Origin of the sequence: Vibrio sp. YT-17 (assembly GCF_033337375.1) — a bacterium.
Classification (GTDB): Bacteria; Pseudomonadota; Gammaproteobacteria; order Enterobacterales; family Vibrionaceae; genus Vibrio; species Vibrio alginolyticus.
This window is the reverse complement of sequence record NZ_JAWOQP010000033.1, coordinates 1-46,107: the sequence shown is the minus strand read 5'-3', so window position 1 is coordinate 46,107 and position 46,107 is coordinate 1. Positions and strand designations below refer to the sequence as shown.

The 46,107-nt window shown below is 44.3% G+C and carries 36 protein-coding genes; 20 read left to right on the top strand and 16 right to left on the bottom strand.

All coding sequences use genetic code 11. From position 1 onward, the window contains the following. Positions 1 to 173 precede the first annotated feature (173 nt). Together R7F67_RS22050 and udp are read left to right on the top strand one after the other, a co-directional pair. Positions 174 to 2,480, top strand: a complete 2,307-nt coding sequence (locus R7F67_RS22050) for a zinc/cadmium/mercury/lead-transporting ATPase (RefSeq protein ID WP_318057377.1) — start codon at positions 174 to 176, stop codon at positions 2,478 to 2,480. 314 nt (positions 2,481 to 2,794) lie between these two features. Then, positions 2,795 to 3,553, top strand: a complete 759-nt coding sequence (udp, locus tag R7F67_RS22045; RefSeq protein ID WP_005378479.1) for a uridine phosphorylase — start codon at positions 2,795 to 2,797, stop codon at positions 3,551 to 3,553. Positions 3,554 to 3,710: 157 nt separating this feature from the next. On the opposite strand, the gene R7F67_RS22040 is transcribed toward udp, so the two are convergent. Beyond that, on the bottom strand, positions 3,711 to 4,871 hold the full coding sequence (locus tag R7F67_RS22040; RefSeq protein ID WP_005378476.1) for a DUF1887 family protein: 1,161 nt from the start codon (positions 4,869 to 4,871) through the stop codon (positions 3,711 to 3,713). 163 nt (positions 4,872 to 5,034) lie between these two features. Then, the gene (locus R7F67_RS22035) at positions 5,035 to 7,026 is read right to left on the bottom strand and encodes a methyl-accepting chemotaxis protein (protein WP_017820009.1); all 1,992 of its coding nucleotides are present in this window, start codon (positions 7,024 to 7,026) and stop codon (positions 5,035 to 5,037) included. Between the two features lie 269 nt (positions 7,027 to 7,295). Here R7F67_RS22035 and hinT point away from each other — a divergent pair, with 269 nt between their 5' ends. The 7 genes from hinT (at position 7,296) to R7F67_RS22000 (ending at position 13,510) form a co-directional block, all read left to right on the top strand. Continuing rightward, positions 7,296 to 7,646 carry a purine nucleoside phosphoramidase gene (gene hinT, locus R7F67_RS22030; RefSeq protein ID WP_005378473.1) on the top strand — a complete coding sequence of 117 codons (351 nt, stop codon included), beginning with the start codon at positions 7,296 to 7,298 and terminating at the stop codon, positions 7,644 to 7,646. 69 nt (positions 7,647 to 7,715) lie between these two features. Beyond that, positions 7,716 to 9,113 (top strand): COG3014 family protein, encoded by a 1,398-nt coding sequence (locus R7F67_RS22025; RefSeq protein ID WP_025766940.1) that lies wholly within the window; start codon positions 7,716 to 7,718, stop codon positions 9,111 to 9,113. Continuing rightward, positions 9,113 to 9,505 (top strand): YcfL family protein, encoded by a 393-nt coding sequence (locus R7F67_RS22020; RefSeq protein WP_005378469.1) that lies wholly within the window; start codon positions 9,113 to 9,115, stop codon positions 9,503 to 9,505. Before R7F67_RS22025 ends, R7F67_RS22020 begins: the two co-directional genes overlap by 1 nt. Before the next feature lie 66 nt (positions 9,506 to 9,571). After that, positions 9,572 to 10,162: a penicillin-binding protein activator LpoB gene (gene lpoB / locus R7F67_RS22015; protein ID WP_005378467.1), complete on the top strand. Its 591-nt coding sequence runs from the start codon at positions 9,572 to 9,574 to the stop codon at positions 10,160 to 10,162. A 24-nt stretch (positions 10,163 to 10,186) separates the two neighbouring features. Further along, positions 10,187 to 11,068 carry a thiamine kinase gene (gene thiK / locus R7F67_RS22010; protein ID WP_213891594.1) on the top strand — a complete coding sequence of 294 codons (882 nt, stop codon included), beginning with the start codon at positions 10,187 to 10,189 and terminating at the stop codon, positions 11,066 to 11,068. A 75-nt stretch (positions 11,069 to 11,143) separates the two neighbouring features. Further along, entirely contained in the window at positions 11,144 to 11,686 is a 543-nt protein-coding gene (gene ycfP / locus R7F67_RS22005) for an alpha/beta hydrolase YcfP (protein ID WP_213891595.1), read from the top strand. A gap of 534 nt (positions 11,687 to 12,220) precedes the next feature. Continuing rightward, complete coding sequence (locus R7F67_RS22000; RefSeq protein ID WP_005378463.1) at positions 12,221 to 13,510, top strand: NAD(P)/FAD-dependent oxidoreductase; 1,290 nt, start codon at positions 12,221 to 12,223, stop codon at positions 13,508 to 13,510. Between the two features lie 76 nt (positions 13,511 to 13,586). Here the strand turns inward: R7F67_RS22000 and R7F67_RS21995 are convergent, their stop codons facing one another. The 4 genes from R7F67_RS21995 to R7F67_RS21980 form a co-directional block, all read right to left on the bottom strand. Then, entirely contained in the window at positions 13,587 to 14,135 is a 549-nt protein-coding gene (locus R7F67_RS21995; protein WP_005387823.1) for a GNAT family N-acetyltransferase, read from the bottom strand. A 160-nt stretch (positions 14,136 to 14,295) separates the two neighbouring features. Further along, the gene (locus tag R7F67_RS21990; protein ID WP_021707672.1) at positions 14,296 to 15,063 is read right to left on the bottom strand and encodes a peptidoglycan binding protein CsiV; all 768 of its coding nucleotides are present in this window, start codon (positions 15,061 to 15,063) and stop codon (positions 14,296 to 14,298) included. Between the two features lie 7 nt (positions 15,064 to 15,070). After that, positions 15,071 to 18,532 carry a transcription-repair coupling factor gene (gene mfd, locus R7F67_RS21985; RefSeq protein WP_258475616.1) on the bottom strand — a complete coding sequence of 1,154 codons (3,462 nt, stop codon included), beginning with the start codon at positions 18,530 to 18,532 and terminating at the stop codon, positions 15,071 to 15,073. 5 nt (positions 18,533 to 18,537) lie between these two features. Continuing rightward, positions 18,538 to 19,107, bottom strand: coding sequence for a hypothetical protein (locus R7F67_RS21980; RefSeq protein WP_025766933.1), 570 nt, complete (start codon positions 19,105 to 19,107; stop codon positions 18,538 to 18,540). Positions 19,108 to 19,356: 249 nt separating this feature from the next. Here R7F67_RS21980 and lolC point away from each other — a divergent pair, with 249 nt between their 5' ends. Genes lolC through lolE form a run of 3 tightly spaced genes read left to right on the top strand, consistent with a single transcriptional unit; the run spans position 19,357 to position 22,512 of the window. Further along, positions 19,357 to 20,565: a lipoprotein-releasing ABC transporter permease subunit LolC gene (lolC, locus tag R7F67_RS21975; RefSeq protein ID WP_213966486.1), complete on the top strand. Its 1,209-nt coding sequence runs from the start codon at positions 19,357 to 19,359 to the stop codon at positions 20,563 to 20,565. Then, on the top strand, positions 20,558 to 21,265 hold the full coding sequence (gene lolD, locus R7F67_RS21970; RefSeq protein ID WP_005378457.1) for a lipoprotein-releasing ABC transporter ATP-binding protein LolD: 708 nt from the start codon (positions 20,558 to 20,560) through the stop codon (positions 21,263 to 21,265). The genes lolC and lolD overlap by 8 nt, the downstream gene beginning before the upstream one ends. Positions 21,266 to 21,267: 2 nt before the next feature. After that, on the top strand, positions 21,268 to 22,512 hold the full coding sequence (lolE, locus tag R7F67_RS21965; RefSeq protein WP_025766930.1) for a lipoprotein-releasing ABC transporter permease subunit LolE: 1,245 nt from the start codon (positions 21,268 to 21,270) through the stop codon (positions 22,510 to 22,512). A 149-nt stretch (positions 22,513 to 22,661) separates the two neighbouring features. Here the strand turns inward: lolE and R7F67_RS21960 are convergent, their stop codons facing one another. Continuing rightward, the gene (locus R7F67_RS21960; RefSeq protein ID WP_258475617.1) at positions 22,662 to 23,171 is read right to left on the bottom strand and encodes a DUF2062 domain-containing protein; all 510 of its coding nucleotides are present in this window, start codon (positions 23,169 to 23,171) and stop codon (positions 22,662 to 22,664) included. A gap of 8 nt (positions 23,172 to 23,179) precedes the next feature. On the opposite strand from R7F67_RS21960, the gene R7F67_RS21955 reads away from it, so the two are divergent. Genes R7F67_RS21955 through kdsB form a run of 5 tightly spaced genes read left to right on the top strand, consistent with a single transcriptional unit; the run spans position 23,180 to position 29,143 of the window. Next, positions 23,180 to 25,435 (top strand): DNA internalization-related competence protein ComEC/Rec2, encoded by a 2,256-nt coding sequence (locus tag R7F67_RS21955; RefSeq protein ID WP_258475618.1) that lies wholly within the window; start codon positions 23,180 to 23,182, stop codon positions 25,433 to 25,435. 31 nt (positions 25,436 to 25,466) lie between these two features. Beyond that, positions 25,467 to 27,215 (top strand): lipid A ABC transporter ATP-binding protein/permease MsbA, encoded by a 1,749-nt coding sequence (gene msbA / locus R7F67_RS21950; RefSeq protein ID WP_054575458.1) that lies wholly within the window; start codon positions 25,467 to 25,469, stop codon positions 27,213 to 27,215. A gap of 5 nt (positions 27,216 to 27,220) precedes the next feature. Then, complete coding sequence (gene lpxK, locus R7F67_RS21945) at positions 27,221 to 28,228, top strand: tetraacyldisaccharide 4'-kinase (RefSeq protein ID WP_017820019.1); 1,008 nt, start codon at positions 27,221 to 27,223, stop codon at positions 28,226 to 28,228. Continuing rightward, positions 28,209 to 28,388 carry a Trm112 family protein gene (locus R7F67_RS21940; protein WP_005378451.1) on the top strand — a complete coding sequence of 60 codons (180 nt, stop codon included), beginning with the start codon at positions 28,209 to 28,211 and terminating at the stop codon, positions 28,386 to 28,388. Before lpxK ends, R7F67_RS21940 begins: the two co-directional genes overlap by 20 nt. Continuing rightward, complete coding sequence (kdsB, locus tag R7F67_RS21935) at positions 28,388 to 29,143, top strand: 3-deoxy-manno-octulosonate cytidylyltransferase (protein ID WP_005378450.1); 756 nt, start codon at positions 28,388 to 28,390, stop codon at positions 29,141 to 29,143. The genes R7F67_RS21940 and kdsB overlap by 1 nt, the downstream gene beginning before the upstream one ends. Before the next feature lie 79 nt (positions 29,144 to 29,222). Here kdsB and R7F67_RS21930 read toward each other — a convergent pair whose 3' ends face one another. The 9 genes from R7F67_RS21930 to R7F67_RS21890 all read right to left on the bottom strand — a co-directional run bounded on the left by R7F67_RS21930 (position 29,223) and on the right by R7F67_RS21890 (position 42,208). After that, positions 29,223 to 30,782 (bottom strand): SpoVR family protein, encoded by a 1,560-nt coding sequence (locus R7F67_RS21930; RefSeq protein ID WP_005378449.1) that lies wholly within the window; start codon positions 30,780 to 30,782, stop codon positions 29,223 to 29,225. Positions 30,783 to 30,793: 11 nt separating this feature from the next. Further along, positions 30,794 to 32,065: a YeaH/YhbH family protein gene (locus R7F67_RS21925; RefSeq protein WP_005378448.1), complete on the bottom strand. Its 1,272-nt coding sequence runs from the start codon at positions 32,063 to 32,065 to the stop codon at positions 30,794 to 30,796. Positions 32,066 to 32,112: 47 nt separating this feature from the next. Next, positions 32,113 to 34,047, bottom strand: coding sequence for a PrkA family serine protein kinase (locus R7F67_RS21920; RefSeq protein ID WP_005378447.1), 1,935 nt, complete (start codon positions 34,045 to 34,047; stop codon positions 32,113 to 32,115). Positions 34,048 to 34,540: 493 nt separating this feature from the next. Beyond that, positions 34,541 to 35,041 (bottom strand): YfbU family protein, encoded by a 501-nt coding sequence (locus tag R7F67_RS21915; protein WP_005378446.1) that lies wholly within the window; start codon positions 35,039 to 35,041, stop codon positions 34,541 to 34,543. Positions 35,042 to 35,177: 136 nt separating this feature from the next. Then, a complete protein-coding gene (locus R7F67_RS21910; RefSeq protein ID WP_053303246.1) occupies positions 35,178 to 35,843 on the bottom strand; it encodes an energy-coupling factor ABC transporter permease in 666 nt (221 codons plus the stop codon). Between the two features lie 154 nt (positions 35,844 to 35,997). Further along, entirely contained in the window at positions 35,998 to 36,738 is a 741-nt protein-coding gene (gene pflA, locus R7F67_RS21905; protein ID WP_005387854.1) for a pyruvate formate lyase 1-activating protein, read from the bottom strand. Positions 36,739 to 36,949: 211 nt separating this feature from the next. After that, a complete protein-coding gene (locus R7F67_RS21900) occupies positions 36,950 to 37,927 on the bottom strand; it encodes a lipid A deacylase LpxR family protein (RefSeq protein ID WP_258475620.1) in 978 nt (325 codons plus the stop codon). Between the two features lie 153 nt (positions 37,928 to 38,080). Further along, the gene (pflB, locus tag R7F67_RS21895; RefSeq protein ID WP_005378442.1) at positions 38,081 to 40,357 is read right to left on the bottom strand and encodes a formate C-acetyltransferase; all 2,277 of its coding nucleotides are present in this window, start codon (positions 40,355 to 40,357) and stop codon (positions 38,081 to 38,083) included. Positions 40,358 to 40,660: 303 nt separating this feature from the next. Then, entirely contained in the window at positions 40,661 to 42,208 is a 1,548-nt protein-coding gene (locus R7F67_RS21890; protein WP_005378441.1) for a DUF3360 family protein, read from the bottom strand. A gap of 454 nt (positions 42,209 to 42,662) precedes the next feature. On the opposite strand from R7F67_RS21890, the gene R7F67_RS21885 reads away from it, so the two are divergent. From R7F67_RS21885 to R7F67_RS21875, 3 genes are all read left to right on the top strand, one after another. Continuing rightward, positions 42,663 to 44,138, top strand: a complete 1,476-nt coding sequence (locus R7F67_RS21885; protein ID WP_256902827.1) for a 54K polar flagellar sheath protein A — start codon at positions 42,663 to 42,665, stop codon at positions 44,136 to 44,138. A 264-nt stretch (positions 44,139 to 44,402) separates the two neighbouring features. Continuing rightward, positions 44,403 to 45,173 (top strand): ABC transporter ATP-binding protein, encoded by a 771-nt coding sequence (locus tag R7F67_RS21880; RefSeq protein WP_005378438.1) that lies wholly within the window; start codon positions 44,403 to 44,405, stop codon positions 45,171 to 45,173. A gap of 83 nt (positions 45,174 to 45,256) precedes the next feature. After that, the gene (locus tag R7F67_RS21875) at positions 45,257 to 46,027 is read left to right on the top strand and encodes an ABC transporter substrate-binding protein (protein ID WP_005378437.1); all 771 of its coding nucleotides are present in this window, start codon (positions 45,257 to 45,259) and stop codon (positions 46,025 to 46,027) included. Positions 46,028 to 46,107 lie beyond the last annotated feature (80 nt).

Here is a 46,107-nt window from a genome sequence, read left to right as displayed (position 1 = left end):
CGCTGGACTAAACAAAGGCCCCCTTTTAGGGGGCTCACACAAAGCCACCTTCTTTAGAAGGTGGTAATTTACTTTCTATCGCCGAACTGTACAAATTTATCTTGACCTTGGAGCTTACTCTAAGGTTTATCCTTAGCAATAGGTAAATCACCGATACCAATAAGGAAAAAATTATGTGTACAAAACATCAAGGTTGCCAATCTAGCAAAATCAAAACTGCGGTGCCGCTTGGTGCAAGCGAGTCATGCTGTGCGCCAGTAAAATCTTCGCTCAATATCTCTCAGGCCAGTGTTGATGTTTCTGAAAGCTCTTGCTGTAGTGGAGGAGGCTGCAGCGTTGACACAGGCGAGGAAGACGATCCCACAAGGGAGAGTAATTCCTCCGTTCGGAACGCTTGGCTTGTGTCAGGTATGGATTGCCCATCTTGTGCGCAAAAGCTTGAGAAAGCCATTACGTCTTTACAAGGCGTCAGCCAAGCCAAGGTTTTGTTTGCAACAGAAAAACTGGTCGTCGATTTTGATGGTCTAGAGCTGAAAGCTACGATAGAGCAGACAGCCCAAAAAACGGGTTTCCCGCTCTCTTCACTTGATGCTCCAAAACCAAGCACTACAAAGAAAGGCTGGCTTGGCGTCATAAGAGACAACATCCAAATTCTCTCGATTGCTGGTGCAATGGCTACTGCGGCAGTAATTTCTAAGATCGACCCTCAAATAAGCGCTTGGTTATTCACTTTGACGTGTTTACTTGGTTTATACCCAATCGCGCTCAAAGCATTTAAGTTGGCGCGTAGCGGTACGCCTTTTGCGATTGACACGTTAATGAGTGTAGCGGCGCTCGGCGCTTTATATTTAGGTGAAACCGCCGAAGCCGCAATGGTGTTATTGCTTTTCCTTATTGGTGAAAAGTTAGAAGCATATGCATCATCTCGCGCGCGAAGCGGTGTCCAGGCGTTAATGGACTTAGTCCCAGAAAATTCAATTTTAATTATTGATGGTGAACGCAAAGAAGTACCAGCTGCGCAGCTTAAACCAGGGGATATCATAGAAGTCGCACCCGGAGGTCGTTTGCCTGCCGACGGTGTTTTGCAAGATGCGCTTGCGAGTTTTGACGAAAGTGCGTTAACGGGAGAATCTGTTCCCGTTGAACATCAAACCGGTGGCAAAGTGATGGCCGGGGCTGTGGTTGTCGATAAAGTGGTTCGTTTACAGGTGACTTCCCGTCAGGGCGAGAATGCGATAGATCGAATTCTTCATTTGATTGAAGAAGCAGAATCCCGTAAGGCACCATTAGAACGCTTTCTTGATAAATTTAGCCGTTGGTATACGCCACTAATGATGTTGGTGTCTCTGATGGTTATCGTTACGCCGCCATTACTATTTGCCCAACCGTGGGAAACGTGGATCTATCGAGGACTCGCCCTGCTGTTGATTGCTTGTCCATGTGCATTAGTCATTTCAACGCCTGCGGCGATCACTTCTGGCTTGGCGGCAGCGGCTAAGCGGGGCGCATTGATCAAAGGTGGAGCGGCGCTTGAGTTGCTTGGCAAGGTTGAGTCTGTCGCATTTGATAAAACTGGGACACTGACGCAAGGTAAACCAGAAGTGACCGACGTCTTTGCTTTTGATATGGATGAAGACAAGTTACTTAGCCTAACTGCGTCAATCGAGGTTGGTTCAAGTCATCCTCTAGCGGTTTCTTTAGTTACCAAAGTGCAAGAGCAGGGGCTTACTATTCCTGAAGCGTTGGATAAAACCGCGCAAGTAGGCTCTGGTGTCACTGGTTACGTCGATGGAAAAATGGTCCAAGTGGTCACGCCTTCAAAGGCAGACTTTCCACTTTCTCAAGAAGCCAAAGAGCAAGTGGTTACGTTGGAACAACAAGGTAAAACGGTTGTCATTGTTCGTTACGATGACGAGGTCATTGGCGTGATCGCATGGCAAGATACATTGCGCTCAGATGCCCAGCAAGCCATCGCAATGTTGAAGGAACTTGGGGTCACGTCGGTGATGCTAACGGGTGACAACCCGAGAAGTGCAGAAGCAATGGCAAATAGAATAGGCTTGGATTATAAAGCGAGTTTGTTACCTGCAGACAAGGTGCATTACGTCGAGAAACTATCACAACAACATACCGTTGCGATGGTGGGAGACGGTATCAATGATGCTCCAGCCATGAAAGCTTCGAGCATTGGTATTGCGATGGGAGGCGGTACGGATGTTGCGCTCGAGACTGCTGATGCGGCGTTAACACACAACCGGTTGATTGAGCTACCTGCCATGATAGAACTGTCGCGTGCGACGCTAAGTAACATTCGTCAGAATGTCGCGTTAGCGCTAGGTTTGAAAGGTGTATTCTTAGTGACAAGTTTACTTGGGGTTACTGGGTTGTGGGTTGCAGTATTAGCTGACAGTGGTGCAACAGCACTGGTGACATTGAATGCGTTGAGATTACTTCGTTTTGAGTCCAAACAGATCAAATAACTGACCTAACCAATGATCCCACTCATTAATAGCCCGAGGCATTCGTGTATCGGGCTTTTTTTAACCGTATTCACCTGATGCGATCAGACGTTTTTCTCGTCCTTGAAATCACGCATTGCTATGCAACAAAATGATTTAACGCCCCTTAAAGTGTGATCAATACCAGTTTTGTTTGAAATTTCATTTTCATTACATTTTGTCATTGTGATTGTGATCACTCTATGTTGGTGAAAGGTTCGCTACAGTGCATCTGTACCCAATAACTGATTAATGAGCTTATTGTTCATAAAATAAGCCACAATAAGGAGCGACTTATGTCTCAAGCTGTATTCCATTTAGGTGTTACTGAAGCTGATCTTAATGGTGCGACTCTAGCGATCATTCCTGGTGACCCAGCGCGTGTTCAAAAAATCGCAGAACAAATGGAAAATCCAGTATTTCTAGCAAGCCATCGTGAATACACGCTATACCGTGCAGAGCTAGACGGTAAACCTGTTGTGGTTTGTTCTACAGGTATTGGTGGTCCTTCTACCTCTATCGCAGTTGAGGAATTGGCACAGCTTGGTGTTCGCACTTTCCTACGTGTTGGTACAACGGGTGCAATTCAACCGCATGTAAACGTGGGTGACATGATCGTAACGACGGGGTCAGTTCGTCTTGACGGTGCGAGCCTACACTTTGCTCCTATGGAATTCCCAGCAGTTGCTGACTTTGAAGTAGCAACCGCAATGAAAGCAGCGGTAGAAGAGTCTGGCGCTACAGTTCACATGGGTGTGACTGCATCAAGCGACACGTTCTACCCTGGTCAAGAACGTTACGATACGTTCTCTGGTCGTGTTGTTAAGCGTTTCCAAGGCTCTATGCAAGAATGGCAAGACATGGGCGTACTTAACTTCGAGATGGAGTCTGCAACACTGCTAACAATGTGTGCGAGCTCTGGTTTAAAAGCGGGTTGTGTGGCTGGTGTTATCATCAACCGTACACAAAAAGAGATTCCAGATCATTCAACTCTGAAAGAAACGGAAGCGCGTTCAATTAAAGTGGTTGTAGAAGCAGCGCGTAAAATGCTTTAAGCCGCTATAGTTGGCATTTAAACAAACAGAAAAAACCAGAGGCTAACCTCTGGTTTTTTTCTACTTATAGAAAGGCGTACAGCTAAAATTTAGGTATAAAAAAAGCAGCATTAATGCTGCTTTTTATCGTTGTGAATTTTAGTTTTTCTTAATGGCACTAGATCTCGTCTGAACCGCCCGCGTCTTTAAACCAAGCCGTTAAGTGCGTTCTTAAATCTTTAAGCTCATCGGGGCCAATCAGGGCTAGCCCTAAGTCTTCAGCACGAGTAATGTCATTGTGACGAAGAGGACGGAAGCTCACCAACATTGCGCGCGCTTGTAAGCCACCTAATAGATCGCGAAGCGATTCTAACTTATATAAAGTATCGTCGCCGTCATCTCTCATGCCTTTGGTTTTGCACTCGATGATGTGCAGCTTGTTGTTTACAACTGTTGCGACATCTAACTCATTGCGTACTTCACTTTCACCAAGTTTGCGATAAACCTGAACATTTAACGATCGATCTTGAATCGTCGGCATGGTGTCTTGGATTTGCTTCACGGTGCTGTGAACCAAAGTTTCTAACCACTCACCGTTTGAAAAGCGTCGAGCATCTTCATCTGCAAACGTTAAAACGCCATTCTCATAGGTGGCGATTTCTGCTTCTACTAAATCTGAAAGCAACATGTTGAGCTCACGGTAGCCCTGCTGTTTTTCGGAGAGCTCGACATCAAGCTTTTGTTCTTTGCGGCATGTGGTTGCAAGGTAGTTAAGTGTTGCTAGACCTGGCCCAAGTTCAAGCGCATTTGAGGCCCATCGTTCACCAAGTTCATACAATTTTTTATCAAGAAGAGGTGGTAAATCAACGTGGTGAAACTCGCCGCGTGCACCAAAGATAGTGAGGTAATCTGCAATCGTAATGTGATCTTCGACTTGGGTATCTTCTTTGCCATCAGGGTATAACCAACAAAGCTTATCGCTACTAGGCTCAACCACAAAAATTGGCCAGCGATAGGTACGGAAAACTTCGTACACCGACAACAAGCGATGACGAAGACCACAGCTCGCGTTCAATTTTACATCTTCGCCGCGTTCATGGAGGTCTTTTGCCAGTTTTTGAATTGCTTGTTTGATCAGAGATGTATTAACAGCGGATGGAATTTCAAAAAATTCAGAAGTAATTTCTCGTTGATCTAAAACGGCACTCAGTCGGTCAAATATATCTAACTGGCTCTTGTCTCCGATGAAGACGATATGTGTGCTTAGCGTACGATTATCTAATAGAGGAGTGACCAATCTCACTGGGTCTTGGTCGATAATACCAACATGAACAGCCATAGATTTTCCTTTTTATGAGGCCGCTCGAAAAGAGTTGTGCAAGGGGATGAGCTGGCCTTATTAATCATATGTAGACATGGCCGACAAAAAACAAGGGCGACTTAACAAAAAGTCGCCCTTATACAGTTGATTGCACTAATTAATGCTCTTAATTATAAAGTATTTATAACTTAAAGCGGTGGACCAATTCATTTTGCTGATGAGCCAAGTGGGTCAGTGATTCACTGGTTTGTGCGATACTCGACATGGCTTGGAAACTTTCATCGGCGATGCTGTTAATATCTTCAATGCTGCGAGCAATGTCTGTTGATGTTTCACTTTGCTCTGCTGCTGCTTGTGAAATGTGAGTACTCATTTGGCTGATCTCAATGATTAGCGCCTGGATCTCTTCCATTGAGCTGTTCGCTTTTGACGCTTGCTCAACCGACATCTCCATATCGCTCATACAGCTTTGTATGACTTGGTTTGCCGATTGTGAGCTGGATTGCAGATTACTGATCATAGATTCAATTTCAGTGGTTGATTGAGTCGTTCTTGATGCGAGTACTCGTACTTCATCTGCCACTACCGCGAAGCCGCGACCTTGTTCACCAGCGCGAGCCGCTTCAATTGCCGCGTTCAATGCCAGTAGGTTGGTTTGCTCCGCAATGTTGCGGATCACATCAAGGATAGATCCAATTTGACCACTCATCTTTTGTAGCTCAGAAACTGCGGAGACCGATTCGTTCAAACGTGTTTCTAGTTGATTAATGGTTGAGATGTTACTGCTCATAACATTTCTGCCTTCTTCAGAGGCAGATTCGACGCGTTGCACCATTTCTAGCGAGCCTTGCGCACTTTGCGCGACTTCCTGCACTGAATGAGACATTTCTGTCATCGCGGTAGCGACGTTTGCCGTTTGTTCGCGTTGAGAGCTCAATTTAATTTGTGCTTGCGAAGAGGTGCGTTCGTTGGCTGTCGCGGTTGACGATAGGTTTTCTGACGCTTCGTTGAGTTTCACCAAGATCTCGTGAAGGTTGTCGGCGAGTGAGTTAATGTGTCCACTCACACGGCTGAATTCGTTGTTATAGCGAATATCGATACGCTGTGTCATATCACCTTCAGTCAGGCCTTCTAACACTTTTAGAATACGAGTCAACGGTTCGCGAACGCTTTGTGCGATGTGGTAGCCAATCGCTGTCGCGAGTAAAACGACAATAACGCCAATGATGATGGCTTTCGTTACACCCGCCGAATATATGTCACCTGCATCTGCCAATGATTCATTGAGCTTATCTGTTGCGGTTGTCGTGAATTGCTCAAGAATCGCCATGGTTGAATCCACTTTATTTGCTAGGTTGGCGATATTGTTATACAAAGCGGCGCGAGCATTGAGGTAATTATTATGTTGGTCTAACACACCGCCACGCATACCAACGTCGCGAGTAAATTGCTCTACAGATTCGCCAAATGCTTTTTCTAGCTCAGGAAGTTGAGTCACCAACCCGCGGAATGCGTAATTCAAGTGCGTTACTGCTTTGCGGTTTTTAGCTACGGCTTGCGTAACAAACTCAGGGTTGGAACTGGCGAGGGCATCAGAGGTAATTACTTCGGCATCTTTTAACTTGATAAAGTAGCTCTTTGCCATGACTTTGACAGAAATGCTGGTTTGATCTGCCACATATTCTTTAAGACCAACCGACAGTTCGGTATTCAGTTTTTGGAAGCGGCGTGAGGATTTTTGCACTTCTTCTTGAGCCGCGAACATTGCTTCGTAGTTGTCCATGGCCTCTAGAGCTTCTGTAAAATAGCTCTGCTCTAACGTTTTTAACTGTGAAAACGGTTCGGCAAGAGAAGGGTAGATTTGGCTTGCGGTTTTCAGTTGAGCCAATGTGGATTCGAAGCGCTGTTGAGATCTAGCAAATTCCTGACGCATTTCATCCATGCGTTGTTTATTCTCTGTCGTCAGGAAGTCTTTAAATGATTTGTCGGCAGAAAGCAGCTCAACACTGGTTTGATTAGATAACGATACCAACGGTAGGGATGATTTAGAAACCGTGCTAAATTTTCCGTGAATATCACTCATTCCTCCCATCATAATGGCAATTGTGACGGCAAATAGGATGATGATCAGTGCAAAGCCGGCATACATCCTTTTAATAACTGAACCTCGCATAAGTGAGCTTCCTCTCCCAAAAATAGACAAGCTACCCAAGTATTTTTGAATTTACTTGGGTATAAAAATAATAATTGTCTTAAAAAAGTAACAAAATTCATTGGATTGTATTCAGTTTGTGACGCGCATTTTATGACGCACACGACAAAAAAAGCCTCGTTAATTAGCATTTGATTAATAATGTTAAGTGAACACTGTTTTTATTGAGCTCCGCTTTTGGTTGGCGCATACTAATTGGGGTCTAATTACGTTTATAAAATGGAGTCCTCATGGCGGAAGAAACGATCTTTAGTAAAATTATTCGCAAGGAAATCCCTGCCGATATCCTTTATCAAGATGATTTGGTGACTGCGTTTCGCGACATTAACCCTCGCACACCAAGCCATATTCTCATTATTCCGAATAAACTGATCCCAACAACGAATGATGTAGAAGCTGAAGATGAAGCAATGATGGGGCGTTTGTTCACTGTTGCTAGAAAGTTAGCGAAAGAAGAAGGTATTGCTGAAGACGGCTATCGCCTAATCGTTAATTGTAATCCACATGGTGGCCAAGAGGTTTACCATATTCACATGCACCTACTAGGCGGCCGCCCTCTAGGTCCAATGGTATTGAGCTAAGCTTTTAAAAGTGGGTGGCGATTCACCCACTTCTTTTTCCTGTCGAATGACACATTTGTGGAGATAAATGTGAAACTAGGTGTAAAGCTGTTAGGGCTGATGAGCTGGGCTTTAATGGCCTCTGGCTGCGCGAATTTATCTGCGGGCAATCTGTTTAGCCATTACAGCAACCAGAATCAAGAAGTTTATCAAGCCGTTGTTGCAGGGGAATATGCCAAAGCAAAACAACTTCAATCAAGTGAAGTGGGTGGCGAGATACTTGGCAATTTTGAAAAAGGTCGTATCTCTTTTCTTGCTGAAGATTACCCAACAAGTTTAAATGCGCTAGAAAGCAGCGATCGTGCTGTACGTGTTCAACAAGATCGTGCGACGATATCTGTGTCAGACACGGCAACGAGCGTCGGCTCTCTCGCAGTGAACGACAATCTCCAAGACTATCATCCCGCCGATTACGAACTTGGCTTTTTGCACCTGTATCTAGGACTAAATTACTTACAGAAAAACGATTTAGAAGGGGCACTAGTTGAAGTGCGTCGAGCTAATCAAGTTCAGGAAGCAGCAAGAAAGGCGCGTGAAAAAGAGCTAAAAGCAGCAGAGAAAGACCTTAACAAGCAAGGCATGTCTGCCAATTTAGGCAGTGTGTTAGCGAACTACCCTGATGCTGGTAAAAAACTAAGCGCGGTACAAAATGGTTATCTGTTCTATCTTTCTGGCTTGTTATATGAAGCGTCGCGAGACTTAAACAGTGCTTATGTTGATTACCGACGAGCACTCGCTGTAATGCCAGACAACAAGCAAGTTGTGGAAAGCACCTTATACGCTGCTAAGAAGCTGGGCATGCGTGAAGACTTGCGCATGCTAGAGAAGCGGTATGGCAAAGCACCTTCTGGATTAACTCAGTCACAAGGGCGAGTCATCGTTATTGATGAGCAGGGTGTTGTTGAGGCGATGAAAGGGTGGCGTATTGATTTACCGATTTACGACAGTCGCGATAATGGCGCGATTTATTCGTTGGCGCTTCCTTATTATCAGAACCGAGGTGCTCAACGTTTTAGCGATGTTGTTTTAAATGGTCAGGTATTGCCTTCCAGTACGCTGACTGATGTTAATGCGATGGCGCAAAACGATCTTAATGAACGTCTTACTACAATAGTGATCCGTCAAGCTCTTCGTGTTTGGGCAAAAGATCGAATCCGAAAAGAGGCGGCGAAAAAAGGCGATGATGTGGGCAACATACTTTTCAATGTATGGAACACATTGACCGAACAGCCAGATACAAGAAGTTGGCAAACATTGCCAGCGCAAGTGAAAACGGCTTCAAAAATCGTGAAACCGGGAACACAAAGTTTAAACTTGGGTGATCAAACCTATCAGTTTGAAGTGCCTGCACAGCAGACTACATTGGTATGGGTATCTCGTCAGGGAGCACACTCAACCGTGTGGCATAAACAGCTAGGGAGACTGTAATGAAAGCATGGCTTGTTTGTTTAGCAATGGCTATTGGTTTAGTTGGATGCGCCGAAAACACGGCTGGTATTCGAATTGATGGCCAAACGCAAAAAGTATTTTTTAATGATAACGTTTTAGGTAGTCGCTTATTAGTTGACAACATCACCACCACTTACGTTGATGATCGCCCACGAGGAGTCGTGCAGCTGAGTAGCAATTACAAAGGTGATCAGCACATTCTTTACCGATTTTATTGGTATGACAACAATGGTTTAGAAGTGAATACCAAACCTGGTCCGTGGCGAAAAATGATTGTGCGAGGATTTGAGCAAGTCACGTTATCTGAAGTTACTGTGAATCCAAATGGCACAAAATTCCGTGTGCAAATTAGAGAAGCACAAGACGATTAATCTTAACGGCTCTGCCGAAGCTGCCGCGCTAACGATGCGCTGGTATTGAAAAACTAAGGAACTCTCATGAAAAAAAGTATTATTGCTCTTTTAGGTCTTGCCGTCATTTTAGGTGGCTGTTCTAACAAAGTCTCTTACGGCGATGCGCAAGCAACAGAAACCACGACTATCGATTTTGGCTCAACAGATTTACAAAAAATCGCGGCTGAAATGGTGGATAGCATGATGATGTCGGGCTCTGTAGCAGCAATTACTCGTGACCAACGTCCTATCGTTTTTGTTGAGCGAATTAAGAACAAAACCAGTGAACATATTGACACTGAATCCATTACTGACACGATCTCTACTAAGATGTTGAACTCAGGTAAGTTCCGTTTTGTTGATATGGATCGTGTTGAGTCTGTGCGTGAACAACTTAACTTCCAAAACACGGATGAGCTTGTTAACCAAAGCACAGCTATCCAATTTGGTAAAATGGTTGGTGCTCAATACATGCTTTACGGCAACCTATCTAGCATTGTGAAAAATGCAGGTAGCGATAAAGATGTATACTACAAGATGACCATGCGCCTAATGGACCTAGAAACAGGTTTGATTGAGTGGGCGGATGAAACTGAAATTCGTAAAGCGCAATCTAAGAGCCTATTCGGTCTTTAATCGAACAGGGTGGAGAAGTCATCAATGGCATGGTTTTCTTGGCAACAAGCAAAACAGTTAGATCCGAGTCTTAATGCTCTCGATGGCTTCTTTACGGAGCCTCCGGTAAAAGTACAAACTGTTACCGGGGGGCTAACCAACCGCTGTTGGCGGTTGGAATCTTCTCAAGGCCTTACATACATCTGGCGACCGACCAGTCATGTCTGCAAGGCTTTTTCAATTTCTCGTCACAGTGAATATCAAGTGCTGAATGCAGTCTCTTCATTGGAAATTGGCCCCAAGCCAGTTTTTATTCATGAGCAAGGGTTGCTGGTGGAATGGATAGAAGGAGAGGCACTGACGGAATCAGGCTTAGCACTAAGCAATTTATTATCCATTGCGGCGAAGATTCATCAATATCCGATAAGCGCAATTCCTTTGGTTCCATTTTCATATATTTCTCGCATCGATCATTATTGGCTTGAGCTTGATGGTCAGTATGTGGGTACGGAGTTTGAGGCTTTGTACATGAAGTGGCGCACGGAACCGAACGTTGCACCTGTTCCGCTTGCCCTATGTCACTTCGATCTGGGGTGTTACAACCTAGTGCGAGGGGAGAATGGGGTGAAAGTCATTGATTGGGAGTATGCCGGGATTGCTGACCCTAGGCTTGATTTGACCTTAACTATTCAGGTCGCGAATGCGCCTGTGGAAGAAGCGGTGAAGCAGTATTGCCAAATTCGCGGTATCGAAGATGTGTCTCTTTGGCTGAGAGGTGTACACGCTTGGCAACCAAGAACCTTGGTGATGGCGATGCTCTGGTATCTACTTGCCTATAAATTGTGGGGAGATGAACAATACTTAAACAGTGCGTATGAGTTGAAAGGCTCATTGTGTATGGAAGATCACTGTTTTGAGAACTCGTGATATTTTCCCCTTTAACAGTAAGGAAATAGTGGTAGTTTTAATAAAAGTACCAGATACACACAGGGAGAGGTACACATGATTATTTACTTACACGGTTTTGACAGTACAAGCCCGGGTAACCACGAAAAAGTTCTTCAACTGCAATTTATCGACGACGACGTTCGTTTTATCAATTACAGCACCCTTCACCCAAAGCACGACATGCAACACTTGTTAAAAGAAGTGTCTAAAGTTATCGATCAATCTGATGACCCAAACCCGTTAATCTGTGGGGTTGGTTTAGGTGGTTACTGGTCTGAGCGAATTGGTTTTCTATGCGGTATCAAGCAAGTGATGTTCAACCCGAACTTGCACCCAGAAAAAACGATGGCTGGTCGAATCGATCGCCCAGAAGAGTACGAAGATATCGCAACAAAATGTGTTGATCAGTTCCGAGAGAAAAATCAAGCGCACTGCTTAGTGATTCTCTCAAAAGATGATGAAGTGCATGACAATTCGAAAACGGCAGCTGAGTTAGAAAAACACTATCAAATCATTTGGGATGAAACTCAGTCTCATAAGTTCAAAAAAATCTCTCATCATTTACAAGCGATAAAGGCATTTAAAAATACTTATTAATGTTGAGTGTAGACAGTAAAGCGGCGTTTTTATCGGCTGCTTTGCTGCGATTCCTTCTCTTGAGTATGCCGAGCCACTGTCTCTTTGAAAGGCACATTTTCTTGGTTTAACGCTTTGAATATTGTGTTCTCCTTACCGTTTTCTTACTTCCCTCCTATGTAGCACGAACACCTTGTTGTAGAGTAGTCGAAAAGTAGTCAATCCGTACTCGTTACACGGATTTTGGTTGCCTTCAAAGTTGGTCTCTATATAATGAACCGGACTAAAATAATTTGATAAATATCAAAAAAAATTGAGAGCGAGTAATAAACTTGCCCAAAAAATTCTGGCGTCGTATGCGTACCAGATAAACATGCCAAACCCTGACAAGTCATTGATAGATAAAGAATCAAGGTGAGTGGCAGTTTTTTAATCCAAGTAATTGAGACACCTCTAAGAACCAAGAATTCATCGGTTGGATGGATGCCACAAATGTTTGTGAGTCATGCATCGGAGCTGAACCCCATATATTCATTTTTGTAGAGGAAAATCATTGTGACACGCATTATCGTTGTAGGCGGCGGTGCAGGTGGTCTTGAGTTGGCAACTAAGCTTGGTCGAACTCTAGGTCGCAAAAACCGTGCGCAAATTACGCTAGTCGATCGAAAAGCGAGCCACTTGTGGAAGCCATTATTGCATGAGGTTGCTACAGGTTCTTTGGACGAAGGAGTAGATGCACTGAGCTATCGAGCTCATGCAAAAAACCACAGCTTCGACTTCCAAATGGGTAGTCTTCAAGACATCGACCGTGAACGTAAAGTGATCATCTTAAGTGAGCTTAAAGACGAACACGGTGAACTTCTTATGCCAAGCCGTGAGCTAGAATACGACATTCTAGTGATGGCAATTGGCTCGACATCAAACGACTTCAACACGCCTGGCGTTCGTGAAAACTGTATTTTCCTAGACAGCCCTGAGCAAGCACACCGTTTCCGTACAGAAATGAACAACGAGTTCCTAAAGCTGCACGCGAAAAACGGTAACGGTACGGTCGATATTGCGATTGTTGGTGCTGGTGCAACTGGCGTTGAACTATCAGCTGAGTTACATAATGCTGTTAAAGAGCTGCGCACTTATGGCTTCGGTGATCTTGATTCTAGCAAGTTGAACGTCAATCTGATTGAAGCAGGTGAGCGTATTTTACCAGCGTTACCTCCACGTATTTCTTCTGCTGCTCATCAAGAGTTGGTGAAGTTGGGCGTAAACGTGCGCACCGCCACTATGGTGACTAAAGCTGAAAAAGATGGTCTTACTACAAAAGATGGTGAGAAAATCCCAGCTCAAATCATGGTTTGGGCTGCGGGTATCAAAGCTCCAGACTTTATTAAAGATATCGCTGGCTTAGAAACGAACCGTATCAATCAGCTTGTAGTGAAAAACACACTACAGACAACACGAGATGATGACATCTTTGTTATTGGTGACTTAGCACAATGCACCCAGTCTGACGGTTCGTTCGTGCCGCCACGCGCTCAAGCTGCACACCAAATGGCAAGCCAGGCATTTAGTAACATCGTCGCGAAGATCAACGGACGCGAGTTGAAAGACTATGTATATAAAGATCACGGTTCATTAGTGTCTCTAAGTCGCTTCTCAACCGTTGGTAGTCTGATGGGGAACCTAACTAAAGGGTCGATGATGGTAGAAGGCCGTATTGCTCGTGTCGTTTACATCTCATTGTATCGCATGCACCTAATGGCGTTGCATGGTGTATTCAAAACCGGTCTGATGATGCTCGTCGGCCGCATTAATCGCGTGCTGCGTCCAAACCTTAAGCTGCACTAAGGTTTTAAATCCACTCTGTGTGGATGTGTTGTATCTTAAAAAATGCAGAAGCCACCGCAAGTCGGTGGCTTTTTGTTTATGTTAGATCTGTCGGTAAAAGTGAGAACACAACGCCATCTTTAGGCTTACCCTGAAAAATAAACCGGTTTCTGGCGATGGCTTCTTTTTGTGCACCGACGGACTCAATTAAGGCTTGGCTAGCTTCGTTGTCGGGGTCACAAACAATCTCTAGTCGAGTTAAACTTAGCTTTGCGAAGCAGAATTCTGCTAAGGCTTTAACGGCTTCTTGGGCATAGCCTTGCCGTTGATAGCGGTCGGCAACCCAGTAACCAATACTCGCCATATTAAACGTATGATATAACTCATTAACCGCTGCCATTCCAACCAAAGTGTTACTTTGCCGCTCATAGATACCGAAACCAAAAGCCTCAGTTTTGACCCAGTTAAGACGGGTTGCCAACAGAAAGTCCTGCGCGGTTTTCAATGTGACGTTTTTATCACACCAGTCAAGCCATTGGTGCAGCGAAGGGGATTCTGCAAGTAATCGTTGTAGTGAATGTGCTTCTTCAGCAGGGATGAGCTTGAGCGCTAAGCGGGGCGCAATGATTTCAAAGTCTGGACTCATGAACTAATACGACTTCCATGTTGAGTGTAAGTAAATTGAAAGCTGTCTATTTATACTTGAACGCAGCTATTTTCCTTGCTCTGCGTTGGTTAGGAATAACTGAGGTATAGCAGATAAAAACAAAGCGCAGCTTTGCTGCGCTTTGTCGAACCGCTCGTGCTTATCGAACCCGACGAACTTGAATGATCATACCCATCAACGGGTTATCTAGGTAATGAGTCTCGCTGCTACGCATACGACGTTTTTGATCCATTCGATAACTCTTCAGGAATTTCTCTTCGGTTACTGTCGGCGATATTTCTGCCAAGTTACCGACTTGGACGTTACCATCTACTTCACCTAAGTCATCCGCCAATTGCTCTGTTGAGGTTGGTTCAAAACGCACCTCTCTAACACTTGGTTCGCGCAGATCTAGTGTTGTTTCGGCGAAGAGGTAATGCTGTACGTATATTTGGAATCGACCATCTAGTTCATATAAAGGGCCATTGACCGTCTCTTCACTGTAACCGTCGCTGGAAAATGTTTGATTGCCATTGATTGGGCGGCCATCTGCTTGATAAGAATCAGAGAAATCTCGCCCGCCAACGATGCGGAAAATTGGGGCGCTAGATTTACCTCGGTCACCTTGACGCCAGGCTACGTGTTTAAGCACTTTAAAGCCGGCATGATTATTTAGTGCTGCTTCTTGCGCGTTGAGACGGAAAGAAGAACTTGGCAAAAGTGTCACGCCTTTAGAGCGGCGGTAGGATTCACTCTCTAGGCTACCGACATTTTCCATATCGATTTTTGGCAGTTGATTCGGCCAAGATTCTGTTGTGCTTTCAGCGTCGACTGCTCGCTTGAAAATGATCACTTCAATATCAAATTGGCGCTGTGCCCAAGAGGGCATTGAGACACATAGAAGCAATAACGGGATCAGTATTCTCATTCGACTATTAGCTCGTTGGTAATAAATTCTGTTTAAAATCATTCAGTAAGTCTTGAACAAACTGAATGCGTTTACGTCGGTCCACCAATGGTACGCTAAACTTGAACTTAGTTGGACCTTCCATTGCAAATTTTTGCGGCTGTGATTGCAGCAGTTTAACTAAATACGCTGGATTTATGTCAGCATCAGGGTAAAACTCGATAAATCCACCTTTATCATGGGCTTCTATCTTTTTCGCTTTTAAACTACCAGCCGAAATTTTCAATTCTGAGACGGCAAGTAAGTTCTTTGTTGCGTCTGGAAGCAAACCAAAGCGATCAATTAGTTCCACTTTTAGCTCTGATAGTTCATCACTGCTTGTGACACTCGCAATGCGTTTGTACATCGACAGTCGTGTGTTTACATCCGGAATGTAATCATCTGGTAAGAGCGCTGGGATTCGCATTTCCACTTCAGTTTGCTCACGAAGCAGCTCATCCAAAGATGGCTCCTTGCCTTCTTTTAATGCTTGCACTGCTTGTTCCAGCATTTCCATATAAAGTGTAAAACCAACGGATTGAATTTGCCCACTTTGCTCATCACCAAGCAGCTCACCAGCACCACGGATTTCTAAATCGTGGGTTGCTAACGTAAAGCCAGCACCTAAGTCTTCCAGTGAAGCAATCGCATCAAGACGCTTGATGGCATCTTTGGTCATGGCTTTTGGATGTGGCGTTAATAAGTAAGCATAGGCTTGATGGTGCGAACGTCCAACACGGCCACGTAATTGATGCAACTGCGCCAAGCCAAGATTGTCCGCACGATCCATGATTATGGTATTCGCCGTTGGTACGTCGATACCGGTTTCGATGATGGTTGTACACACCAACACATTAAAGCGCTGATGGTAGAAGTCATTCATGATTCGCTCAAGTTCGCGCTCGCGCATTTGACCATGAGCCACGGTAATACGTGCCTCTGGGATGAGTTTCTGTAAGTCTTCTGCCGTTTTTTCAATGGTTTCAACCTGATTGTGCAGGAAGTAAACCTGACCACCACGCATAATTTCACGCAGTACCGCTTCACGGACCACTGGCTCTTCTTTTTGTCGAACAAAGGTTTTAATGGCTAAACGGCGTGCAGGAGGTGTCGCGATGATCGACAGGTCTCGCATGCCACTCATTGCCATATTCAGTGTGCGTGGAATTGGTGTTGCGGTGAGGGTAAGAATGTCCACATCCGCACGCATTGCTTTGACCTTTTCTTTTTGACGAACCCCAAAGCGGTGTTCCTCATCAACGATCAACAAACCTAAATCTTTGAATTTAATGTCGCTCGAAAGCAGCTTATGCGTACCAACGACAATGTCTACTTTACCATCGGCAACGTCTTGCAGAATGACTTTTTGTTCTTTGGCAGATTTAAAACGAGACAGTACTTCAACTCGGATTGGTAAGTTGGCAAAACGGTCACGGAAGTTTTCGAAATGCTGCTGAGCAAGCAAGGTTGTTGGTACGAGTACGGCGACCTGTTTACTGTTATCCGTTGCGACAAATGCTGCGCGCATAGCGACTTCCGTTTTACCAAAGCCCACGTCACCACACACTAAGCGATCCATCGCTTTTGCCTGGCACATGTCTGACAATACGGCATTGATGGCCATCGCTTGGTCATCTGTTTCTTCAAACGGGAATGTTGCTTTAAATGTTGCGTATTGCCCACGATCTAGCTCAAATTTGAAGCCAGGTTTTAATTCTCGTTTAGCATACACATCCAGCAATTCTGCTGCGACATCACGCACTTTTTCTGCCGCTTTACGACGTGCTTTTGCCCACGCTTCACCACCTAATTTATGCAGTGGCGCACTCTCTTCAGCGCCGCCAGAATAACGGCTGATAAGATTCAGTGATGAAACTGGCACGTAGAGCTTGGCATCGTTTTGATACTCAAGGGTGACGTATTCCGTTTTCATGCCACCGGCTTCAAGTGTTTGTAAACCGATGTAGCGGCCAATACCGTGATCAATATGAACCACAGGTTGACCGGGTTTTAGTTCCGCAAGATGGCGAATAACGGTGTCACTGTTGACGGCTTTTTTATCTTTGCGGCGTCGCTGGAGAACACGGTCACCGAGTAGATCACTTTCACAGATCAGAGCGAAGTTCAGCTCTTCGTGAATGAAACCATGCTCTGCTGCGCCTAAGATCAAGCTGAATCGATCACCCGAGTCTAGAGCTTGGTAAAGTGAGCCATGTACGACCGGCCGAACTTTGATGCCTTGCAACAGCTCCGTTAGTGCTTCACGACGACCTTCTGACTCTACCGAGAAAACGATTTTTCCGCTGAATTGCTCACTGAACTGACGAAGGCGCGAGAGCGGCTCTTTATTTTGTTGCTGAACGCCAAGCTCGGCTAACGATTGTACGGGTAGGTTTTGACGACCGGCACGCTTAACCACTTTATCTAGGCTCAATTGAGCGATAGGGAGCTGTTTTAGTTGACTGAAAAGTTCGTCTTTTTTCAACCAAAGCTGTTCAGGAGTCAAAAGAGGACGCAGCGGATCAACTTTTTTCTGGTCGTATCGATATTCGACATCGGTTAAGAAAGTATCGACCGCAGATTCGATATCACCATATGTGATGACTTGAGAGTCTTCTGGCAAATATTCAAATAAAGTCTCGGTATGGTCAAAAAACAGCGGCTGCCAATACTCAATACCAGCGGGCCACGTGCCTTTGGTCACTTGCATGTAGATTGATTCAGGCTCGCGGCGTGCGTCGAACTGGGTGCGCCAACGTGTACGGAAATCTTCAATCGCTTCTTTAGTGGTTGGGAACTCATGTGCAGGCAGCAATTGGATTTGCTGAATATCGTCGATAGAGCGTTGGTTCTCTGGATCAAACGTGCGAATGGTATCTATTTCATCATCAAAGAAGTCGATGCGGTACGGGTCATTGCTGCCCATAGGAAAGAGATCCAGAATAGACCCACGACTTGCATATTCACCTGGTCCAAATACTTGATCTACATGGCGGTAGCCAGAATTTTCAAGTTGTACACGTAACTTCTCTAGCGAGAGCCGATCACCAGTTTTCACCATTAAAGTGTGTTGCAAGAGAAAATCACGTGGCGATTGGCGTTGCAATACTGTACTGACCGGGACGATGGTTATGCCATCACGTTGACTTGGCAGTTGGTATAGGCGTGCGATACGTTCAGAGATGATTTCTTGATGCGGAGAAAAGTTATCGTAAGGCAGCGTTTCCCAGTCGGGGAACAGGCTTACCGTTTGGTCGGTGAATTGCTCAATCTCTGCCTGAAGCTTTAAAGCGATTTGCGGGTCAGGCACAACGAGTAGCGAGTGACTCGAATGCTGCTTGGCTAGCTCTGCAATGGTTAGAGGTAGAGCTGCGCCCGGCAAATTACCTAGCTGTTTTTTGTCGCCACGCTCTGAAGGGTTGGTGACGGAAAGAATCGTTGCTTTTGTCATAGGAATTATTTTTTATCTCGCTCCATCGAGCGCTGACGTAAAAGTTTTTGTTGTTGATACAGTGCCGCCTTTATCAGTAAATCTTGATCAGATTCTCGGAGCATCTTGTATCTAAGCGTGATAATGAAATCTTGCTCTGAAGCATCACATTCTTCTACTTGAGCGTAACAGTAAATCGCCGCAGCAGGGTGATCGAGGAACAGTTTAACACGAACGAGTTGTTGAGTAGTTAACGCTGTATCTGAGCGGAAACTGAGTTGACTAGCACCAAACTGCGTCGTTTGATAGCGAATGGAGGCGTCATCTTGTTGTGAAAGCATAAAGCTCAACAAGAGGTTAAGTTTCGCGTTTTGCGTATCAAGCAAGTTGATCACATGCTTTAACTCTTTGTTTTTCAGCTCTAGACGCGCGTTGTCTGCCAACATATCTAAGTGACTAAATTCACTGGCGACAATAAATGGTGCTGGAATTTCGGAGACAAACGTTTCTTCATCTGGCAAAGCAAAGTCCTCACTTAACGTTTCGACGTTGATGGTGAGGTTATGATGGACGGTAAAGTATTCTTGCTCTGTCATATAGTCGATCCTTTTGCCAGTGAGCGCTCCCTGTTCACTCAACAAACAAAGAGAAATAGGGCACTGATTATCGCTAACTGAATGAAGTTATCAAGTTTAGCCGATTTGTCCTTGAACTTTTTGCCCTAAATACAGACTTATTGCATGTCGTTGACAAATTTAGCGATTCTCTTGTCTTCTTAATGAGAAGAGTAAGGTAAGATAATCCGCTAAAGCTTTATATCAAAACAACCAGTTGGTTTGTCTTATATGTATCATCCTATCTCATTGTTTATTGGCTTAAGGTATCTTCGGGGACGATCTGGAGATAGGTTCAGCCGATTTGTTTCTTATATGTCGACGGCGGGTATTACGATCGGTGTAATGGCGTTGGTGACGGTTCTTTCTGTGATGAACGGGTTTGAATCGCAGTTAAAAGAACGCATTTTAGGTGTGCTACCTCATGCCGTTGTTTCGCAACACGATGGAAAAACGCCTATGACCGAGTCTGCCCCTCCATTTGTTCAAGCGATGTCGAGTGAATCCCAGCCGGAGCCTATCGTTAGAGGAGAGGCTGTTATTCAGAGTTCTGCACAGCTGACGGCTGGTTACCTCATCGGTATTGAACCTAAGAAAGGCGATCCGATTAGCAACCATTTGATTGCCGGGCGATTATCGTCACTTCAAGCAGGTGACTACAATGTATTTTTGGGTCACAGTTTGGCGCGTTCACTAAAGGTCTCAATCGGGGATAAAGTGCGCTTGATGGTGACCAACGCAACGCAGTTTACCCCACTTGGCCGTATTCCTAGCCAGCGAAACTTTACTGTCTCAGGCATTTTCAATACGGGATCGGACGTTGATGGTCAATTAATGATTGTGAACATGACGGATGCATCTAAGCTGATGCGTTTCCCTAAAGGCACGGTTTCTGGTTGGCGTGTCTTTTTCTCTGACCCATTTATGGTGACGGATTTTGCTGACCAACCCATGCCTGATGGATGGGAATGGAGTGATTGGCGCGAACAGCGTGGTGAGCTTTTCCAAGCGGTGAAAATGGAAAAGAACATGATGGGACTTATGCTAGGTCTAATTGTGGGTGTCGCTGCATTCAATATTATCTCCGCTTTAATCATGGTGGTAATGGAGAAGCAATCAGAAGTCGCAATATTGAAAACTCAAGGCATGACTCAATCTCAGGTGATGACCATTTTCATGGTGCAAGGTGCAAGCAGTGGTGTAATTGGCGCGATTGTTGGTGGTGCTGCGGGCGTGATCTTGTCACTTAATCTAAATGCGATTCTTGAATCTGCTGGTGTGGCGCTATTCAGCTTTGGTGGTCATCTACCCATCTTGATTGATTCACTGCAAATTCTTTTAGTGGTGGTATTGGCGATTGCTCTTAGCCTTGCTGCTACGCTTTATCCTTCTTATCGAGCATCTTCTGTTAAACCTGCTGAGGCACTTCGCTATGAATAAGCTATTAGAATGTCGTGATATTCGTAAAGTCTACCGAGAGGGTTCGTTAGATACGGAAGTGTTGAAAGGCGTAAGTTTCGATATCGACAAAGGGGAGTTGGTTTCTATTGTTGGCTCTTCTGGTTCGGGAAAAAGTACCTTATTGCATATTTTAGGTGCGTTAGATGACGCAACTCATGGTGAAGTTGATTTTCTAGGGCAAAACCTATCAGCTTTGAGCTCGAACAAACAGGCGGCATTACGCAACAAGCACCTTGGTTTTGTATACCAGTTTCATCACTTGTTGGCTGACTTTACTGCGCTTGAAAATGTGGCGATGCCACTGATGATTGGCGGTGCTAAAGTAGCGGATGCAAAACAGGCGGCTAAAGCGCTGTTAGATAAAGTTGGTTTGAGTCATCGGATGCAACATAGACCCTCCGAGTTATCGGGCGGTGAGCGTCAGCGTGTTGCGATTGCGCGTGCATTGGTGAATAAACCTGATCTGGTCTTGGCTGATGAACCTACGGGGAACTTAGATCACAATACAGCACTGTCTATCTATGATTTGATGCGCGAGCTCAATAAAGAGTCAAACATTGCATTTTTGGTTGTCACGCATGACAAAGAGCTGGCAGCAAAAATGGATCGTCAAATGCACATGCAAGATGGTTTGCTCGTAGATCGTTTTGTGACTGATACAGCATCTGCGGAGGGCTAGTTTTGTTTACCTCTTTAGCTTTGATGATTGGTGGTCGCTTCAGTCGAGCGAAAAAGCGCAACAAGATGGTGTCTTTCATATCGCTTTCTTCGACTATTGGTATTGCGGTTGGCGTTGCTGTGATCATTATCGGTTTGTCTGCAATGAATGGCTTTGAGCGCGAGCTGCAATCGCGTGTGTTGTCTGTGATCCCACACGGAGAGTTAGAAGGTGTTAATGGACCACTTCATGACTACACCAAAACGATGAATCAAGCTCTAAAACATGAACATGTTGTTGCGGCAGCACCGTACGTTCGTTTTACGGGCTTGGCAGAAAAAGGCAGTAAGCTAAAAGCGATAGAAGTTCGTGGTGTAGAGCCTACTTTCGAGCAAGCGGTGTCGAGCTTATCGAATTTTATTGACCAAGAAGCTTGGCAAAACTTTTATGCCGGTCAGCAGCAAGTGATCTTAGGACGAGGTGTAGCAAACGAGCTAAATGTCGCCGTGGGGGATTACGTTACGTTGATGATTCCGCAAACAGGCGGCGCAAATAAAGTGCAGGCTCCTAAGCGAGTGCGCGTGAAGGTGTCAGGGTTCTTAACATTGAATGGCCAAATCGACCACTCTCTAGCGTTAGTACCATTAGCGGATGCTCAGCAATACGCGAGATTAGGGGAAGGGGTCACTGGCATTTCACTAAAAACTGACGATGTTCTCAATGCGCCTTCTATTGTTCGCGAGGTTGGTAGCATGGTTGATGTTTATGTGTATTTGAAAAGCTGGCAGCAAAAGTTTGGTTTTTTGTATCGCGATATTCAGCTCGTGCGCACCATTATGTACTTGGTGATGGTACTGGTGATTGGCGTGGCATGTTTTAATATTGTGTCTACGTTGATGATGGCAGTGAAAGACCGAGCGGCGGAAATCGCAATTTTGCGAACAATGGGAGCAAAAGATAGCCTAATCAAACGGATCTTTGTTTGGCAAGGTGTATTCTCTGGTGTATTTGGCAGTCTCGTCGGCAGTGTTATCGGTGTCTTAGTGGCGTTAAATCTGACCCCGTTAATTAAAGGGTTAGAGAGCTTAATTGGTCATCAGTTTTTATCGGGCGATATTTACTTCGTCGACTTCTTACCATCACAACTACACTGGCCAGATGTGGCATTGGTGTCAGTGACGGCGATAGTGCTTAGTTTACTTGCGACGTGGTATCCCGCTTCTCGTGCCGCAAGGTTGAATCCGGCGGCTGTACTGAGTTCTAAATAGCTGATTGTTTTACAATATGCGAAAAACAAAAAGGACCGAATTCGGTCCTTTTTTTGTATTTATCCGACTTGAGTAACATCGCGTTTCATTCTAACTGTTAGATGCCCCTCAACTGATAGCTCAAATGCTGATTTTTACGCAGTAAGGTCTTATCTTATTTTGCGTTTTTGCCAGCTCCGTACCACGGAGTAGCGCCAAAGCCCTCGAATTCCGAAGTAGCCAATAATCGCGGATACAACCCCACAAATTGCGCAGCCCAATAGAAATGGAGGTCCAATGGTGCTCATTTGCTGCATGATGAATTCCCACGATAGTTCAAAGTGAAAAGGTCGCGGGGGAAGACGCATCACTAGAGCACCTAGCTTGTACGCAAAGTAAAATAGCACAGGCATAGTGATAGGATTGCTGATCCATACCAAAGCGACGGAGAGGGGCAGATTGACACCCAACATAATGGCCAAACCAGCGGCCATGATCATTTGGCTCGGCAGCGGAACAAAAGCCATAAATAACCCGACAGCAAAAGCCCCTGATGCCGAGCGGCGGTTTAAGCACCACAAGTTCGGGTTGTACAACACATTGCCGAAGACCTTCAATGCTTTTTGGCGTTTGATCAATTCATGATCTGGCATGAAGCGTTTTATCAGCTTTCTAGGCATAGGACAGCATGACTCTCTCAGAAAAAAGTTGGACCTTGGCGTTATTTGTAGCGAGCGTAATCTCGTCGGCTTGGTGGCCGACAATACCAGATTGGCGTTGGTTGCTGCTGGGAATAATAACCACTGGCTCAATAATCAAATTACGTCGTGGCTTAATTAGCATAGGCGCAATTGCGGGCTTTATGGTTGTCATCGTCCACGGCAATGTATTGGAGTCTCAGAGACAAGCCCTTTTTCAAGCAGGGGAGAATATTACCATAATTGGTAAAGTTGACAGCCCTTTTACGCAAATAAGTCACGGTTATGAAGGTATTGTCGCTATAGAAGCGGTAAATTCTCAAACTCTGTTACCTTTTCTTAAACCTAAAATCCGTCTTATTACGCCTTTTCCACTCGATGTTAACAGTGAGTTTACGACATCCATCTCGTTAAAGCCGATTACAGGTCTACGCAACGAAGCTGGCTTTGATGCTGAAAAGCACGCGATGGGTAAAAATATTATCGCCCGAGCGGTTGTTAACAAAGATGCTAAGTGGATTGTTCGTTCTAATGTATCTCTGCGTCAATCCATTATTGCCGATGTCGCTGATGATGTGTCTTCCCTTCATCATTTCTCGTTAATAAGTGCGTTAGTTTTTGCTGACCGTTCTTGGTTGTCTAAGGAAGATTGGCAAGCGCTCAGGGACAGTGGTTTACTGCATTTGGTCTCCATTTCTGGTTTACATATTGGTATGGCGTTTACTTTTGGGCTAGTCGTGGGCGGTACCGTTCGTTATCTATTACCCCAATACCAGTTGTTACCTAGCTTATATGGGCTGATCTTCGCTGTTGCCTACGCTTGGTTAGCGGATTTCTCTCTGCCTACTACGCGAGCAGTGTCGGTATGCGTTGTTTACGTTCTCCTGAAGTATACTCTGGTGCACTGGACTTCTTGGCGAGTTCTTTTGCTTGCCGTATCTCTACAACTGCTTGTCCAACCTTTTGCATCCTACAGCATGAGCTTTTGGTTATCATACCTCTCCGTTTGTGCGGTATTGTTCGCAATTAATTTGATTCGACATCAAAGGGGAGGTTGGAAAGCGCGATTAAAAGCGTTATTGCTTACTCAATTGATGTTGAGCGCTTTAATCGTACCTGTTAGTGGCCATTTCTTCTCCGGTTTTAGTTTGTCCTCAATAGCCTACAACTTGGTATTTATTCCTTGGTTCGGATTTATCGTTGTACCTTTGATGTTTCTAGCCCTGTTCTCATCTTTGTTTCTTGAAATGATAGCGAAGCCTCTGTGGCATTTGGTGGACTGGTCATTACAGCCATTGAGCACGTCAATACAGTACGCAATAGGTTCTTGGCAACCTATTAGCATGGAAATGACAATGCTGGTTATGGCGATAGTGGTTTGCTTAATATTTCAACGGTTCATGTCTCAGTACGCGTGGTATTTGTTACTCGGCATCGTTATTAGTATCAAGCTTGCATCGGAGTATGAACCGCATTGGCGTATCGATGTATTAGATGTAGGTCATGGCCTTGCAGTGGTTGTAGAAAAAGACGACAAGGTGTTGCTGTATGACACTGGTAAAGCATGGCAAAGTGGCAGTATCGCAGAGCAGGTCGTCACTCCGGTTTTGCATCAACGAGGTTATGAAAGCATAGATACACTGATTCTAAGCCATTCCGATAATGATCACGCAGGCGGCCGCTTTTTCATTGAAGATGCCTTTTCTCCACAACGTAAACTTAGTAGTCAATTCTTTATCGAATATGAGCCTTGCACTAGAGGCGACCAATGGAAATGGCAAGGATTAAACATGGAAGTGCTCTGGCCTCCTGCACTTGTTCAACGTGCGTATAATCCGCACTCCTGTGTATTACGACTTACTGACCCTATTTCTAACTTTAGTATGCTTTTTACTGGTGATATTGAGGCCATTAGCGAGTGGATTTTGCTTAGAGAACCCGGAAAGTTACAAAGCGATGTGATGCTAGTCCCTCACCACGGGAGCAAAAGTTCATCGAATCCTCGATTTATCGAGGCGGTGAGCCCGAGTGTGGCGGTTGCTTCTTTAGCAAAAAACAATCGATGGGGAATGCCAGCGGAAAATGTCGTTGCTTCATACCGAAAGCTTGGCATTACTTGGCTTGATACTGGTGAGGGTGGTCAGGTAAGCTTCTTTATTCACCGTGATAATTGGCGCTCAGAAACCAAACGTAGCGATACATTTGAGCCTTGGTATAGGCAGATGCTGCGTAAGGGAGTAGAATGAGAGTCTTAATGTAAGAAAATAAAGCACTTCTATGTCGATAAATACTGATGAAACGACTTGGCAGACGTTTAAGCGTCTATGGCAATTTATTCGCCTTTATAAGTCAGGTCTTGTCGTTGCAGTCATTGCATTAGTTATTAATGCCATATCAGATACCTATATGATTTCCCTGCTAAAACCACTACTCGATGAAGGTTTTGGGAACGCTGAATCTGATTTTTTACGCACGCTTCCATTGATTATTTTTGCCATGATGTTCATCCGTGGCATAAGTGGATTTGTCTCCACCTACTGTTTGAGCTGGGTATCTGGCAACGTAGTTATGCAAGTCCGTCGCATGGTGTTCAATCACTTTATGCATATGCCAGTGTCTTACTTTGATAAGGAAAAGACGGGCAATTTATTGTCGCGTATAACCTACGACTCAGAGCAAGTGTCAGCGGCAACTAGCCAAGCGTTGGTGAGCATTGTCCGTGAAGGTGCAAGTATCATTGGTCTGTTAGTTTTGATGTTTTACAACAGCTGGCAATTGTCGCTAGTGCTGTTTGCTGTTGCTCCCGTTGTAGCATGGGGTATTGGTGTTGTTTCTAAACGTTTTAGAAAAATATCCAAAAATATGCAGACCATGATGGGTAACGTAACTGCATCAGCAGAGCAGATGCTGAAAGGCCATAAAGTTGTGTTGAGCTATGGCGGCCAAGACATCGAACGTAAACGATTTGAAAAAGTCAGCAACCAAATGCGTCAACAAAGCATGAAGTTGGTGACGGCTCAAGCGGCGGCTAACCCTATCATCCAAATGATTGCATCACTTGCAATTGTTGCCGTTCTTTATTTAGCAAGTATTGATTCGATTAAAGAGCAACTGACTCCAGGTACATTTACTGTTGTGTTCTCTGCAATGTTTGGTCTGATGCGCCCACTTAAAGCGCTGACTAACGTTACTTCTCAGTTCCAACGTGGTATGGCCGCGAGCCAAACGCTCTTCGCGTTAATTGACCTCGAGCCTGAGAAAAACGAAGGTAAGTTGACAGTTGAACGCGCAAATGGCGATGTTTCAGTTAAAAACGTAAGCTTTACTTACACTGGTGCAGAAAAACCAGCATTGGAAAATGTCAGCTTCGATATTCCAAGAGGAAAAACGGTGGCGCTAGTTGGCCGTTCTGGCTCAGGTAAAAGTACCATCGCGAACTTGTTCAACCGCTTCTATGATGTTGACAGTGGATCTATCACATTAGATGGGCATGATATTCGTGATTACGAGCTAAAGAATTTACGTCAGCAATTTGCACTAGTATCGCAAAATGTTCATTTGTTTAATGACACGATAGCAAACAATATTGCGTACGCAACGGATGGCCAATACGAGCGCAGTGATATCGAGAAAGCGGCAACACTCGCGCATGCGATGGAGTTCATCGGCAAAATGGATGATGGACTTGATACCATGATTGGTGAAAATGGTGCTAGCTTGTCTGGTGGTCAACGCCAACGTGTTGCGATTGCGCGAGCTCTATTGCGTGATGCTCCAGTGCTGATTCTTGATGAGGCAACTTCGGCTTTGGATACCGAATCCGAGCGAGCTATTCAAGCTGCACTTGATGAGCTGCAAAAAGACAAAACGGTACTTGTAATAGCGCACCGCTTATCCACAATCGAGAAAGCCGATGAAATTCTTGTGGTTGATGATGGTGCCATCATTGAACGTGGCAACCACGCTGAGCTTATTAAGAAAAATGGTGCGTATGCACAATTGCATCGTATTCAGTTTGGTGAATAAGCGCGGTGATTGAAAAAATCTGGTTTGAAAACCATCCAATAAAATACCTCTTGTGGCCGCTTTTGTGGCCACTGAGTTTATTATTTGGAACGATAAGCAAGTCAAAGCGAAAGCAATACCAAACTGGCCGCAAGCAAGCTTATAATGCGCCAATACCTGTTGTTGTGGTTGGCAATATCACTGCTGGTGGCAATGGTAAAACACCAGTTGTTGTGTGGCTTGTTGAGCAACTACAGCAAATGGGCTTTAAGCCGGGGGTTGTTTCTCGTGGTTATGGGGCAAAGGCTCCTGCCTATCCGTTAGTGCTAAAAGAAGATACGCCAGCGAAGCATTGTGGCGATGAACCTAAGTTGATTCATCGCCGTACAGGAGCACCTGTTGCGGTAGATCCTGTGCGTTCAAATGCAGTGAAAGCACTGCTAGATTTGGATGTGGATATCATAATTACGGATGATGGATTACAACATTATGCGTTAGGCCGTGATATTGAGTTAGTGATTGTGGATGGGAATCGCCGGTTTGGGAATGAAAGCCTGATTCCATTAGGTCCTTTACGTGAAGGTATTGAGCGACTTAAAGAAGTCGACTTTATCATCACCAATGGCGGTCAAGCGCATACGGGCGAAATCGCAATGGCTTTAGCACCCTCTAAAGCTATTAATCTTAAGACTAAGCAACATGTGGATGTCTCGGAGTTGAAAGATCTCGTCGCATTTGCGGGCATTGGGCATCCTCCGCGTTTTTTTCATACACTAAACTCGATGAACGCAGATGTTAAAGTCACAAAAGGTTTTGCTGACCATCAAGACTTTGATCAACAAGAATTAGAAGCATTGGCTCAACAAGGGACCAATGTGGTTATGACCGAGAAAGATGCCGTCAAGTGCAGCCATTATGCGCAAGATAATTGGTGGTATCTGCCTGTATCTGCCCAGTTTGAATCAAACGATGCAGAGCAAATTTTAAATAGAATAAAAGAGGTTAAAGCGGCTTATGGATCACCGTCTACTTGAGATTGTAGCTTGCCCTGTTTGCAAAGGTAAGCTGACGTACGATAAAGATAATCAAGAGTTGATCTGCAAATTGGATCGCCTTGCTTACCCGATCAAAGAGGGTATTCCAGTTCTGCTAGAGCCTGAAGCTCGCACTATGAGCATGGATGAGGGACGCTAATGTCTTTTACGGTTGTCATCCCCTCGCGCTACGCATCGAGCCGTTTGCCTGGTAAACCGCTAGCGGATATTGGTGGTAAGCCTATGGTTCAGTGGGTTTATGAACAAGCGCTACAAGCGGGTGCGGAAGATGTCATCGTTGCAACTGATGACGAGCGTGTTGCGAAAGCGGTTTCGTCATTTGGTGGTAAAGTTTGTATGACCTCTCCCCACCACGAATCAGGTACGGAGCGTCTTGCCGAAGTTGTTGAAAAGATGGCTATTCCGTCAGACCACATTATTGTTAATGTGCAAGGGGATGAGCCTTTGATTCCGCCGTCCATCATTCGTCAGGTTGCTGATAACTTATCTGGGTGTGAAGCTCCGATGGCGACGCTAGCTGTAGAAATAGACTCGGAAGAGGAAGTGTTCAACCCGAACGCTGTTAAAGTTGTCGCAGATGAGCAAGGCTATGCGTTGTACTTTAGTCGAGCAACCATCCCTTGGGATCGCGATAACTTTGCTAAACAAGACAAAACTATTGCCAACCCATTAATGCGTCATATTGGTATTTATGCTTATCGAGCTGGTTTCATTAATACGTATGTCAACTGGGCACCAAGTGCATTAGAGCAGATTGAGTGTCTTGAGCAACTGCGAGTGCTTTGGTACGGTGAAAAAATTCATGTGGCGGTAGCGAAAGAAGCACCAGCGGCAGGGGTTGATACGCCCGAAGACCTAGAAGCCGTGCGCGCGATTGTTGCGAAGCAAGCGTAACAAATGCTCATATAGATTTAAGAATAAACAAGGCTCCTGAATTAGGAGCCTTTTTGTTTTACTTGTATCGAGGTATTAGTTAAATGTTAGTGTCGTATTGGTTCCGTTTAGGGCAGGTTGCTAACACCTCTCGGTGACCGGTGTCTTTCACTTCTTGGAGAATGACATCAAAGCCCCATAATCGGTACACGTGCTTTAGAACTTCTTCGTAACTATCATCAAGTGGGATGCGGTTGTGAGGAACGTACTGCAACGTAAGCGATCGATCACCACGGACATCGACATTAAACACCTGAATATTTGGTTCAAGATTAGATAAGTTATACTGAGCGGCTAAGGTTTCTCTAATGCGTTTATAACCCATCTCATCGTGTATAGCAGCGACTTCAATAAAGTTCTTATGGTCATCATCGTTGATCGCAAACAGCTTGAAATCACGCATTAATTTCGGAGAAAGGTATTGGCTAATAAAGCTTTCATCTTTGAAATTATGCATCGCGAAATGCACTGCATCTAACCAGTCGGTTCCTGCTAAATCTGGAAACCACTCCTTGTCCTCATCAGTTGGTTCTTCGCAGATACGCTTAATATCTCGGAACATGGCAAAGCCTAACGCGTAGGGGTTAATGCCATTAAAGTAAGGACTGTTATAAGGCGGCTGAGCCACGACACTGGTGTGGCTATGTAAGAACTCTAGAATGAACTTTTCAGACACCAAGCCCTCATCATAAAGATGGTTGAGTATGGTGTAGTGCCAGAACGTTGCCCAGCCTTCATTCATGACTTGCGTTTGTTTTTGCGGATAAAAATACTGACTGATCTTACGGACGATCCGAACAACTTCACGTTGCCATGGCTCTAGCAACGGCGCATGTTTTTCGAAGAAGTAGAGCAAGTTTTCCTGAGGCTCGCTTGGGAATCGCTCTTTAATGTCTTCCTCTTTCGTCTTGGCTGTTGGTACCGTGCGCCAAAGCTCATTAACTTGAGATTGTAGGTATGCTTCGCGTTCTTCTTGTCTTGCTTTTTCCTCTGTAATTGAGATTTTCTCTGGACGCTTGTAGCGGTCTACACCAAAGTTCATTAACGCGTGACAAGAGTCGAGCAGCTTTTCCACTTCTTTTACGCCATATCGTTCTTCACATTCGGCTAAGTACTTTTTGGCGAACAGCAGATAGTCGATAATAGAACTGGCGTCAGTCCACGTTTGGAATAGGTAATTACCTTTGAAAAAAGAGTTATGGCCGTAACACGCGTGCGCTATAACGAGTGCTTGCATTGTTACCGTATTTTCTTCCATCAAATAAGCAATACAAGGGTCGGAGTTAATCACAATCTCGTAGGCTAACCCCATTTGACCATGTTTATAGTTCTGCTCTGTTTGAATGAATTTTTTACCAAATGACCAGTGGTTGTAATTGATTGGCATGCCGATACTTGAGTAGGCATCCATCATCTGTTCTGAAGTAATCACTTCTATTTGGTTAGGGTAAGTGTCTAGGCGATAATGCTCCGCGACACGCTTAATTTCTTTGTGGTATCGCTCTAACAGCTCAAATGTCCAATCTGGTCCATCTGGCAACACTTTACTGTTACGCTTCTTAGGCGCCTCTCCTGAGAGGTTTCTCGTTGCGGTATTCATCGCTAGCCTCCTTACGCCGTTTCTTTTTGGAATAGTTCACGAAAGACTGGGAAAATATCCTCCACAGAGCGAATGTTTTTCATTGCGAAATTAGGAAACTCTTCAGTGAGTTTTTCGTACTCATGCCATAGAGTTTGGTGCGAGCGCCGTGTGATCTCTATGTAAGAGTAGTACTGACAGTTTGGAAGTAATTTGTTCACTAATAGATCCCGGCACCTTGGCGAATCATCTGCCCAGTTGTCACCGTCGGATGCTTGAGCTGCATATATGTTCCACTGACCAATCGGGTATCGCTCTTTTACTATTTCATCCATTAACTTGAGTGCGCTAGATACAATGGTACCCCCGGTTTCTTGTGAGTAGAAAAATTCGTGCTCGTCCACTTCCTTCGCTTGGGTATGGTGGCGGATAAAGACGACTTCGACATTCTCGTAGGTACGAGTTAAGAACAAGTACAAAAGAACATAGAAGCGTTTTGCGATGTCTTTCGTTGCCTGATCCATCGAACCGGATACGTCCATTAGACAGAACATGACCGCTTGGCTCGATGGTACCGGGCGTTTCTCATAGTTCTTGAAGCGTAAGTCGAAGGTATCGATGAACGGCACGCTTTCGATTTTCTTGCGCAGTTCTTCAATTTCAGCCTTCAAGCGGTTCTCTTCAAACTGCTGAGCAGGTTCAATATTTTTGATGCGAGCAAGTTCGTCTTCTAACTCTTTAAGAAGTCGTTTTTTACCGGCAGTCATTGCAGTACGGCGCGCAAGAGATTGTTGCAGAGAACGTACTACGGCGATATTGGAAGGGATACCGGCAGTTTGAAAGCCTGCACGGTGTGTTTTCCATTCAGTGATTTTGGCAATTTGGTTTTTTTCTAGATTAGGCAGCTCGAGATCTTCGAACAAAATATCGAGGTACTCATCTTTTGATATTTGGAATACAAATTCGTCTTGGCCTTCTCCATCTGGACTGGCGTTCCCTTCTCCTGAGCCGCTACCCTGACCGCCACCTTTGGGACGCTCAATTTTATCACCAGTAATAAATTGATCGTTACCGGGATGAACTCGTTCGCGAACACCACCTTTGCCTTGATGAAATATAGGCTCATTGATGTCTTTGTGAGGGATAGAGACGTCTTCGCCCGTTTCCGTATTCGTAATCGAGCGTCGATTCACTGCGTCTGCTACCGACTCTTTTATTTGCTCTTTGTGGCGCTTCAAGAAGCGCTGTCGATTAACAGCGCTCTTGTTCTTGCCATTGAGCCTTCGGTCTATAAATTGCGCCATGAAATAGCCCTCTTCATGTTTCACAAGCGACCTAACTCAATACTGGGTTAGGATGACTTACGTACTCGTAGGTACCACTCAGAAAGTAGGCGAACCTGTTTCTCGGTATAGCCTTTTTCCATCATGCGAGCGACAAAGTCGTCATGCTTCTTCTGATCTTCAGAAGAGGTTTTCGCATTAAATGAGATAACCGGAAGTAGCTCTTCGGTATTGGAGAACATTTTCTTCTCGATTACTGTGCGCAGTTTTTCGTAGCTGGTCCAAACCGGGTTTTGACCATTGTTATTCGCTTTCGCACGAAGCACAAAGTTAACGATTTCGTTTCGGAAATCTTTCGGGTTAGAAATACCAGCTGTTTTTTCGATCTTCTCTAGCTCAGCATTCAGTGAAGAGCGATCAAATAGCTGACCAGTTTCTGGATCTCGGTACTCTTGGTCTTGAATCCAGAAGTCTGCATAGGTGACATATCGGTCGAAGATGTTTTGGCCGTATTCAGAGTAAGACTCAAGATAAGCGGTCTGAATCTCTTTACCGATAAATTCAACGTATCGAGGTACTAGGTAGCCTTTCAAGAACTCGAGATATTTCTCTGCTGTTTCAGCAGGGAACTGTTCGCGCTCAACCTGTTGTTCAATCACATAGAATAGATGTACAGGGTTGGCTGCCACTTCGGTTTGGTCGAAGTTAAATACGCGTGACAAAATCTTAAAGGCAAAACGTGTTGAGAGACCGTTCATGCCTTCATCGACACCAGCATAATCACGATACTCTTGATAGCTTTTTGCCTTTGGATCCGTATCTTTCAGCGTTTCACCGTCGTATACGCGCATCTTAGAGAAGATGGACGAGTTTTCAGGCTCTTTAAGTCGAGAAAGAATACTGAATTGTGCCAGAGTCTCGAGCGTGCTTGGTGAACAAGGGGCTTGAGACAACTCACTGTTTTCGAGAAGTTTTTGGTAGATTTTGACTTCTTCTGAAACACGTAGACAGTAAGGTACTTTCACAATATAAACACGGTCCAAGAACGCTTCATTGTTCTTGTTGTTACGGAAGGTCTGCCACTCAGATTCGTTTGAGTGAGCCAGAATCATACCGTCGAATGGAATCGCAGAAAGGCCTTCTGTACCGTTGAAGTTGCCTTCTTGCGTTGCTGTTAACAGCGGGTGAAGCACTTTGATTGGTGCTTTGAACATCTCAACGAATTCCATTAAACCTTGGTTTGCTTTACACAGCGCACCGGAGTAGCTGTAAGCGTCTGGATCGTCTTGCGAATAGTGTTCAAGCTTACGAATATCGACTTTACCAACCAATGATGAGATATCTTGGTTGTTTTCATCGCCTGGTTCAGTTTTGGCAATACCGATTTGGTCAAGGATAGAAGGGCGTACTTTCACTACTTTAAATTTGGTGATATCACCACCAAACTCGTGAAGACGTTTAGCGGCCCAAGGAGACATGATCGAGCGAAGATAACGGTGCTCGATGCCATATTCTTTTTTCAAAATATCGCCATCTTCTGTGGCTTTGAATAGGCAGAATGGATGGTCATTCACTGGGCTGCGTTCGCCGTTAGCAGTAAGAACATAAATAGGCATCTGTTCCATCAGAGCCTTAAGCTTTTCTGCAAGCGAAGACTTACCGCCACCTACAGGGCCGAGTAAGTAAAGAATCTGCTTACGCTCTTCTAGGCCTTGCGCCGCATGTTTTAGGTAAGACACAATTTGTTCTATGGCATCTTCCATGCCATAAAAGTCTTTAAAGGTTTCATAACGAGAGATAACACGATTCGAGAAGATTCGGCTTAGTCTCGGATCCTTTGCCGTATCGATTATCTCTGGTTCACCAATCGCCATCAGTAGGCGTTCTGCTGCATTAGCATAAGCGCTTTTGTCATCTTTACACAGGGCTAAAAACTCCTGTAACGACATCTCTTCATCTTTTGCAGCTTCATATCTTGATTGATAGTGGTCGAAAATACTCATGTCGCTTTCCCCTTTAATAGTCAGTCTACCGACGAACGTTGATTCAGGCTTTCCACCAACAGTTATGCTCGTTGTTGTTTGAATATACGTCCTGTTATCACATTTGGTTCGTACAGAATGTAAGATTGGCGACACCAAAGACTTTGCTTTATGGACGGTTTTTTCGTTACAACGGTGAGCGGTGGATATGAATTTTTCAATCACAGCCTTTCTCTACTTAAGCCTAGTCGGGGATTTGCAATTTTGCTTAACAATTATGAATTTATTGTAAAAGTGAAATTTGAATCACTCTTTTATTAAGGACGAATTTATGTCGTGAATAGGTGCAATAGAAATCAAATATTTGGCAAAGACAGAAGAGTCTCAGTGATTCGTTGTTCTACATTGAGCAAGGCAAGTGAAAGAGGTAGGAAGAGAGCAAAGTCTTAGATAAGTTTGTGACAGGGTAAATAACAAGGAGAGCGGGCGCTCTCCTCATTCTTAGACGACCATTTTATGCGCTGAAGATTTGCGCTAGTTCGTTTTCACATAAATGATACTGACGAGGGCAGTTACGCCAAGTTTGCAGCATACGGCGGTATTTATCTAGCATCGGCATTTGGCTGTTAAAGTGATGATCTGCCTTGTCAAACTGAGGGTACAAACCTTCAGAATCGATGAGAAAACGTACGTAATGTACTTGTTGCGCTTCTGAAGCAATATCAAATCCCAAGAACTTCAAGCGGCGCTGATCTACGTTGCTGCGATCTTCATCGTCTAGCATGTTGTAAGATTCTTGCATCGCATGATACATCTCCATAACGTCGATGATCTCACGACACTCTGCTTCTGAGAGGCAGCCGAAATCTTTGTTCAACTCTCGCATTTGTAGTTCATAACCACGTTCAACGATCGTTTGTAAGCGTTTGTATTTGGCCGCATTACTTGGATCAAGTTGAGACATAAGGTTGTATTGGTTTGATAGAATCAAACGTTGAGCGTTTGACATTTCCATGGTGACCTCACTAGATATCTAATACATTTTTAATGTGCTTAGGTTAACGCTTAAGACATGAGTGAAACATGATCTCAACACATATTTAATACTAAAAAATGGCAAGAACTGTCACTTTTGACCAGTTTGAAAACACTTATTTATGGTAATGATTGTATATGTAGTCTCGGTCTGAAAATACTCTCAGCCACTCTGGCTTGAATACGGTTAAAACCGCCAGTGCCATACCATTTAATAGACCTTCTGGAAAGGCGAGCAACGGCACAAAAACAAAGTAGTTATGTTGAATGGTTTCCCAATCGTAGTGACCAACTGATAGGTGATAAAAAGAGTTAATGATGAGGTGCAGACTTCCTGTTATCGCGCCATTGAAAAATCCAGCAACGAAGATGAAAACAAAAATGTTTCGTGGCAAGTAGTGGTAACTCAGAAGAAACACTAAGTAACTAATGAAAATCGGAATTAGGGCAGATAGAACTAACGACGTGGGTAAGAGTAGCAAGGACACATCATGTAGTAGGTGGTTGACCAACATAGCGGGAATGCTGAGTAGAAATGCCATGCGCCAACCATACATCATCGTCAGCGTTGTTAGTGCAAGAAAATGAATCTGTAATCCTTCTTTTACACCTGCTTGAGCGGCCCATAGAATACTGAAAAAGAAGAGCGTTGCAAAAACGAGGTGCTGAAATCCTTTCTCTTTTTCCAGTTTGGGCCAAACGACTTTTTTCCAATCTGGTAGGCAGTAGACTACTACTATCCAAATTGAGACAACAAGAGAGCCTAAGTTAAACAAATCCATGTTACTTCCTTCCTATGCGAACATGACGCAATCATTTCTATCGTTCTTTTTATACCTAAATGACCGCAGAGAAACTCACTGATAAGGCTTAGATATAATCAAAAAAATACCAGCAATAAGCTGGTATTTTAAAGAGGTTAGTCTTGCGGTTCACTTAGTATTTTACGTTATCGTTGTATTGAGCAAGAATGGATTGAATTTCATCCATGGTTTCTTTCGGTGGCGGGTTTACGCCTTCGAGTGGGTATTCTAAGCCTAACGCTTCCCACTTATGAGCCCCTAATTTGTGGTAAGGAAGTAACTCGACCTTTTCGATGTTATCCATGTCTTTAATAAATTCACCAAGCATGTGTGCTGCTTCTGGGTCATCTGTGTAACCAGGCACGACGACATAGCGAATCCATGTTTTCTTTCCGATTTTTTGCAAGTAACGAGCAAAGTCCAATGTGCGTCGGTTGGATACACCGATGAGATCTTGGTGCACTTCGTCTTTCATGTGTTTGATGTCAAGCATGACTAAGTCTGTTGCATCCAGTACTTCATCGATAACATCAGTGTGCTTACGAACATAACCGTTAGTATCTAGACATGTATGAATGCCTTCGGTTTTAGCTGCGCGGAAAAAATCACGTACGAATTCCGGTTGAAGCATCGCTTCGCCGCCAGAACAAGTAACGCCACCACCTGATGCATTCATGAAGTGGCGGTAACTTTTCGCTTCGGAAATGATTTCTTCAACCGTGACTTCTTTGCCATCATGCGTGTCCCAAGTATCGCGGTTATGGCAATACTTACAGCGCATTAAACAACCTTGCAAGAAGACGATAAATCGAATACCAGGTCCGTCTACGGTACCACATGACTCAAATGAGTGAATACGACCAGCTGTTGACATCTTTTGCTCTCATTACTAGTAAATTCTAGCTGTTATTTTATTACAAAAAGCAGGGTTAAAACAGCTTTGTCGGTACTAAAGGCAAGGTTATTTGAAGAAAGAAAATAGATGGAGCCAATCTACATAAACGCTTGAACACGAGGTGGTTAATACCTACCCCGAGAACTTGCCGTGTATCTAGATTGACTTCGATGCTGGGATAATCCAGTTTTTAGAAAAAGGCGAACACGGAGAACGAGCCTGTCCCATAAACATCGGTTTGGGCTTCTTCATAATCCGGTGTTTTAATTGTAAAGGTGATGCTTGCACCGTGATTTTGGTTGTACCAAGATACCCCCGCGACGGCACTTGCTTGCCAATTTTGCAGTGTGACGTCGTATGGCGCTGACGGTTCAGGAATGCCAGGACGATCTCCTTCGATAGTCATGTCATTAAAGCGGTAACGACCTTCAAACCCGGTGAACAAGAACCAACTCGACGTGTTCTGAGCGATCATACTTGCTGAGAAAGGGCTTTCGACACTGATATTGGCGGCTCCGATGCTATTCGCTAGGTTTGTACCCCAACGAAACATGACGCCTTGAGAGACATCACTACGGAAGTTACCCGCATTGATGTCGTTAATGTTGGTGATCTCCCATTGTGTTTTTTGTTCTTCGCTGCGCATCAATTTGTTAAATACGCGGTAACCAAGGCTGAACGCCACTTTATCTTCAATCTGGTAATCCCAACCTTGAGGGTCCGTCGATCCTGTTATGCCGTGAACGATTTCTTGCGCCTTTTCTGATAGCGAACTTTCACCCGTAGTTCCTATGGTGAAATTGTACCGTACAGCTTTGTCACTCGTTAGGGAAAGGTAGTTGATTTCGGTGTGTAGGTAACCGGCATATGGGCGATCATTGATTAGTGGATAATCGGCTTCAATGTCGCTTGGAGTCCACATCTTGTGGCCAAGAACCAACTCTATTTTATCGATATTGGCGTGCTCTGAGTTAGCTAGACTCAGCCATTTCCATTGGCTTTCTTGTGTCAGTTGGTCTGTCGCGTAAGAAAGGAAAACACCATTCGTATAGTCTTGATCGACGCCAAAAATACCATCGTTGTCGATGGTAAAAGAAACCGTAGACTTAGTGGATGCTATTGCAACTGGAGAAAGAAGGGTAAGAATAATTAATTTACTAAATCTCATAGACTTTATTTGCTAACTTTTTTCGCATCATACGTAAGAATGCGGGCAAAAGTCTTTCGCGATATCACAACTTTCATTCAAGAAATAAAAAAAGGCTGATGCTACTTAGCATCAGCCTTTGTTGTATTACTAGAACGTTATTTCGCTATAGTCTTATAGAGACTCAGTGAATGTACGCGCGATTACGTCAGCTTGTTGCTCTGCAGTTAGAGAGTTGAAGCGAACAGCGTAACCAGATACACGGATTGTTAGCTGAGGGTATTTCTCTGGGTGCTTAACTGCGTCTTCTAGAGTTTCACGGTTAAGAACGTTCACGTTTAGGTGTTGACCACCTTCGATACCCGCTTCGTGGTGGAAGTAACCATCCATAAGACCAGCAAGGTTAGCGCGTTGTGAACCCTCATCTTTACCTAGTGCGTTAGGTACGATAGAGAATGTGTAAGAGATACCATCTTGTGCGTCAGCAAACGGCAGTTTAGCAACTGAAGTTAGTGATGCTACAGCACCTTTCTCGTCACGACCGTGCATTGGGTTTGCACCTGGAGCAAATGGAGCACCAGCACGACGACCGTCAGGCGTGTTACCAGTTTTCTTACCGTAAACCACGTTTGAAGTGATAGTAAGAATTGACTGAGTAGGGATTGCATCACGGTAAGTCTTAAGCTTACGGATTTTGCCCATAAATACAGAAACAAGTTCACATGCAATGTCATCAACGCGTGGGTCGTTGTTACCGAATTTAGGGTAATCGCCTTCGATTTCGAAGTCGATTGCTAGACCGTCTTCGTCACGAATTGGCTTAACTTTTGCGTATTTAATTGCAGATAGTGAGTCAGCTGCAACAGATAGACCAGCAATACCACAAGCCATAGTACGCTTAACGTCACGGTCGTGTAGAGCCATTAGCGCCGCTTCGTAGCTGTACTTATCGTGCATGAAGTGGATAGCGTTTAGTGCAGTCACATATTGTTTCGCTAGCCAATCCATGAAGTGGTCCATTTTCTCCCACAGTTCATCGTAGTTAAGAACATCGCCTTCGATCTTAGGCATTTGCGGGCCAACTTGGATTTTTAGCTTCTCATCCACACCACCGTTGATGGTGTAAAGCATTGTTTTCGCAAGGTTCGCACGAGCACCGAAGAACTGCATTTGCTTACCAACAACCATTGGAGATACACAACATGCGATCGCGTAGTCGTCGGAGTTCATGTCTGGACGCATTAAGTCGTCATTTTCGTACTGAATAGAAGAAGTATCGATAGATACTTTCGCACAGAACTTCTTGAAGCCTTCAGGTAGTTGCTCAGACCAAAGAACAGTGATGTTTGGCTCTGGAGAAGGACCCATAGTGTATAGTGAGTTTAGGAAACGGAAGTTTGTACGAGTAACTAGCGTACGACCGTCAAGACCCATACCACCCATAGACTCAGTTGCCCAGATAGGGTCGCCAGAGAATAGATCATCGTACTCAGGAGTACGTAGGAAACGAACCATACGTAGTTTCATTACGAAGTGGTCGATCATTTCCTGAGCTTGTTCTTCAGTTAGCTTACCAGCCGCGATATCACGTTCGATGAAGATGTCTAGGAATGTAGAAGTACGACCTAGAGACATAGCCGCACCGTTTTGAGATTTAACAGCAGCTAGGTAACCGAAGTAAGTCCACTGAATAGCTTCTTGCGCAGTTTCAGCAGGACGAGAAATATCACAACCGTATTTTGCAGCCATTTCTTTGATTTGACCTAGAGCACGGTGTTGCTCTGCGATCTCTTCACGAAGCTGCATTGTCATTTGTAGGTCTTCGCCGTTCTCAAAACGCTCTTGTAGAGAAGAGAACTGCGCGAATTTATCCTTCATTAGGAAGTCAATACCGTATAGAGCAACACGACGGTAGTCACCGATGATACGACCACGACCGTATGCATCTGGAAGACCAGTCAGTACGCCAGATTTACGACACGCCATGATTTGAGGAGTGTAGATATCGAAAACGCCTTGGTTGTGAGTTTTACGGTATTCTGTATAGATTTTTTTAACTTGTGGGTCTAGCTCGCGGTCGTAGGCTTTGCATGAACCTTCAACCATGCGGATACCACCGTTAGGGATGATCGCACGTTTTAGGGGAGCGTCAGTTTGAAGACCTACGATAGTTTCTAGGTCTTTTTCGATGTAGCCTGCATCGTGAGCAGTGATGGTAGAGATAACTGAAGTATCAAAATCAACAGGAGCGTGAGTCGCGTTCTCTTGTTTGATGCCTTCCATTACCTTAGCCCAAAGCTTGTTAGTCGCTTCAGTACCTTCAGAAACTAGGAAAGATTCGTCGCCTTCGTACGGAGTGTAGTTCTTCTGAATGAAATCACGAACGTTTACTTCGTTTTGCCAGTCGCCTGCAGCAAAACCTTCCCAAGCTTTAGCAAATTGCTCTGCCATGACATACCTACCTTTTTAGTAGAAAAAAATACGTACTGCTTCGCCGTTGAGCCAGCTATCCCCAGATAAAAGAGGGGAACAGTACACTCTTATGAATAACAATATTTATAGTCTTAAATTTACGTATTCGATTTACAAAACTATAAATATTGTCACTAGTTTTAACGTTTCTCTTTTTAAGCAACAGTTAGAGGTTAAACTAAAATTTTTTTGCAAACCTTAAACTAAATCAATAAATCCTCAAAAATCTCGATAAAAATGGGGTAGCGACGAGCGCTACCCACAAATTTCTGGACTGCTAGCTTATAGCCAAGCTTGGATGCCATACTGGCCTTCAAGCATACCAACTGCAAGCATAGCAACTAAACAGATAACAAGTACGCTTACTGGGATCACAATCTTGTCTACAAATGATAGGCGAGACGCGCGCTCTTTATCTCCAATTAAACCGTTGTTATCTAAAAGCATAGTTAGTGCCCAAGCTAGAACTGGATTAACAACGGCAGAACCAAAGATACAAATGCCTGCTGCTTGTGAGTCTTTCGAGTCCTTCACCATCTGCATGCCAGCTTCAAGCAGTGGTAGAGATACACCAACGAGAAGAGCAACGCGCATAACTGGAGGCCATACTGCAACGTCCATAGGAAAACCAAGGATTGCAACAATAATACATAGAGAGCCTAGTAAGATGGCACCAGCAGGAATAGGGCGTTTCGCGATTGCAGCAGGGATCATGTAAGTCCCCCAAGATGATGTGATGTTACCACCACCCACTGCAGTACCGACCATTTGGCGAACGGAACACATTGTCATTGTGTCATCAACGTCCATCAGCACTTTCTCACTCTTACGTGGGTAGTTCATCTCTTGGAAGATACGGTGACCCAAGAAGTCAGGTGACCACATTGCTACCGCAAGAATGGCGAATGGTAGAGAAGCGATGAAGTGTTCCATATTAGGAAGACCAAGCATCCAACCTTCTTCTGTTGAACCCCACCAGTAGATTGGATTTAGGTTTGGAAGGCCTGTCTCGGTTACGAATTTAATATCGAAGCCTGCGCCAAGAGCAAGTGCGATTGCAAGCCCAGTGAAGGCACAAACAGGGATCGCTAGCCAGCGTTTGTTCACTTTAGCAAGGAACGCGTATAAGCCAATGGTAACCGCAAGAACAATTAGACCGATGTAACCCATGCTACCAGCGGCAACCGTATCGGATTGCAAACCAACAGCCCAAGCTTGAATAGAGTTAATTTGGCTCATGGTTCCGGTTAAACCTAGGAAAATAAGAAGGCCACCAGCCGTACCTTCAGAGGTGAGGTTAACCAGTTTTGACCCACCTTTTAAGAGGCTCAAAATCAAACCAAACACACCAATGAGAATTGCTAATGCAAGAGGGTGAGCACCAGCAAGAGCGATGGTACCAATAAGAGGGATCATTGGGCCGTGGTTGCCTGCTAGGTTGGCTTTAGGGTTAATAAAACCAGAGGCAAGTACACAGAAAAGAAGTGCAGGGATGAGCATTTCTACACGCGCAACTTCGATAGCAAAGTCCTTGCCTAAGTTTACGTGGTCCCATGCTGCAGTAAGACCTTCAGCCCAAGACATCATTACCGCAGAGTACATTGCGATAATACCGATAGTACCAGCAAGTGCTGGAACAAGGTCTTCAAGCTCAAAGCGGAAGTCACGACCTGGCAAGTTCAAGCCAAAACGACGTGGCTTCATAATTTGTAGTTCGTGGTCTAGGTAGTCTGAACGGCTTGCGAACTCAGATGCTGGACGATGAAGCTCACGGTAGCTCTTGGTCTCGATATCTGAATCAGAGTGCGTTTTGTTAACTGCGTCTGACATAGATTCCTCATATATTTAAAAGTTATGAATTCTTCATTCAATTGTGTTAATCCGCATCCTGCGGCACGCTTATGCTAGCTATTGTTAGATTTGTTACACGTCGACACTGTGCCTAAGCATAGCTAATAACTTATTGTGTTGAGGCACCAAAAAAAGCCTCATCTTTTGGCAGGAGTCTAGCAAGATAGCCATTTAGGGTGATTGATTTAGATCACTTTAAGAATGGTTGTGAAATAAAACTACAGAAAGTTTCTGGCATGCGAATGAGATGCGGAAATCTTGTGTAATTTCATTACACAAGTTGCATAAAATTAGAACTTTTTGTCCTTTTGCACGAGATGCAGATTAAATGTCAATATTCACGGTGATTATATAAAGCTGGCTTTATTCTTGCTTTGGACAGAGCAAAGACAATTTTTTGGCTAATCATTGCCGCTCAGTTTAGGAAAAAGACATGAAACAGCTTAAAGTACTGCCACTAGTGGCAATCATCTCAGGGTTAATGGTCGGTTGCGGCGGCGGTGGCGGCGGTGGCGGTGGTGCAGCGCCGAAAACTGCGTTTACTTTTGGTTTTGCTATACCAGCAACAATGACTGAAAGTGAAGCAACTACGAAAGGTTGTACTGTATATGACCACAAAACTGAGCTGAACGGCGATAAAACGGTTTTAACCTACAGTGCAGCGTCAAAAGAGCAAGTGACCAACTATGTTATCGGTTACTACTCTGATGCCGATGGCAAAAGATCCGGAGACATTATCAAACCTACCACTGATAACTTTAAGTTTTATCTTGAAGATATCCCTGACGGCGGCTTTGTAACGTTTCAAGCAATAGAATTTAACGGCAAAGAAGCTCGCGTAAACACGTTTTCAAAAGAGTTCTTGCAAGATAAGAAACTACGTAATGCTACTTTTGCACTAAACCGAGACTCTTTGAACAAATGCTTTACTGGCGGTAACTTAGCAAGCAATAAGTTTACTAACTTAGATTACCGAAACGCTGAATCAGGTGGCGGAGATTACAACTTTGTCTCGCAAACCGATATTTTCACGTCTCCGAACCCTGATATGTTGCCTACTGATGAACTGATGGGGCTTAAAGGTGAACCAACGGCATTGTTTCAGTATGAATCAGGTTCAAGTGACAAAGCGCTTTACCAGTATGGTATTGGTTCGTGGGGAACTGGTGAGATAGCCTTAGTTAGAGCGGATAATACGTCAAACATTTATTCGTCTTCTGACTATACTTACGACTCGCTCAACATTGGCTTTGTTACTAACGGCTTTGCATATGACGCGTTGAAGCTGGATAAAACGGCCGTTGAATATAATCGCCCTAGTGCAACGAATAAAGAAACTTGGGTATACATGGCGTTCTCAGAGAATCAAGTTAATGGTTGGGAGTCTCTACTTAACGAAACGATCTCTGACGGATGGGATATTGACGTTGATCCGAGTGCTTACTTAAATATTGATAACCTGCCGAACACAAAACCAAGTGTATCAGCGCAAGGAAGTGCAGAGTCCGTGATTGATCTGGACATGGGCTTAACATCTTCTACTGAAGGCTTTACTCGTGTCGCTTACTTTGCAACTTCAGGCGACTATAGAGTCACACATCGCATTTTCACAACAAGTGATAGTGATTCTGTTGTTGTTCCAGAATTGCATTACTACAACTTCCCAACATCGGCCGTTAACGGTTTGAAAGTTTCAGCTTCGGACGATTTTAATCGCACTGCTTTAGTAGTGAATGAAGATAGTAATATTGATTCTAAAGTTTTCATGAGCTTCTTCTCCAATGGTGAAGCGTCAGAGCCTGAACTAGATGAAGACCTAGATGGCATCATTACTTCTGAAAAAGAAGGCTTGGAAAATGAAGTGACATTACGTACTTCAAACTCGTTGGTAGTCAGTCGTTTTAATTAATTCATTGCGACCTCGAATAGGTTTCAATTAACACTTTTGTAAATTTATTAAGCCCCTTTGAAAGGGGCTTTTTTATATTTAATATTCAACTTTTGAAGAATATGTTGCTATATATTGCATATTAATTTGTCTATCGTATCTTTCTATTCGAATTATTTAGGTTAATAATTTGTTGCAAGTTTCAAGGGGCGGTGCTAATTTGTTCCGAATTAGAGAGGGCGGAGTCCCTTAATTGCAGTGACAAAAACACAGGGAGTAGGGCGCATGAATGATGTACCAGCGCTAGATATAAAAGACCTGCACAAAACATTTGGACAAAATGAAGTTTTAAAAGGCATTTCACTTGCCGCGCACAAAGGAGATGTTATCTCCATCATTGGCTCTTCCGGCTCAGGCAAGAGTACCTTTCTCAGATGTATCAACTTGCTAGAAACGCCTACCGCGGGCGAAATTTGGGTAAATGGTGAATTAATCCAAATGAAGAACAACAGAGCAGGTGAATCTGTTCCTGCTAATGAAAAGCAAGTCCAACGTATTCGCTCACGCCTGGCAATGGTTTTCCAAGGTTTCAACCTCTGGTCTCACCTAACCGTACTAGAAAACGTGATTGAGGCGCCTGTTCATGTCTTAGGCGTGCCAAAAGCTCAAGCGATTGAAAATGCAGAAGTCTTGCTTAAGAAAGTAGGCTTGTATGAGCGTAAAGATTATTACCCTGGGCACTTATCTGGTGGTCAGCAGCAACGTGCAGCTATTGCCCGTGCGCTAGCAGTTGACCCAGAGGTGATGTTGTTTGACGAGCCAACTTCTGCGCTTGACCCAGAACTTGTAGGAGAAGTTCTGGGGGTAATGAGAGATTTGGCAGATGAAGGGCGAACTATGCTGGTGGTCACGCACGAAATGGCGTTTGCGCGTGACGTATCAAACCATGTGATGTTTTTACATCAAGGCTTAGTGGAAGAACAGGGAAATCCAGCTAAGCTATTTACAAACCCGGATTCAGAACGATTACAGCAGTTTATCTCATCCATTTACTAATATTTGTTAGGCGGCAGACTATTGCCTCCTAAGCCAACACAACAAACAAAACGAAATAAAATAGCAATCACAGGAGTATGGAAATGAAAAAGTGGTTATTAGCAGCAACGATTGCTGCAACGGCAGTATCAGGTGTTGCCCAAGCGAAAGAATGGAAAACAGTTCGCTTTGGTATCGAAGGTGCTTACCCTCCGTTTAGCTGGACAGAAACTGATGGCTCAATAAAAGGCTTTGACGTAGATATGGCAAATGCACTCTGTGAAGAGATGCAAGTGAAGTGCAAAATCGTCGCTCAAGATTGGGATGGTATTATCCCTTCTCTTCTTGCACGTAAGTACGATGCCATCATCGCAGCAATGTCTATCACTGAAGAGCGCAAGAAAAAAGTCGATTTCACTGGCAAGTACGCACAAATCCCAAATAAATTTATCGCTAAGAAAGGTGCGGGTCTAGATTTTGATAATCTTAAAGATGTCAAAATTGGCGTGCAACGTGCGACGACACATGACAAGTACTTAACTGACAACTACGGCGATGATGTTGAAATTGTGCGTTATGGCTCTTTTGATGAAGCGTATCTTGATCTAGAAAATGGTCGAATTGCTGCCGTTTTAGGTGATGCGTCTGCTCTAGAAGAGGGTGTGATCAACAAAGCAGGTGGCGAAGCTTATGAGTTTGTTGGACCATCGTTAACCGATCCAAAATGGTTTGGTGAAGGTATGGGTATCGCTGTTCGTAAACAAGACAAAGATCTGACGAAGAAACTCGACGCAGCAATTATTTCACTACGTGAGAAAGGTGTTTACCAAGAAATTGCTGGTAAATACTTTAACTACGATGTGTACGGTGAATAAACCGTAATTAAGCGACCGTTGGCTTGTTCCTAGAAGTAGTCAACGGTCGATTTTTTGAGTTTAGGGATTAGGAACTCACC

Bases quoted from the DNA above. Each gene is read 5' to 3' on its own strand.
- R7F67_RS22035 (WP_017820009.1), bottom strand. From the start codon at position 7,026: ATGCGAGGTTCAGTTATTAAAAGGATGTATGCCGGCTTTGCACTGATC.
- mfd (WP_258475616.1), bottom strand. From the start codon at position 18,532: ATGACAAAAGCAACGATTCTTTCCGTCACCAACCCTTCAGAGCGTGGC.
- R7F67_RS21925 (WP_005378448.1), bottom strand. From the start codon at position 32,065: ATGGCGCAATTTATAGACCGAAGGCTCAATGGCAAGAACAAGAGCGCT.
- ycfP (WP_213891595.1), top strand. From the start codon at position 11,144: ATGATTATTTACTTACACGGTTTTGACAGTACAAGCCCGGGTAACCAC.
- lolD (WP_005378457.1), top strand. From the start codon at position 20,558: ATGAATAAGCTATTAGAATGTCGTGATATTCGTAAAGTCTACCGAGAG.
- R7F67_RS21940 (WP_005378451.1), top strand. From the start codon at position 28,209: ATGGATCACCGTCTACTTGAGATTGTAGCTTGCCCTGTTTGCAAAGGT.
- R7F67_RS22050 (WP_318057377.1), top strand. From the start codon at position 174: ATGTGTACAAAACATCAAGGTTGCCAATCTAGCAAAATCAAAACTGCG.
- R7F67_RS21900 (WP_258475620.1), bottom strand. From the start codon at position 37,927: ATGAGATTTAGTAAATTAATTATTCTTACCCTTCTTTCTCCAGTTGCA.
- R7F67_RS21890 (WP_005378441.1), bottom strand. From the start codon at position 42,208: ATGTCAGACGCAGTTAACAAAACGCACTCTGATTCAGATATCGAGACC.
- R7F67_RS21955 (WP_258475618.1), top strand. From the start codon at position 23,180: ATGACTCTCTCAGAAAAAAGTTGGACCTTGGCGTTATTTGTAGCGAGC.
- R7F67_RS21995 (WP_005387823.1), bottom strand. From the start codon at position 14,135: ATGAGTCCAGACTTTGAAATCATTGCGCCCCGCTTAGCGCTCAAGCTC.
- msbA (WP_054575458.1), top strand. From the start codon at position 25,467: ATGTCGATAAATACTGATGAAACGACTTGGCAGACGTTTAAGCGTCTA.
- R7F67_RS21875 (WP_005378437.1), top strand. From the start codon at position 45,257: ATGAAAAAGTGGTTATTAGCAGCAACGATTGCTGCAACGGCAGTATCA.
- pflB (WP_005378442.1), bottom strand. From the start codon at position 40,357: ATGGCAGAGCAATTTGCTAAAGCTTGGGAAGGTTTTGCTGCAGGCGAC.
- R7F67_RS21990 (WP_021707672.1), bottom strand. From the start codon at position 15,063: ATGAGAATACTGATCCCGTTATTGCTTCTATGTGTCTCAATGCCCTCT.
- udp (WP_005378479.1), top strand. From the start codon at position 2,795: ATGTCTCAAGCTGTATTCCATTTAGGTGTTACTGAAGCTGATCTTAAT.
- R7F67_RS21920 (WP_005378447.1), bottom strand. From the start codon at position 34,047: ATGAGTATTTTCGACCACTATCAATCAAGATATGAAGCTGCAAAAGAT.
- R7F67_RS21960 (WP_258475617.1), bottom strand. From the start codon at position 23,171: ATGCCTAGAAAGCTGATAAAACGCTTCATGCCAGATCATGAATTGATC.
- thiK (WP_213891594.1), top strand. From the start codon at position 10,187: ATGGCATGGTTTTCTTGGCAACAAGCAAAACAGTTAGATCCGAGTCTT.
- R7F67_RS21910 (WP_053303246.1), bottom strand. From the start codon at position 35,843: ATGGATTTGTTTAACTTAGGCTCTCTTGTTGTCTCAATTTGGATAGTA.
- pflA (WP_005387854.1), bottom strand. From the start codon at position 36,738: ATGTCAACAGCTGGTCGTATTCACTCATTTGAGTCATGTGGTACCGTA.
- R7F67_RS22020 (WP_005378469.1), top strand. From the start codon at position 9,113: ATGAAAGCATGGCTTGTTTGTTTAGCAATGGCTATTGGTTTAGTTGGA.
- lpoB (WP_005378467.1), top strand. From the start codon at position 9,572: ATGAAAAAAAGTATTATTGCTCTTTTAGGTCTTGCCGTCATTTTAGGT.
- R7F67_RS21930 (WP_005378449.1), bottom strand. From the start codon at position 30,782: ATGAATACCGCAACGAGAAACCTCTCAGGAGAGGCGCCTAAGAAGCGT.
- lolC (WP_213966486.1), top strand. From the start codon at position 19,357: ATGTATCATCCTATCTCATTGTTTATTGGCTTAAGGTATCTTCGGGGA.
- hinT (WP_005378473.1), top strand. From the start codon at position 7,296: ATGGCGGAAGAAACGATCTTTAGTAAAATTATTCGCAAGGAAATCCCT.
- R7F67_RS21915 (WP_005378446.1), bottom strand. From the start codon at position 35,041: ATGGAAATGTCAAACGCTCAACGTTTGATTCTATCAAACCAATACAAC.
- R7F67_RS21980 (WP_025766933.1), bottom strand. From the start codon at position 19,107: ATGACAGAGCAAGAATACTTTACCGTCCATCATAACCTCACCATCAAC.
- kdsB (WP_005378450.1), top strand. From the start codon at position 28,388: ATGTCTTTTACGGTTGTCATCCCCTCGCGCTACGCATCGAGCCGTTTG.
- R7F67_RS21885 (WP_256902827.1), top strand. From the start codon at position 42,663: ATGAAACAGCTTAAAGTACTGCCACTAGTGGCAATCATCTCAGGGTTA.
- R7F67_RS22040 (WP_005378476.1), bottom strand. From the start codon at position 4,871: ATGGCTGTTCATGTTGGTATTATCGACCAAGACCCAGTGAGATTGGTC.
- R7F67_RS21880 (WP_005378438.1), top strand. From the start codon at position 44,403: ATGAATGATGTACCAGCGCTAGATATAAAAGACCTGCACAAAACATTT.